Source organism: Candidatus Electronema sp. PJ, from assembly GCF_048287395.1.
In the GTDB taxonomy this organism is placed as follows: Bacteria; Desulfobacterota; Desulfobulbia; order Desulfobulbales; family Desulfobulbaceae; genus Electronema.
The window spans coordinates 1-43,879 of the sequence record NZ_JBLWEO010000022.1 but is presented as its reverse complement, the minus strand read 5'-3'; the positions used below and the strand labels follow the sequence as shown (position 1 = coordinate 43,879).

44 protein-coding genes are annotated in these 43,879 nt (G+C 52.4%); 27 read left to right on the top strand and 17 right to left on the bottom strand.

Annotated features, from left to right (window positions below; translation table 11 throughout):
• Positions 1-233: 233 nt before the first annotated feature.
• The 13 genes from ACNKIB_RS02880 to ACNKIB_RS02820 all read right to left on the bottom strand — a co-directional run bounded on the left by ACNKIB_RS02880 (position 234) and on the right by ACNKIB_RS02820 (position 12,480).
• Entirely contained in the window at positions 234-1,079 is an 846-nt protein-coding gene (locus tag ACNKIB_RS02880) for a hypothetical protein (RefSeq protein ID WP_417909038.1), read from the bottom strand.
• 237 nt (positions 1,080-1,316) lie between these two features.
• The gene (locus tag ACNKIB_RS02875) at positions 1,317-2,021 is read right to left on the bottom strand and encodes a hypothetical protein (protein ID WP_417909037.1); all 705 of its coding nucleotides are present in this window, start codon (positions 2,019-2,021) and stop codon (positions 1,317-1,319) included.
• 126 nt (positions 2,022-2,147) lie between these two features.
• The gene (locus tag ACNKIB_RS02870; RefSeq protein WP_417909036.1) at positions 2,148-2,339 is read right to left on the bottom strand and encodes a hypothetical protein; all 192 of its coding nucleotides are present in this window, start codon (positions 2,337-2,339) and stop codon (positions 2,148-2,150) included.
• A 375-nt stretch (positions 2,340-2,714) separates the two neighbouring features.
• Positions 2,715-3,191, bottom strand: coding sequence for a hypothetical protein (locus tag ACNKIB_RS02865; RefSeq protein WP_417909035.1), 477 nt, complete (start codon positions 3,189-3,191; stop codon positions 2,715-2,717).
• A gap of 159 nt (positions 3,192-3,350) precedes the next feature.
• A complete protein-coding gene (locus ACNKIB_RS02860) occupies positions 3,351-3,686 on the bottom strand; it encodes a hypothetical protein (RefSeq protein WP_417909034.1) in 336 nt (111 codons plus the stop codon).
• Between the two features lie 18 nt (positions 3,687-3,704).
• Positions 3,705-4,043 (bottom strand): hypothetical protein, encoded by a 339-nt coding sequence (locus ACNKIB_RS02855; RefSeq protein ID WP_417909033.1) that lies wholly within the window; start codon positions 4,041-4,043, stop codon positions 3,705-3,707.
• Positions 4,044-4,292: 249 nt separating this feature from the next.
• On the bottom strand, positions 4,293-4,577 hold the full coding sequence (locus ACNKIB_RS02850; protein WP_417909032.1) for a hypothetical protein: 285 nt from the start codon (positions 4,575-4,577) through the stop codon (positions 4,293-4,295).
• An 84-nt stretch (positions 4,578-4,661) separates the two neighbouring features.
• Positions 4,662-5,045, bottom strand: a complete 384-nt coding sequence (locus ACNKIB_RS02845) for a hypothetical protein (protein ID WP_417909031.1) — start codon at positions 5,043-5,045, stop codon at positions 4,662-4,664.
• Between the two features lie 194 nt (positions 5,046-5,239).
• Positions 5,240-8,056: a right-handed parallel beta-helix repeat-containing protein gene (locus ACNKIB_RS02840; RefSeq protein WP_417909030.1), complete on the bottom strand. Its 2,817-nt coding sequence runs from the start codon at positions 8,054-8,056 to the stop codon at positions 5,240-5,242.
• Positions 8,057-8,582: 526 nt separating this feature from the next.
• On the bottom strand, positions 8,583-8,753 hold the full coding sequence (locus ACNKIB_RS02835; RefSeq protein WP_417909029.1) for a hypothetical protein: 171 nt from the start codon (positions 8,751-8,753) through the stop codon (positions 8,583-8,585).
• Positions 8,737-9,213 (bottom strand): acyltransferase, encoded by a 477-nt coding sequence (locus ACNKIB_RS02830; protein WP_417909028.1) that lies wholly within the window; start codon positions 9,211-9,213, stop codon positions 8,737-8,739. Before ACNKIB_RS02830 ends, ACNKIB_RS02835 begins: the two co-directional genes overlap by 17 nt.
• Positions 9,214-9,226: 13 nt before the next feature.
• Positions 9,227-10,912, bottom strand: a complete 1,686-nt coding sequence (locus tag ACNKIB_RS02825; RefSeq protein ID WP_417909027.1) for an ABC transporter ATP-binding protein — start codon at positions 10,910-10,912, stop codon at positions 9,227-9,229.
• An 80-nt stretch (positions 10,913-10,992) separates the two neighbouring features.
• Positions 10,993-12,480: a glycosyltransferase family 4 protein gene (locus tag ACNKIB_RS02820; protein ID WP_417909026.1), complete on the bottom strand. Its 1,488-nt coding sequence runs from the start codon at positions 12,478-12,480 to the stop codon at positions 10,993-10,995.
• A 276-nt stretch (positions 12,481-12,756) separates the two neighbouring features.
• Here ACNKIB_RS02820 and ACNKIB_RS02815 point away from each other — a divergent pair, with 276 nt between their 5' ends.
• The 9 genes from ACNKIB_RS02815 (at position 12,757) to ACNKIB_RS02775 (ending at position 22,072) form a co-directional block, all read left to right on the top strand.
• A complete protein-coding gene (locus ACNKIB_RS02815; protein ID WP_417909025.1) occupies positions 12,757-13,233 on the top strand; it encodes a C-GCAxxG-C-C family protein in 477 nt (158 codons plus the stop codon).
• A 274-nt stretch (positions 13,234-13,507) separates the two neighbouring features.
• Positions 13,508-13,975, top strand: coding sequence for a hypothetical protein (locus ACNKIB_RS02810; RefSeq protein WP_417909024.1), 468 nt, complete (start codon positions 13,508-13,510; stop codon positions 13,973-13,975).
• A 49-nt stretch (positions 13,976-14,024) separates the two neighbouring features.
• Complete coding sequence (locus ACNKIB_RS02805; protein WP_417909023.1) at positions 14,025-14,150, top strand: hypothetical protein; 126 nt, start codon at positions 14,025-14,027, stop codon at positions 14,148-14,150.
• Positions 14,151-14,369: 219 nt separating this feature from the next.
• Positions 14,370-15,488 carry a tRNA guanosine(34) transglycosylase Tgt gene (gene tgt, locus ACNKIB_RS02800; protein WP_417909022.1) on the top strand — a complete coding sequence of 373 codons (1,119 nt, stop codon included), beginning with the start codon at positions 14,370-14,372 and terminating at the stop codon, positions 15,486-15,488.
• An 18-nt stretch (positions 15,489-15,506) separates the two neighbouring features.
• Entirely contained in the window at positions 15,507-16,466 is a 960-nt protein-coding gene (locus ACNKIB_RS02795) for a glucokinase (RefSeq protein ID WP_417909021.1), read from the top strand.
• 39 nt (positions 16,467-16,505) lie between these two features.
• The gene (gene yajC, locus ACNKIB_RS02790) at positions 16,506-16,856 is read left to right on the top strand and encodes a preprotein translocase subunit YajC (RefSeq protein WP_417909020.1); all 351 of its coding nucleotides are present in this window, start codon (positions 16,506-16,508) and stop codon (positions 16,854-16,856) included.
• Positions 16,857-16,937: 81 nt separating this feature from the next.
• Positions 16,938-18,398, top strand: a complete 1,461-nt coding sequence (gene gatA / locus ACNKIB_RS02785; protein ID WP_417909019.1) for an Asp-tRNA(Asn)/Glu-tRNA(Gln) amidotransferase subunit GatA — start codon at positions 16,938-16,940, stop codon at positions 18,396-18,398.
• Between the two features lie 474 nt (positions 18,399-18,872).
• Complete coding sequence (locus tag ACNKIB_RS02780; RefSeq protein WP_417909018.1) at positions 18,873-21,401, top strand: TIGR03960 family B12-binding radical SAM protein; 2,529 nt, start codon at positions 18,873-18,875, stop codon at positions 21,399-21,401.
• Positions 21,402-21,409: 8 nt separating this feature from the next.
• The gene (locus ACNKIB_RS02775; protein ID WP_417909017.1) at positions 21,410-22,072 is read left to right on the top strand and encodes a hypothetical protein; all 663 of its coding nucleotides are present in this window, start codon (positions 21,410-21,412) and stop codon (positions 22,070-22,072) included.
• 71 nt (positions 22,073-22,143) lie between these two features.
• Here ACNKIB_RS02775 and ACNKIB_RS02770 read toward each other — a convergent pair whose 3' ends face one another.
• Entirely contained in the window at positions 22,144-22,692 is a 549-nt protein-coding gene (locus tag ACNKIB_RS02770) for a tetratricopeptide repeat protein (RefSeq protein WP_417909016.1), read from the bottom strand.
• Between the two features lie 106 nt (positions 22,693-22,798).
• Here ACNKIB_RS02770 and ACNKIB_RS02765 point away from each other — a divergent pair, with 106 nt between their 5' ends.
• The gene (locus ACNKIB_RS02765) at positions 22,799-24,073 is read left to right on the top strand and encodes a D-alanyl-D-alanine carboxypeptidase/D-alanyl-D-alanine-endopeptidase (protein ID WP_417909015.1); all 1,275 of its coding nucleotides are present in this window, start codon (positions 22,799-22,801) and stop codon (positions 24,071-24,073) included.
• A gap of 6 nt (positions 24,074-24,079) precedes the next feature.
• Here the strand turns inward: ACNKIB_RS02765 and folE2 are convergent, their stop codons facing one another.
• Positions 24,080-24,886, bottom strand: coding sequence for a GTP cyclohydrolase FolE2 (folE2, locus tag ACNKIB_RS02760; protein ID WP_417909014.1), 807 nt, complete (start codon positions 24,884-24,886; stop codon positions 24,080-24,082).
• 174 nt (positions 24,887-25,060) lie between these two features.
• On the opposite strand from folE2, the gene ACNKIB_RS02755 reads away from it, so the two are divergent.
• The 6 genes from ACNKIB_RS02755 to ACNKIB_RS02730 all read left to right on the top strand — a co-directional run bounded on the left by ACNKIB_RS02755 (position 25,061) and on the right by ACNKIB_RS02730 (position 29,950).
• On the top strand, positions 25,061-26,308 hold the full coding sequence (locus ACNKIB_RS02755; protein ID WP_417909013.1) for a tetratricopeptide repeat protein: 1,248 nt from the start codon (positions 25,061-25,063) through the stop codon (positions 26,306-26,308).
• 126 nt (positions 26,309-26,434) lie between these two features.
• Complete coding sequence (locus tag ACNKIB_RS02750) at positions 26,435-26,695, top strand: type II toxin-antitoxin system RelB/DinJ family antitoxin (protein ID WP_417909012.1); 261 nt, start codon at positions 26,435-26,437, stop codon at positions 26,693-26,695.
• The gene (locus ACNKIB_RS02745) at positions 26,692-26,961 is read left to right on the top strand and encodes a type II toxin-antitoxin system YafQ family toxin (protein WP_417909011.1); all 270 of its coding nucleotides are present in this window, start codon (positions 26,692-26,694) and stop codon (positions 26,959-26,961) included. The genes ACNKIB_RS02750 and ACNKIB_RS02745 overlap by 4 nt, the downstream gene beginning before the upstream one ends.
• Positions 26,962-27,033: 72 nt before the next feature.
• Positions 27,034-27,168, top strand: coding sequence for a hypothetical protein (locus ACNKIB_RS02740; protein ID WP_417909010.1), 135 nt, complete (start codon positions 27,034-27,036; stop codon positions 27,166-27,168).
• A gap of 904 nt (positions 27,169-28,072) precedes the next feature.
• A complete protein-coding gene (gene ahcY / locus ACNKIB_RS02735) occupies positions 28,073-29,359 on the top strand; it encodes an adenosylhomocysteinase (RefSeq protein WP_417909009.1) in 1,287 nt (428 codons plus the stop codon).
• 267 nt (positions 29,360-29,626) lie between these two features.
• Positions 29,627-29,950, top strand: a complete 324-nt coding sequence (locus tag ACNKIB_RS02730) for a c-type cytochrome (RefSeq protein WP_417909008.1) — start codon at positions 29,627-29,629, stop codon at positions 29,948-29,950.
• Between the two features lie 174 nt (positions 29,951-30,124).
• Here the strand turns inward: ACNKIB_RS02730 and ACNKIB_RS02725 are convergent, their stop codons facing one another.
• Entirely contained in the window at positions 30,125-31,180 is a 1,056-nt protein-coding gene (locus ACNKIB_RS02725; RefSeq protein ID WP_417909007.1) for a hypothetical protein, read from the bottom strand.
• 223 nt (positions 31,181-31,403) lie between these two features.
• Positions 31,404-32,708, bottom strand: coding sequence for a hypothetical protein (locus tag ACNKIB_RS02720; protein WP_417909006.1), 1,305 nt, complete (start codon positions 32,706-32,708; stop codon positions 31,404-31,406).
• Between the two features lie 155 nt (positions 32,709-32,863).
• Between ACNKIB_RS02720 and ACNKIB_RS02715 the strand changes: the two genes are divergently transcribed.
• From ACNKIB_RS02715 to ACNKIB_RS02665, 11 genes are all read left to right on the top strand, one after another.
• Positions 32,864-33,559, top strand: a complete 696-nt coding sequence (locus ACNKIB_RS02715) for a succinate dehydrogenase cytochrome b subunit (protein ID WP_417909005.1) — start codon at positions 32,864-32,866, stop codon at positions 33,557-33,559.
• A gap of 282 nt (positions 33,560-33,841) precedes the next feature.
• The gene (locus ACNKIB_RS02710; protein WP_417909004.1) at positions 33,842-35,575 is read left to right on the top strand and encodes a DEAD/DEAH box helicase; all 1,734 of its coding nucleotides are present in this window, start codon (positions 33,842-33,844) and stop codon (positions 35,573-35,575) included.
• Between the two features lie 60 nt (positions 35,576-35,635).
• Positions 35,636-35,998, top strand: coding sequence for a hypothetical protein (locus tag ACNKIB_RS02705; protein WP_417909003.1), 363 nt, complete (start codon positions 35,636-35,638; stop codon positions 35,996-35,998).
• A gap of 39 nt (positions 35,999-36,037) precedes the next feature.
• Positions 36,038-37,057, top strand: coding sequence for an endolytic transglycosylase MltG (gene mltG / locus ACNKIB_RS02700; protein ID WP_417909002.1), 1,020 nt, complete (start codon positions 36,038-36,040; stop codon positions 37,055-37,057).
• Positions 37,058-37,207: 150 nt separating this feature from the next.
• Positions 37,208-37,849, top strand: coding sequence for a nucleotide exchange factor GrpE (locus ACNKIB_RS02695; protein WP_417909001.1), 642 nt, complete (start codon positions 37,208-37,210; stop codon positions 37,847-37,849).
• 123 nt (positions 37,850-37,972) lie between these two features.
• A complete protein-coding gene (gene dnaK / locus ACNKIB_RS02690; RefSeq protein ID WP_417909000.1) occupies positions 37,973-39,877 on the top strand; it encodes a molecular chaperone DnaK in 1,905 nt (634 codons plus the stop codon).
• 158 nt (positions 39,878-40,035) lie between these two features.
• The gene (locus tag ACNKIB_RS02685; RefSeq protein WP_417908999.1) at positions 40,036-40,353 is read left to right on the top strand and encodes a DUF4258 domain-containing protein; all 318 of its coding nucleotides are present in this window, start codon (positions 40,036-40,038) and stop codon (positions 40,351-40,353) included.
• Positions 40,341-40,553 (top strand): DUF2283 domain-containing protein, encoded by a 213-nt coding sequence (locus tag ACNKIB_RS02680; RefSeq protein WP_417908998.1) that lies wholly within the window; start codon positions 40,341-40,343, stop codon positions 40,551-40,553. The genes ACNKIB_RS02685 and ACNKIB_RS02680 overlap by 13 nt, the downstream gene beginning before the upstream one ends.
• Positions 40,554-40,752: 199 nt before the next feature.
• A complete protein-coding gene (locus tag ACNKIB_RS02675; protein ID WP_417908997.1) occupies positions 40,753-41,796 on the top strand; it encodes an SGNH/GDSL hydrolase family protein in 1,044 nt (347 codons plus the stop codon).
• A gap of 507 nt (positions 41,797-42,303) precedes the next feature.
• Positions 42,304-43,074 (top strand): indole-3-glycerol phosphate synthase TrpC, encoded by a 771-nt coding sequence (trpC, locus tag ACNKIB_RS02670; protein WP_417908996.1) that lies wholly within the window; start codon positions 42,304-42,306, stop codon positions 43,072-43,074.
• A 131-nt stretch (positions 43,075-43,205) separates the two neighbouring features.
• Positions 43,206-43,361 carry a hypothetical protein gene (locus ACNKIB_RS02665; RefSeq protein WP_417908995.1) on the top strand — a complete coding sequence of 52 codons (156 nt, stop codon included), beginning with the start codon at positions 43,206-43,208 and terminating at the stop codon, positions 43,359-43,361.
• Positions 43,362-43,879: the final 518 nt, after the last annotated feature.

Genomic DNA, 43,879 nt, shown 5'->3' with positions numbered 1-43,879 from the left:
CCTTGTTCGACAACCTCAAGCATCCTGGCGAAGGTCGAACGCTCAACACCTGTCGATCGCTTAAAATCCTCATCACTCAAACGTTGCACACTTTCGTATCTCATTCACACAAGGTACACGGCAGGCTCGACTTATGCAAGAAGTCTAATGACTCGCGTGCTTGCGGAAAACAAGAAGCCGGAGACGCTTTCGCATCCCCGGCTTGGCGCAGATCGGTCTCTGCCTAGTGCTTCTCAGTAGCCGTAGTAAGAAGGATAACCGCCCATTCCCATACCACCCATCATCCCCATTCCACCAGGCATTCCGCCGCCACCGTAGGGATATCCTCCTCCCATTCCCATACCACCAGGAGGTGTTCCATAACCGCCGCCGGAACTAGGATAACCACCATTCATCATGCCGCCGTTGTTGTAAGGAGAGTAACCAGGCATTGGCAGTGGAACGTTGGGAAAACCAGGATTATTCATAATGCCGTACTGCATGTAAGCCATCTGCTGCTGCTTGATCGGCGCGCTTAAGATGGGAATCATCATGGGCATCATGCCGCTCTGAAACCGACTGGGAAAATTCCAAGGCTGAATCTGACTGATCATGCTTTGCACCGCACCAGGCTGAATCATCGGCCTGAAGGTACTCTGTCCCATCCGGGAGATATCAGCGACTCGGCTCATCATGATCGAATCGCGCACGCTGTTTCTGATCTGATTAAAAGGAGACATGCCACTGCCCATGCCCTGCATATTCTGATAGGCCATGTTCATTCCGAGCTGATCGCGCTGCTGCTGTGGCAGAGATCTCATGCCCTGCATGACCACCTGCCGCAAATCCAGCATGGGCATTCCCACATTGCCTGGCGAACCACCCATGCCTATTCCGCCTGGCATCATTGGGCTACCATAACTGGGATTTGCGCCTATGACTCCTGGTACAGCAGTTAAGCCTGCGGCATCCATCCCCATGTTGCCCGGTACACTGTTGGATGGCACCATACCCATTGGACCGGGGCCGCCTGCCCATGCCACACCTGCCAAGCAGGCAAGAGCTAAACCGAATGCACTCTGAATCGTCTTTTTTCTCATTCTTCTCTCCTCTCTGTAAAACACTCTCGCTCGTTCCTGGTTGCGCCCGATGCCGGATGAATCTATTGTAAGGTAGCAGCTTCTACAGGATTTGTAAAATTTTTTCTCACGCACTGGAGGAATTCCTGCTCGCGAGTACTCTGGCAGCAAAAAAGCCGAAGACGCTCTTCGCATCTCCGGCCTCTCTGGTTCATCTTTCTGGCAGAGTTGCTCTGCCAGAGAAGCATTAGGCAAAACTTATTTTATGCCATCCTGCATGAACTGCATCTGCTGCTGTTTGATCTGGCCGCTGACATCATTCACGCCAGGCAGACCAGGCACGTTCGGGAAATCTGAACCCTGGATACCATCCTGCATGTAACCAATCTGCGGGGTCTTGATCTGATTGCTGACCTGGCCGACAATCATGGGCATCATCTTGCTCTTGAAGCGGTTAGGCAGCTCCCAGGGCTTAATGTTGCTGATGATGGTCTGTACCATCTGCGGCTGGATGTTGCTCCGATACAGGTTCGGGGCCATTGCAGAAATATTCTTGTAGCGGTCCATCAGGATGGTGTCCCGTACCTGTGCTCTGATTTTGGCGGCAGCAGCCTGCGGCATCAGGCCGAGATTCTGCTGAGTCAGCTGCTGGGCCAAGGAGTCACGCTGCTGCTGGGGCATATTCTGCACAGCCTGCTCAATCATCTGGCGGATGTCGAGAACACTGGCCTGAGAGGACTGCGCTGCCTGATCAGCCTCAGGCGAGAACAGGGTATCCATCTTGACGTTGCCACTGACCTGGCTGTTGACACCTTGCATCATGCCGCTGGCCATGCTGGCTGCAATGCCGCTGGATACAGAGCTGGCCATATTGTTGGCCATGCCTGCTGGTCCTTGAGCAACAGCCGCGCCTGCCAGGGCAAGCCCAATCCCCAACGTGAATCCAATAATTGCTTTTTTCATTTGTTTCTCCTCCTCTTGTTTGAAAAATCCAGCCACACCATGCAGCTGGATACCTCTCAAAACATATCAGCGTAGTTTCTCCCCGCTTTGCGCGGGCGATTTTTCTCTTTTGACAAAAATAGCTTTTTATGCTGCGTTTTGCAAGTCTTTTGCATACTCTGTTAATTTTTTATGAGTGCCGCCGCCCTCTCTACTGGCTCCGCGCAGTAAGCTGTTTTTGCTTTTATTCTCAAGTGCATCGCAACGCAGTATTTTTGGCACCTTTTCCTGCTGCGGAAAACGAAAAGCCGCACGTTGTGGTGCGGCGTTGCTGACCAAGAGACCTCTTGCGCACATCGTTTCTTAAAAAATTGTTTCGAATGCTACTCGGTAGGCAAGGAGTTCTGCCGATCCAAAGAGGAGTTTTGCCGAATAGGAAAGCAGTTCGGCTTGGCCGCAAAGGAGTTTGGCCGACCTAAAGAGGAGTTGTACCGATTAGGAAAGGAGTTTTGCTCGGCAGAAAAGGAATCTGGCCGAGTAACAAAGGAGTTTGACTAAGCCACAGAGGAGTTTTGCCGAGTAAGAAAGGAGTTATACTCGGCAGGAAAGAAGTTGTGCCGAGTTGCAAAGGAGTTTGGCCGACTACAACTCCTTTGCATCCTTGCCGCCGTTGTTGCTGCGCTCCTTGCAATCCATTTATCGACAAGACTGCTGCTATTGAGCCTGACTGCTTTCCTGATTCTCCAGGCCCGGCACATTGGGGAAAGAAGGATCATTGATGCCCTCTTGCATCTGCTGGAGCTGGCTGTCCTTGATCTGGCTGCTCACTTGGGCAACGATGTCGGGCATCATCCGCTGCTTGAACTTGCCCGGGAGCTCCCAAGGCCGCAGCTGACCCACCACTACCTGCACCATCTGCGGCTGTATCGCCTGTCGGTAGGTGCTCGAGGCATACAGGTACATGCTGTTGTACATGTTATTCATCACCCTGCTCGGCAGCTCGCTTTTGATCGATCCAGGTACAGCGGCATACTGCGTTTGCATGGTCTCCTGCTGCATCTTGCGCACCATCTCGTCAACGACGCTCAACATTTCTGGGTTCAACTCAACCGCATACACTGGCGCAGTCGCCATAATCACCCCTGCGGTTCCCAACAGTAACCGTGCGCTAATATTTTTCAGCATGTTCATTTCAGCCCTCATTTTCTTTTATTTTAGAAGAGATACCGTATGAAGTACGGTAGCACAGAGCAGACTGAGAAGTCAAGCCTGACTGAAGAAACAAAAACGCCGAAGGAAATGTGGACTTCCTTCGGCGTGTTGCTCTTACAACAGTCTAATCAAGACTGTTTAAGACTTTGGCGGTACGGGGATTGGAGCTGTCAGGATCTGCTGCATAAAGCCCTGCTTGATGACCTGAACGTTCTTCTCCATCATCACCGGCTGAATAACATTCATCAATTGCAGCTTGGAAGAGAACTCCTGCATCTTCTGGCCCCGCATTTGATCTTTCGGCGGAGTCTTAGAATAGAGGTCTCCCATGGTCTGCTGCTGCATCTGCATAATCATGCCATTGATCATCTGCATACTTTGATCATCAACAGGTGCTGCTGACGCTGAATTGGCAGCCACGAATGCTGCTGCTCCGAGAACAAGCCCAATGGTTGTCTTCTTTATTGCCTTCATTATTACCCTCTCCTCCTTTTAATTCTGCTGAGTGGTCACGCTGCCGCCGACATTCTGCTGCATGATCTGCATCTGGAGCGGTTTGATCTGATCACGCATCTTCTGCAACATCACCGGCTGAATGGAATTCTGCATGTAATTCTGCGAAGCGCGCTCGTTCATGTACTTGCCCATCATCTGCGGCTTAAACAGCATGGACTGATAGTTCTTCTGGATCATCTGCTGCTGGAGCTGGACAATAGCCTGCAAAGCTTTCTGTTCCATGCCGCTTGCCTGCTGTACCTGCTGCGCAGATGCTGCGCCAGCAACCAGAAGACCGGCGAATGCCATTCCCAGTGCGAATCTCATGCCTTTCATTTTACCTCCTCCTCGTGTTGAAAAACAATGGACAAGGAACCCCTCCTTGTCCGCTGCTGCCTTGCCTGAACGCAAATCGTATTACATCCGGCAAACAAACTTGCTGCCAGGCTAACCCGCCTGACAATGTATTCTCTTTTTATTTTTTTCTGTATAAAAATGCAAGAAAAAACGTCTCTGACTGCTACAAACAAAACTACAGCCGCTGCTCACGAAACAAAGCAGCGGCTTTGGCCCTCTACGAAATTTTTAAGGATTGCTTCCTCCCCTTGGAATCTGTTTCGCAGCTTCATCATAGGCTTTTTGGATCGCTTCGACATCCTGACCTTGATTAACTGCTTTGAAAATAGCCATTGCCGGTTTAGGCAAATATTCTATTTTTTCTGCATCCTTGACCCCTGCCTTCTCCAGCGTCTTGTGAACCTCTGTCGTGGTTGCCTCTGCCGCAGTCTCGGTCTGTGCTCCGGCATTGCCAGCAATGACTACAAAAGTCACCAAAGCAGCCAGTAAAACCAACTTTATCGACGGTACCATTTCTGTTCTTTCCTCCTATCTAAGCAGCTTGTACTGAAATGAGGATAACGCTTCAGTCTGTTCTGAAACGTTATCCTCTGCTTTTTATTGGAACGGCACGATTCTTTGTGCAATTCCATTCGTATTTGCAGGGTTACTCAGAGAATCTAGCACCTGCTGCCTTACATAAGCCATTACATTTCCGCCTACAATAGGCGTAATTTCCCGCATTAAAGGTCGCAGTCCTGCTTGTGTTCGCATCGTTGCATCCCTTATTGGATTACGCACAGCAACTATAGCTGGATTTACGGGCGGAAGGGTAGCAGGCCGAGCTGGCAAAAAAACACCAAGCGGCGCAGAATACAAAGGATCTGCTACGTCTGCTGGAGGAATATTCAGGGGTTGAATATTAGCAGCATAGCCAACACTAACACTTATAAAAGTAAGTGCGGTAGCAATCAAAGAAAATCTCACCGTTCTTAGCCTCATTCTTCAATCTCCTTTCTTGTTGTAATATTAAAATAAAAGCCAACCTCTTGTATTGGGAACAGCCTGTCTCAATGTAAAATCTAGTTTTAACTTACATTGAGACAGCTACTTCCCAAGGTTATAATTATGATCTACGACAACCAACAGGGTTTGTCAAGGAAACTACCTAGAAAATTATTCTCAGTAGCCAAGCCTCACCTCGCTTGAAGATTCGGCCTGCGGCCATTGGAACTGCCAACTGTGCCGGCAGACTCACCAAGCTCCTTGAACAGTTGCACATCCCGCCCGTTGTTGTTGCTCACCGTGTTGCTGTCCATGAAAATTTTCGCCAAGGCTTCGTGCGGGTAGCCAGTGACGATGCCGCCGCTTCTGCTCTTCTGGTCGTTGTCCGTGCTGTTATCTGTGACGGAATTGCCTTGAACAAAAAGATCACTCCGATTCAGCGAGGAGATGAAAATGCCGGATTTGCGGTTGCCATGTACGATGTTGCCGCGCACAGTCAGCTTGCTGCCAGGAGCAGCAGCGAGTGCAGCTTCGGTGCCAGGATTGACAGCGATGCCAACGATATTCTCGCGCACCTCGTTGCCTTCAATCGTCGGATAGGCTTCCTCCCGGACTCCGATGCCGATGTAGTTGCCATAAATGGCGTTGCTGCGCAGCAACGGCGAGGCCAAACCGCGTACCCCAATGCCGGTTACTTTGTTGTTGTAGATGTTGTTATGGTAAATCTGCCCTCCTGCACCCAGGCCGTTACTCACACCAACAGCGTTATCATAGATGTAGTTGTTATGAATTTTGGCGTGTTCAGTGAACTTCTTCTGACCATGAATACCAACCCCCACGTGTTTGTTGCCAGTGATCCTATTATCAATGATCTCTGGCGAGCAATTGAGGATTTGAATGCCGTGACCGAACTGGCCTGCGCCGCCGCCGGTGATGGTGAAGCCTTGGACTCGGCCTGTCGCTTTGTTGTCAAGATAGACGATCAAGATTGTCGCATCGTCACCTTTTTTGCTGCCGCCATCAATCACTGGATTGCCCACGCCAAGCAGGTTAATCGCCTTGTCAACGACTAAGCTCTCTTTGTAAGTGCCTGCCTGGACGACCACATCTTCGCCATCCTCGGCTGTGTCCAGTGCCATCTGGATGGTAGGATATTCATCTGGCACGGATCTACGGCCAGGCACCTGGCTCTGCTTGGTGCAGAAATAGGCGGTGTCTGGTTGGCTGGACTTCTTGCCGTTACCCACAGTTAGCTGCACGGTGTAACAGCCGGGCGCATCTGCAACAAAGGTAGGCCGCTCAGTATTGGCAGCGGACAGCATCGTCTGGCTGGCCCCAGGCTTTTTCAGCAGCATCCAGGCGTAGCTCAGTTCATTGCCGTTCTGTTTATTCTTGTCAAAGACAGAAAGCGTAACAGTTTGGCCGACACCAACCGGATCGTGCTGCTTGCTGATCTTAGCGATAGGCAGCTTGTCTGGATCGGCATTGATGGTCAGGTTGACCGGCGCGCTCCGTAGCCCCCAGCGATCAGTGACCGTCAGCTGTACTGCATATTGGCCGCCTTGGTCTGCCATGAAGGTACAGGTACCGTCTTGCTGTGGCATGATGGCCGCCATGCTTTGCATCGGCCTGCCGGTCAGCTGCCAGTCATAGCGCAGTGCATCGCCGTTGGGATCAAGACTAACCGCGCCGTTGAGCGCCACTTTATCCCCAGCATAGACCGGCTCTTTGAGGGCCTCAATCTGGGCCTGAGGCGGTTGATTGGCCGGTCTATTCTCCGCCTTGACATCCGGCCCGCCGTAGGCTCCTATGTCGTTGATATCCGCGCCAAGGGATGGCCCAAAGTTTTTGTCGTTGAACTTCTGGTCAGGATCGCCGTGGTCAATCGCCGGTGAACCAGGCCGCAGGTGGTAATCGTGCTGGGCTGGGTTGACAAAGAGTGGATCAGCAAAAAAATTCTTGCTCTTCTCCAAGGAAGCCTGATCCTCGTAGCCGCCAAACTGCAAGCGAATATACCAAAGATAGTCAGGATAAAAACCATCAGCGCGGTTATTGGCATAAAGCAGGTTGTAAGTGTAGCCGCTGCCGAAAGACTTGATGCCTGCCTCGCCGTTATTGACAACAATGTTGTTTTTGATCTCCGGCAGGGACTTTTCTTTGCCTTTCTGCGCTGTCTCAGTCGTAGTCTGTTCCGCTACAGAAATCCCGGCCAAGCCATTACTGGCAATGGTGTTGTTGACAATCCGCATCGCGGTCTGACCACAGCGGACTCCAGCCTCGCCATTGTTGTAGATCAGGTTGTTGGCAACTTTGCCGGCGGCCAAGGCCACGTTGATCCCAGCTTTTTTATTGTTGTGGATGGCATTGCCGATGATTTCCACGACAGAGGGCTGCTCGCCACCGGTATTAATTCCTGCCCAGTCATTGCGGGTGATGATGTTGCCGCGAATTTCCGCTGCGCTGTTCTCTTCAAGGAAGATACCCGCCTTACCATTCAAGGCCAGGATATTGCCGGTGATGGTGATCTTGCAACCTCTGGCGTAAACCCCAGCGGTCTTGTTGCCAGCGATGACATTATTGCTCACCGTGAACGATGCAGCGGAAGCGCAGTACACACCAGGCCCTACATCGGCATCTGGCATGATGAACGGAGCCTTACCGCCGGTAATGGTGAAGCCATCAATCACTGCATTGTCAGCAGCGAACACCACGTAGCCACCGCGTGCGCTGCCGTCGATGACTGCGGCGTATTTCTCAGCATCTCGTTCCGTAAAGGAGGCATTCCAATTTCCCTCCAAGCGCACACTAGGCCGAAGCGTGACGTTTTCAGAATAGGTGCCAGCAGCCACCCTCACTGTGTCGCCAGGCGCAGCCGCCTGCATCGCTTGCGTGATGCTCTGATATTCATTAGGCACCAAAATAAACTTGGCTTCAGCGGCAGCGGGTCGAAAGCAGAACGCAGCGAACAGCAGCACAGGCAAGGGCCGCCGACAAAGATGGCTCATCATTTTTTCCTTTTTTTTATATGTATTGCTCAAGCTAGCTCGGCACTTCCTTGCCAAAGAGCACAGAGGAATATGAAACGTTTCCAGAGGCCGCGACGAGGCTATTTTCTCTACCCTATCCCTCATACAACAAAGTGTCAGCAAGGGACAAGGAAAAAACAGCTATTTTTTCTTGGGTTGAAGCAATTCGCGTGAGGTGGACTTCCTGGCTGCCAGAATGTTCTCTCAGTCATCTGGGGTTGGATAAACCTGGAAGCAGCGGGCACTAGAAGGCAATGGGCGAGCGAGGAAAGTGCAGTATATTGCTGAATTTACAGAGCTACAAAAGATTGAGTAGTGCCTATTACCACTGCTCGGCTCCGGCAAAACGCACCTTTTTTGCTCGGTTGCCAAGGAGTTGTACTCGGCCAGAAAGGAGTTTTGCTTGGCCGGACTCCTTTCCGGCTTACTCAAACTCCTTTCTTAGTCGGCAGCAAAGGAGTCTTGCCGACTACAACTCCTTTCCTGCTCGGCAAGACTCCTCTTTAAGTCAGCAGAACTCCTTTGCTAGTCGGCCAGACTTCTTTTCTGCCGAGTACAACTCCTTTCTTGCTCGGCCAAACTCCTTTGTGGCCAAGCCGAACTGCTTTCTTAGCGAGTAGAATTCGAGGCAAGTTTTGTCGGATAATTCGCGTAGTGCCTTGCTATCCCTGCGCTTCATCAACATAACCAATGATCCGCGCCGGATTTCCTGTAACAATTGCGCATGAAGGTACTGAGCGTGTCACAACAGCACCAGCCCCGACCATAGCATTTTTTCCTATGACAATACCTGGCAGGATAACAGCACCAGCTCCTAGAGAGGCAAATTGTTCTATAATAGTTTCTTGAAAGCGATCTGGATAGACTCTCGATCTTGGAAATTTATCATTCGTAAATGAAACATTTGGCCCGATAAAGACATCATTATCAACCCGGATTCCATCCCATAACTGCACACCATTTTTGAGAGTTACCCGGTCTCCGACAATTACATCATTTTCAAGAAAACAATGCGAGCAGATATTGCACTGCTCGCCAATAACTGCTTTTGCCAGGATAACTACAAATTGCCAAATTCTTGTTCCTCGACCAATGGTCGTTGACTGGACATCGGCAAGCGGATGGATATAATATTCCATAAGATATACTCGGTTAAACTTTATAAAAAGCTCTCCCATTGGCAATCTCAAGAATATAATCGCTATCTTCTATCGTTGAAAGGCGATGGGCAATGCTGAAAACTGTCAAATCGTTATTGCTCTTCTGGTAAATATTCTTGATCACTTCTTTTTCAGTCGCACTGTCCAAGGCACTGGTCGCCTCATCCAAAACCAGAATCTTGGCCTGCTTATACAAAGCTCGAGCGATACCAATGCGCTGTCGTTGCCCACCAGATAGACGTACTCCCCGCTCTCCGACCAAAGTTTGATATCCCATGGGCAATGTCTCAATGAAGGTATCAAGTTGAGCCATTTGTGCGGCTTCTTTTGCCCGTGTAAGGTCTATTTTATTAACCGCAATACCAAAAGCAATATTTTCTATGATAGAGCTATCAGCGAGAAAGATACTTTGAGAGACATGCGCGATGTTTTGCTGCCAGGCTCGGATATTATGCCGGTTAATCGGAATGCCATCAATCAGTATCCGGCCCTGAGTTGGCGTAAGAAGCCCCATAACAAGATCAAGTAGCGTACTTTTGCCGCTGCCGGTGGTACCAACAAAGCCGATCCGGGAGCCTTTTGGAATAGTCAGGCAGATATCTTCAAGAACTGGTCGCTCGGAATTGGTATATTGAAAGCTGACATTTTGCAGAACAATGTTACGGTTGAACGGCAAAGGCTGAACAAGGTGCGCTGCTTCGGTAGAAGGTTTAATCTTATCCAACCATGAAGCCACTTCGACCAATATAGCCTGAGTGCCGCTGATAAATGACCAAGAAAAATATACTTGCTGAAGCCCTGGCAACAAGCGTTGGGCACCTAAAGCCAAGGCTCCCAGCAAGGGGAGTACCTGTTGTTGATCCGACGAATTTTTCTGGAGGAAATAGGCCAAAGCAGTAAGAAGGATGATGCCTGCTAACTCCAGCAGTGCTTTTGGCACGTTGCTGAGGAAAATATTTTCCATGCCAGCATATTGCAGTTTACTCACTGCTTGAGCATAGGTTTGACTGAAAAACGCTTGGCTCCCGTCGAGGATAACTTCGCGAATACCACCTAGCCCTTCCTGCATGTATTTTACAGATCGAGTTTGATTCTCTGCTATCGCGTTGCTGTTGTTGTTGATGCGAAGGCGTGTTAGATAACCTGTGAGCAGATATCCTCCACCTAGAATAATAAGCGCAGATAAAGCAAGAAGCGGACTGATCAGTAAAAGCGTACCTGCAACCGCACAACTCATCACGAGAGCAGTAAGTAAAAAAAGCACCTGCATAATGCCTGCAGTAACGGCGATAGCTGCTTTTTCTGTAGTCAGACTAATCAACTCGCTGCTGTTATGTGCCAGCTGAAATTCATAGGGTTGATGCAGAACCATGTCATAAAGATCACAGCGCAACTGAATCCCCATCGCTGCTGTCAATCTTGCATTAAACCAGAGCTGGAATATCCGCACTCCCGCAGCACCTGCTGAAAGAAGGGCGAAACCTGCGGTCAGGGGTAGCAGCAGTTCCTCTGCCGAGTGGATATCCAATACTCTGATGATCGGCTGGATCCATCTTGCCTGCATCAGCATCTCTGGCGGCAAAGTCAAGACGCTCAGAAAGGGCACTGCCGCGCCAATGCTGACCATCTCCGCCAACACAGACACGATCATCAGGAAAAAGAGGAAAAAAAGCTGCAATCTGCGTCTTCTACCCAGATATCGCCAGAGAACAAGGAGGCTATTCAGTGGCCTGTTGCTGCAATGTGCGGCAGGCATCATCAGGCGCAGCTCATTTTCTTTAGAGCAGCAATCATGCTTCTCCGCAGCACACCTATCTTTTTCAACATATTATGACTGCTCACGTTTTCTCTGCCCATATCTTTTAGCAACAGAAGTGAGCCGAGATGATACGGCTCCCCCTCAGCACTGTAATCATGCAGAGGCAATTCAACTCTCAGCATCAACTCTTGTTGGACAACATATCCTGCTGTGCTGTTACGCTCCCAGCGAAAATGACGTGGCACTGACCGATCAATCAGGCAAGTGAATTCAGCGAGGTCAATCTCCAGGCTATTCAATGTTTTCTTTACTTCTTCCCACAACTGCTCCAAACTATCCACTTGAGCAATTTCAACCTGTTGACTGAAAAAATAACGACTTTCGAGGCTGAGGTCAATTTCCTCAGTGATATTCCTTGCCCATGAAGACATCTTGCGCATTGTAATGAGATCCGCAAGACGAAGATAGTGGATTGCTGCCATTCCTGCGGCACCCATGAAAAAAAGAATCAAGGCTGAGGTCGCGTTTTGAGTATGGACCAAGATTACCGCGCCGATGCCGAAAAAAATAGTCATCCCATAGATAAGAAGCACAGCCCTGCGGTGTGTAAAGCCGAGTAGAACAAGTTTATGATGAATATGCAGCATATCTGGTTGAAACATTCTCTGGCCAGCAGCAAAACGCCGCACTGGTGCCCAGAGGGCATCAATTAATGGTACGCCAAGAGCAATAACTGGCATGAGGAGGGCCGTAGCAACCTGGCCTTTCATGGTTCCGCTGATACTAAGGGCAGCCAGACAATAACCAAGAAAATAGCTCCCGCTGTCGCCCAGAAAAATAGAGGCAGGATTGAAATTGTAACGCAGGAAACCGGCAGCAGCACCGGCAAGCGAGGCAAAAGCAACCGCTGGAACAAGCTGGCCATTCGTGGCACAGACGACTAGCATAGACAGAGAGACAAACAGACAAATACCTGTAGCAAGACCATCAAGACCATCGATCAGATTAAGCGCATTGATCACCAGGACAAACCAGAAAACTGTGGCGGGTAAGGAAAGTAGGCCTAAGGCTACTGCGCCGCCAAGAGGATGAGTGACCACATTGATTTTAATCCCGCAAAAATAGACTAAGGTGGCTACAAGGATCTGGCCGACGAATTTGGTTTTGAAAGAGAGACCTCTAATGTCGTCTATTAGGCCGAGCAGGAAAATCAGAACAGCACCGAGGATAAAGCAGGGGAACTGTAGATTAATGAAAAGCAGCTGGGCAACATGGCTATGGTCACGCAAGAAAAAAAGGAGCAGAAACGGGAAGAGAAAAGAAAGAAAGATCGACACCCCGCCGATCCTTGGTACGGCCCTTTGGTGCAGCTTGCGGGCGGAAGGTTTATCTACCAACCCGAGCTTGTTCGCAACCTTTTCCACCTGCGGGGTTACTGCCAAGGCAAAAAATAACGCAGCGGCAAAGGTGAGCTGGATAGTGACCATTGTTTTTTTGCTGAATTTCTGAGGGGAAAAAGGACGATCAGAAGATGCTTTTTATTACGCCACTGCCAGGGGGCTTGCCGGATATTGGTAATTAATTATATCAGGGCAGCGGAAAAAATGTCGCGCCTTTTCATTTCTCCTGTCTGGAAGCGGAAAGCAGGGTTGCAGAGATGCGGCTCTGCCGTTATCATGTTGTTGCTCCGTTCTGAAAATTCTTCTTTGAGTTTGGGGCGTGAAGCATGGTATAATAGATCAAAATTTCAGCAGAGGGAAAAAGTGCAGGAGCGAGAAAACACAGTGGCTAAGGCCGAAGAGCTGTTTAAAGACGGATTTCATTGCAGCCAGGCAGTGCTGAATGCTTGCGCCGGGCTATTTCGAGAGGAGCCGCCGCCTCTGGAATTGACCGCAGCGATGGCCTCCTTTGCTGGTGGTATGGGACATAGCGGCCATATCTGCGGAGCCTTGTCTGGAGCCTTGGCCTCCATCGGTTTTGCCTTGGGAAAGACATCACCCAAAGGCGAAAATCACAATCTCCTGAACAAACTTGGCCAGGAAATGATCAGCGAGTTCGCTCGGATCACCAGCGAATATAGTAGCATGAACTGTGCTGACATTGCTCAAGTGGACTGGCAGAACAGCGAGGCAGTGCGGCAGTTCCGCACTGACCCGAACAGCAACCGCAGGCACTGCGTCAAGGTGGTACGTGAAACAAGCGGCTGTCTGCATGATTTAGTGAGAAAGCATCTTGCGTAGAAGTAGTCAGCCGGATGGTTCCGGCGACGAATCCGCTGTTCTGAATAAAAGCAGGCAGCGCAGTTCAATAACAAAACACAGGAGGGATACAAGAACATGAAGACATTGAAGCTGGTTAGTATTTCATTCTTAGCACTGGCGGCTCTCAGCGGGTGTGCCCACCACCGCGACGACAACAGAACCTGTACAACCGTATATGATTTGGTGCCGCCGACGAGTTACGAGGGCAAGATGTGCGTGATGAGATGCGGGCGGGAAAGAAAACAGTGTCGGGATGACAAAGCGCAGCAGTATAAAAATTGTTCGCATTACAACCGGCTGGCCGGAATGGAATTTGAACGCTGCCTTGCTTCTGGGGCGACCAATTGTTACAGTGCCAGTACGCCGCCTTGCGAAAGACCTTGTGAAAGCACCGGGCCATGCGCCGATGAATGCCAGGCAGAATACCGTTTCTGCTACGAGAGCTGCGGCGGAACCGTCACCAGCAGGGAAGTTTGCACTGGTGATGACGGTTGTGACAGAGGCGGTATCTGCGACTGACCTTTTCTCTGCTGAACACCATAGGAGGCTCTGGCAAGAAGTTCTTGTCAGAGCCTTTGTAGTTGCCCTTTCAGCCCGGTTCCGGGCCTTTTTCTTTTTTAAAAATAGACCGGTTGCTTACGTCAAAACATCAATTGCAGCAAGCCGCCAGCAAATTGCTGTAGAGAAGGAACCGCTTGCTTTCCTTGTAGTATTTACTTGATAGCCACTCGGTACAACTCCTTTCTTGCTCGCTGGCAAAGGAGTTTGGCTTGGCAACAGAGGAGTTCTGCCGACTTGCCAAGGAGTTGTACTCGGCAGAAAAGGAGTCTGGCCGACTACCAAAGGAGTTTGGCCAAGCCGCAGAGGAGTTTTGCCGACTTGGAAAGGAGTTGTAGTCGGCAAGACTCCTTTGCTGCTAACCAGGAAAGGAGTTTTGCCGAGCCGAACTCCTCTGTTGCCGACTACAACTCCTTTCTTACCGAGCCAAACTCCTTGGTAAACGAGCCATATTCTTCCCTTAGGTAGTTGCCCACGTGATCAATCAGGGAAAAAAGGTTTATTTTCCACTTCCATCTCAATTGTAACCCTTTTGGTTGACTTAGGCAGGAGATCTCATGCCGTTGTATTCACCTTTCACCCTGTTGCACCAGTCTTCTCAATGCTCGGCCCGCTGCGGCAGGGTTGCCACCTTGCATGGCAGCGTTGAGACCCCGGTTTTCATGCCGGTTGGCACGCAAGCCACGGTTAAGGCTGTCACACCAGAGAATTTGGCGGAGCTTGGTGCGCAGATTATCCTTGGCAACACCTACCACCTCTTTATTCGGCCCGGCCACGAGCTGATCCGCACGTTCGGCGGCTTGCACAAGTTTATGCACTGGGATAAGCCGATTCTCACCGATTCGGGCGGCTTCCAGATTTTCAGCCTCAAAGAGCTGGCCAAGATCACCGAACAGGGCGCGGAGTTCCGCTCACATATTGACGGCAGCAAACTTTTCCTCAGCCCGGAAAAGGCGGTGGAAGTGCAGGAGGCTCTTGGCTCTGATATCATGATGGTACTCGATACCTGCATCCCTTATCCCGCGACCTATGACGAAGCAGCCAAAGCCACCGCCCTTACCTCGCGTTGGGCGCAACGTTGCCGGGAAGCGCAGAGCGAGACTGGCCAGTTGCTCTTTGGCATTGTCCAAGGCGGCATGTATCCTGAGCTGCGGCAGCTGTCAGCGGCGGAGCTGATCGAGATTGGCTTTGATGGCTACGCGCTCGGCGGCCTGTCGGTCGGCGAACCCAAGGAGCAGATGCACGCGATGCTCGACGCGACCGTGCATTTGCTGCCAGACAACCATCCCAAGTACCTGATGGGCGTGGGCACGCCAGAGGATTTGGTCGAGGGCGTGTTTCGCGGGGTTGATATGTTCGATTGCGTGATGCCCACCCGCAATGCCCGCAATGGAATGCTCTTTACTTCGAGCGGCAGAGTTGTTATAAAAAACAGTTGTTATCGGGAAGATCAGGGGCCAGTGGATGAACGCTGCGGTTGCTACACGTGCCGCAACTATTCCCGCGCTTATCTGCGCCATCTCTTTCAATCCAGCGAGATTCTTGCCTATCAGCTCAACAGTATTCACAACCTGCATTACTACTGCTCGCTGATGGCGGAGATGCGCCAGGTAATTGCGGAAGATCGGTTTGTGGAGTGGCGGGGGGAGTTTTATGCGCGGCGGGAAGAGCTGTAGGGTTATTTACATAAAAAAATGAATACCTCTTTAGTTTGCGACATCGGCGGAACCAACAGCAGGTTTGCCTGTTTTCAGCAGGAAGGCAACAAGCTTCTGCTGGAAAGCGCGACAGCCATCAAAACAAACGATTTTGCTTCCTTCGAGGAACTGCTAAACGCGCTGAAAGAAAAGGGCGGCCAATTTGACGTGCAGCAGCACCGCAAACTGGTTCTCGCCATTCCCGGCCCGGTAACTCCAGCAGATTTGCTTTCGTTCCCCAATATAAAGTGGACGATCAGCAAATCCAAGCTGAAGAAGCTCTATCCGAACACAGAGATTTCCGTTATCAACGATTTCACCGCGCAAGCCTACGGTTGCCTCACGGCAGCAGTGGATAACGCGCTGCCGCTAATCAGCCTAGAACAGACGCGAGATGATCTTGCCATCGTTGGCGCAGGTACAGGGCTTGGTCACGGCACCTTGAAGAAGACAGCAAACGGCGGCTACCTGCATCTTCCCTCTGAAGCGGGACACATTCCCTTTCCCTTTGTCACCGATGATTTTGAACAGCGATTCCGCTTCTTCATCGTCCAGCAAACTGGCCTAGCGCATCCTGTCGGCGACAATGTGGTTTCCGGCAGAGGGCTTGCCATGCTGCATCAGTTCATCACTGGCAAATTGCTGTCTCCCAGCGAAGTCGCCGCAGAGCTTGCTGCCCAATCAGAAACAACGCAGTGGTTCGCCAAATTCTACGCCAGAGACTGCCGAAATTATGCCTTGACCACTTTAGCCGGTGGCGGCAAGCTCTTCATCTCTGGCGGAGTGGCGATCAAGAACCCTTTCTTAGTTGACAACGATGCCTTCAGAAACGAATTTCTGCAAGGCTCAGACACCGCACAGGACGTGCTGGCCCACATTGCAGTTTCTCTTATCCAGGATGAACGAATTGGGCTATTTGGCGCGGCCTGCTATGCCTCTCAGCAACCCGCTTGCTGATTTTTCATTTTTTCCCAACCTTAATTTGGAGAACATTCAATGGCTGAAATAGCCTACGCCCAATCCACCCCAGCCGCAGCCCCGGCAGTAGGAGGCATGGCCTCTCTGAGCCAATTTGCCCCGCTTATTCTGATTTTCGTTGTCTTTTATTTCCTGCTCATCCGTCCGCAGCAGAAGAAGGCGCAGGAGCAGCAGAGTTTCCTCAGCAATTTGCAAAAAGGCGACAAGGTGATGACCGGCGGCGGGGTACATGGCACCATCACTGGCCTGACTGACACCGCTGTCACCTTGGAAATTGCCGACAATGTGCGGATTAAGGTGCAGCGCGGTTATGTCCTGCCGATGCCTTTGGCTGAAGAGAAACAGGCAGCAGCAGCTAAAAAAGGCTGAGGCATTTAAGGCTGCTAATCTCCATCGGGCATGGAGCATCAATCCCTTGGTTTACTCTAACAACCTTTGAGCTGTTTCCAAATGGACTTGCATACACTCACCCTGCGGCAGGCGCAGCAGAAGCTGGCGGCGCGGGAAATCACCGCGAAGGCCCTTACCGAATCCTTGTTGGCCCGGATTGACCAAGTGGAAGACAAAGTCAGGGCTTATCTGAGCCTCCACCCGGAGCAGGCGATGCTTGCTGCCGAACGGGCGGACAAAAAGCTGGCGCAAGGCCAAGGTGGTCTGCTTTGCGGTCTACCCCTGTCGGTCAAGGACGTGCTCTGCACCGAGAACATGCCGACTACCTGCGGTTCAAAGATGCTGGAAGGCTTTGTCCCGCCCTATAACGCGACCGTGGTGGAGAGATTACTCGCCGAAGACGCAGTTATACTCGGTAAGGTCAGCATGGACGAGTTTGCCATGGGGTCAACCAACGAGAACTGCGCCTACAAGGACAATATTCCGCAGAATCCGTGGAAGCTGGGCTATGTAGCAGGCGGTTCCAGCGGCGGTTCAGCGGCTTCGGTGGCGGCAGGCGAATGTTTGGCCTCGCTTGGCTCGGATACTGGCGGCTCAATCCGGCAACCCGCCTCGCTTTGCGGCGTAGTTGGCCTGAAACCCACCTATGGCCGGGTCTCGCGCTACGGTTTGGTGGCCTTTGCCTCCTCGCTGGATCAGGTTGGGCCGCTGACCAAAGACGTTGCCGACTGCGCCTTGTTGATGCAGGTCATTGCCGGGCATGATCAGCGCGATTCCACTTCCGCCAAACAGGAGGTGCCGGACTATAGCGCGGTCTTGCAGGACGGCATGAAGGGTGTCCGCGTCGGCATACCTCATGAGTATTTCGGCGCAGGGCTGGATGGGGAAGTAGAAAAGAATATCCGGGCCGGAATTGCCATGCTCAAGGAAGCAGGCGCGGAGTTGGTGGAGGTTTCGCTGCCCCACACCGAATACTGCGTGGCCGTGTATTACCTCATCGCCTCCGCAGAGGCAAGCTCGAACCTGGCCCGCTACGATGGCGTGCGTTACGGCCAGCGAGCAGCAGCTGACAGCCTGATTGACATGTACCGCCAGACCCGTTCGCAGGGTTTTGGCGAGGAAGTCAAGCGGCGCATCTTGATTGGCACCTACGCTTTGTCAGCTGGCTATTACGATGCCTATTACAAAAAGGCTTCGCAGGTACGGACGCTGATTCGCGAGGATTTCGCCAAGGCATTTGCCCAGTGCGACGTGCTGGTGTCGCCGGTTACACCCACCCCGGCCTGGCCGCTCGGCCAGAAGGCGGACAATCCGCTCGCCTTGTATTTGTCAGACATCCTCACTATCTCTGCAAATCTGGCAGGCATCCCCGGCATGTCCGTGCCTTGCGGCTTTTCCGCCGCAGGCTTGCCGATTGGAATGCAACTCCAGGCTAGTCATTTCAATGAGGCCGTACTTTTCCGCGCTGGCTGGAACTTAGAACAGCAAGCCGGGGTAAAAGGCAAGCAGCCGGACTTGTAATCGGAGGAGTTCTCCTCGCTCGGCAAGGAGTTTTGCTCGGCAAAAGAGGAGTGCTGCCGACTTACAAAGGAGTTTGGCCGAGTAGGAAAGGAATTGTACTCGGCAGGAAAGAAGTTCGGCTTGGCCACAAAGGAGTTTTGCCGACTTGGAGAGGAGTTTGAGTCGGCAGCAGAGGAGTTCTGCCGACTAACAAAGGAGTTTGAGTAAGCCGGAAAGGAGTTCGGCTCGGCAACAAAGGAGTTTGGCCGAGCAGAACTCCTTAGCAAACGACTAAAAAAGGAGCGTTTTGCCCGATCATTGCCTCACACCACGCCCAAAAATCAGCGTTACCCCGCGCTGATCAACTCTCTGCAATTTTTCAACTTCAGCAACCTGCTTAAATTGCCTCGACAGGCCTGTTCGTTGCATTGGCTCGTCAGTTTAAAAAATCTACGGCCCACTCTGAAAAAGTCATAGGCCGCTCTCAAATAAAACATGCATACAAAACTCTCCCTCGACTCCATCCTCCCCTTAGTGCGCAAGCCGGGCCGCTACATCGGCGGCGAGCTGCACGCGGCGCGGCCTGATTACGCGGCGGTTGAGCTTGCCTTCGCGCTCATCTTCCCGGACTTGTACGAAATCGGCACGTCGCACCAGGGCTTGCAGATACTGTATCACATCCTCAACCGCGAGCCGGGCTTGGCTGCCGAACGCTGCTTCTGCCCGGACACGGACATGGAGGAGCAGCTGCGCCGCCACAAGCTGCCGCTCTTCTCGCTGGAGTCGCGGCGGCCCTTGGCGGCCTTCGATGTCATCGGCATCACCCTGCCCTACGAGCTGTGCTTCAGCAACATCCTCACCATCCTTGATCTGGCGCAGATTCCGCTGCGGGCGGCGGAGCGCGGCGAGGACGCGCCCTTGGTCATCGGCGGCGGCTCCTGCTCGATGAACCCGGAGCCGCTGGCGGATTTCTTTGATGCTGTTGTCCTTGGTGACGGCGAGGAGGTGATTCTGGAGATTGCGGCTGCCTTGCGTGCGGCCAAGCGTGACGGCCTCTCGCGCCAAGAAAAGCTGCACCGGCTGGCGGAGATTGCGGGCGTGTACGTGCCGTCCTTCTTTGAGCCGCAGTATGAAGGCCAGCAGCTCAAGGCTGTCATCCCGCTCAAGCCGGGCTATACACACATTCGCCGCCGTATTGTCCCGCAACTGCCGCCGACCGAGCTGCTCGAACGCCCGCTCGTGCCGATGGTCAAGCCGGTGCATGACCGCCTCGGCGTGGAGATTGCGCGGGGCTGCACACGCGGCTGCCGCTTCTGCCAGGCCGGGATGATCTACCGTCCGGTGCGCGAACGCACGGTTGAGCAGGTGATGCAGCTGGCCGAGCAGGGCATTCAGAACTCCGGCTTTGGCGAGCTGGCCCTGCTCTCGCTCTCCACCGGCGACTACTCCTGCCTGCCGGAGCTGCTGACCAAGCTGATGGACCGCTTCGCCGAGGAGCGCGTCTCGATCTCTCTGCCCTCGATGCGGGTTGGCACCCTCACCCCAGAGGTGATTGCCCAGATTAGGCGAGTGCGCAAGACCGGCTTCACGGTCGCGCCGGAAGCAGGCACTGACCGGCTGCGCGAGGTGATCAACAAGGGCATCACCGAGGCCGACTTGCTCGCAGGCTGCCGCGATGCCTTCAATGCGGGCTGGAGCGTGCTCAAGTTTTATTTCATGATTGGCCTGCCCACCGAGACGCTGGAGGATGTGGACGCGATAGTTGACTTGGCGGCGCGGGCGCGGCGCGAGGCCAGCGGCAAGAAAGCGGACATCAACGTCTCGGTTTCCACCTTTGTGCCGAAGCCGCACACGCCGTTCCAGTGGTGCAGCCAGATTTCGCTCGATGAGTCCAAAGAGCGCATCCAGCGGCTGATGAAGAAGCTGCCGCCCAAGGGCTACAAGCTCAAGTGGCACGACCCGGAGCAATGCCTGCTCGAAGGCGTGTTCTCGCGCGGCGACCGCAGGCTTTCTCGTTTATTGGAAGAGGCGTGGCGGGACGGAGCGCGGCTCGACGGCTGGAACGAGCATTTCTCGCTCGCCCGCTGGCAGCAGGCGGCGGAGCGCGTCGGCATTGATCTCGAATTCTACCTGCGTCAGCGCGACCGCAGCGAAGTCCTGCCTTGGGATCACCTCAGCAGTGGTGTTGACCGCAGTTTCTTGGAGCGCGAATACGAGCGAGCGATGGAGCGCGCTTATACCCCTGACTGCCGCAATCAGGGCTGCCAGAACTGCGGCCTCTGTGATTTCAAGAGCATCAGGCCGCTGGTCAATCCGCCAAAGGAGGCAGCAGCAAGCACCGGGCCTGCGGTTCCTAAGCAAGAGCGGGACAAGAACAGTCAGCCGACCATTTTCCGCTACCGCGCCGATTACTCACGCCTTGGCGACGGCCGCTTCATTGGGCATCTGGAGCTGCTCAACCTCGTCTTCCGCGCCTTGCAGCGGGCCGGGCTGCCGGTGCTCTTCTCGCAGGGCTTCAATCCAACGCCGCGCGTCACCTTCAGCCCGGCCTTGCCGGTGGGCGTGGAAAGCGAGATGGAGTTCTTTGAGGTTGATCTGGCTGAACCTGTCCGCCGCCCGGCGGAGGTCATGGCCGAGCTGAACCGCCAGCTGCCGAGCTTCATGGCGATCACTGCCCTTGCTTTGGCCAAGAAAAAAGCCCCGGTCAATGAGATCATCAGCTATGACTGCCTGCTGCCGGAGGGTGTGGATGCAGAGCAGGCAAGAGACAGCATCGCCGCCTTTCAGATCACGGAACGCTTCCTGCTGGAACGCCGCCGCAAGGGTAAAAGCCGTGAGTTTGATCTGAAGGAGTTCGTCAGGAAGCTGGAGCTGGGCGAAGGCGGCAGGCTGCTGCTTGACCTCTATCATCCCTGCGCCGAGGCGGGTGTCGGGCCAAGGGATACGCTGGCAGCGGTGTTTGGTTTGCAGGACGAGCAGGCGGAGCTGGTGCGGATTGTGAAGATGGGGGTGAGGGAGGCTTAGATATATCCATGTGCATTTATTTCATTGCTGCTCTATCCTTCCTTTTTATCGCAAAGTATCTTTGCACAAAGATTGCCTCCTTCGATTATAAGCGGCTGCGAAGCTGGAGCAAAGAGGTGTTGCTTTGGCTTCGTAGTGGAAAAGATGTTTTTGGAGGTGCCTTCGTTGTTGTTGCTTTCTTAGCGATCTGTTGGATACTTGGATGGAATAACAAGGCATTCACAGCGTTAGGCTGTGTACTTGAACTGGGAGGAATGGCGCAGACAACGGTAGGTTTATTAGAAGTATATCAACTTATAAAGAAATGGATCGGAGAATATCCCGCCCGCAATATCAATGGTGCTGTTGAAGCTAATATCGATGCGGCTATTGGCTTTATTGGCTCTTTGTCTGGAGGGCCTGGTGTAATAAAAGATGATCCAAAAAAATCTTCGAATGAAAGGATTAGTAATCTTTTTGTAAATACAAATACACTTGACATGTATATCATACTTCATGAGCGGAGGATAGAAAATCTTGCGGAATCGATAGGAGGTTTGAAATCCATTATCAAAAGTGAAATTAACAGAATCAAGGATGATAATAAAAAAGAGTTAAAACAGCTGCTAGTTGGTTTTGCGTGGATAGCGGCGGGCACTATCATGGGTGCCATAGGTTCTTTGCTGCCGTAGGCTTCAAGGGTAAACATGGAGAAATTGGCAGCTCTGGTGCGGATTGTGAAAGCAAAGGTGCTTTGAGAAGATTATCTCAAATTCTTTTGATGACTTCCTTTGCCATTTTTCTCGATCTGCCTCGTTACTTCTTCAAGCAAATGAGCTGCCCAATTGCTTGTTGTTTCATCAGGAGGCGGATTATCGACCGCCGCAACTTGCTCCAAGCATCTTTTGGCATCAACATATCTCTCAAAGCCTTCGCACAAGATCTGCGCTTTAAGAAACAGGGCATCCGGGTGATCAGGCATCTTGCTCAGGACAAAATTTGCACCTGCAAGGGCATCTGTGTAGTTCCGTTCTGCCTTCATGCGCCGCGCTTTGATTAGCTCTCCTGAAAACCGCTCACGCGGGTTGCGTGGCCTGTATCCTTCCATGATGAAGGTGCCAAAAAGATGCCCCACTCGGTCAACGAGTACAGGAAGCAACCAAGGCAAGACAACGAAAAGCGCGAGGACTGGCCACGACTCCTCCCAGGATTTCCAGATGGTCAACAGGACAAGCAGAATCATGCCGAAGAAGAAGATACGGAGAAGAAAAAATGCTTTTCCCCATCGGTGGAAGCTGTTTTTGTTTCTCATGGATTGGTTCCTGGACAAAAGAAGGGTAGGTCAGAATATCAATTGCTCCAGTACGATATAACACCAGAAAAACTCAGTCAATCTCAAGTTCATCTTGATAGCAAAGATGCGTTCCAATACAATCTCTCTTTTTCTTGTACTGCTGTTTCTTGCAGTTGGCCAAACTGTCCTTGCCTCTGTCTGTGCACCGCCTTACACTGGGCTGATTCAGAACGGAGCCTACGGAATCAGCGATCTGCAAGGAAACATCGTCGAGGGCTGTAATCTCGACATCCCTTACATCCCAGCCAGCATCCTTAAAGTGCCGACTGCGCTGGCTGCCTTATCTGTTCTTGGCCCGGAATACCGCTTCAAGACCCGTTTCTACACGGACGCGCACGAGAGTCTCTACGTCCAAGGCTTTGGCGACCCGATGCTCACCTCTGAGGAGATCCGAGGCATTTTTTCGGAACTCAAGCGAAGAGGTTTGCGGCAAGTCAACACCATCTATATTGACGCAGCCAAGTTTGCCCTCGAATACCAGTCGCCCGGCAGCGAGTTCAGCGACAATCCCTACGACGCGCCAGTCGGGCCGACAGCGGTTAATTTCAATAGCGTGCCCATCCGGGTTATGAAAACCGGCCTGGTGTTTTCTGGCGAGGAAAGCACGCCGGTGCTGCCTATCATGACCGAGTTTGCCAAGAATCTCCCTTTCGGTAGCTGGACGCGAATCAACATCTGCCGGGGCAATTGCAAGGCTAACCACGAAATGGCTCGCTACACTGCCCAGCTTTTCCGTGCTCTTCAGCAGGAAGCAGGCATTCCTGGCCAAGGTCATTTGAGCTTGAAGCAAGTACCGCCTGATGCTCGTTTGCTGTACGAACATCGCAGCAGCAAAAATTTGCAGGAACTGACCGCCTCTTTCCTTAAATTTTCCTCGAATTTCATCTCGAACTTAGTTTATCTGGCAGTTGGGGCAGAGAAATTCGGCTGGCCTGCTACGTGGGGCAAAGCTGATCGGGCCGTGCATCAGGAGCTGGAACGGCAACTCGGCGCAAAGACCGCAGCTGCCATTGTCCATCGCGATGGCTCCGGCCTCTACCGGGGCGACAAAGTAACTGCCCAGGCTATGCTGGAGGTACTGCGGGCTTTTCGCCCTTACGCAGGGCTGCTGCGGAAACACGGCGGCGTGCCAAGCAAGTCTGGCACCATGAAAGGGATTTACAACTATGTTGGCTATCTGGATGACGGCAGGGCCTACGTGATTTTGCTCAATCAAACAGCCAACAAGCGCGGCGAAGTGCTGGAGTTGCTGAAGAACGGCGGCAGAACGAAACCCGTAGTCCGCAAAAAGGCAGCCAAGCGGATGTTTATCGGCAAAAAGAAAAAGAAGCAGCGATAGAACGGCTTATTTCCGCTTGTCGCGGGTGATTACGGCAATAGCGGAATGATTGTGAATGGACTCCACATTTTCCGATTCAATTTCATAGGCGATAATCCGTTCATCTGCATTCAAGCGCACCGCGATATCTCGGACGATATCCTCGACAAACTTCGGGTTCTCGTAGGCTTTTTCGGTTACATATTTCTCATCAGGCCGTTTAAGGATGCCATAGACCTCGCAAGAGCCTGCCTGCTCAATAATGCGGATGATTTCCTCGATCCAGACAAATTTCTTCAGCTCCACGGTCACGGTCACATAGGAGCGCTGGTTGTGCGCTCCGTATCGCGAGATCTCTTTGGAGCAAGGACAGAGGCTCGTGACCGGCACCACTGTTTTGACAAAGACTGCATATCTGCCGTCAACTAGCTCACCCATCAGCGTGACCTTGTAATCCATCATACTAGCAATACCGGAAACCGGCGCAGTCTTCTTGATAAAATAGCAGAAGCTCAATTCCAGATAGGCATCTCTGGCATCAAGCAGCTGGGTCATCTTGAGCAGGGTATCTTTCAGCGATTGCAGGGTAATGGCGAATTCATCGGTATTCAGGATCTCAGCAAAGCGCGACATGTGCGTGCCCTTGAAATCGCAGGGCAGATTAACGTACATGCTGCATTCTGCTACCGTGTGCTGACCCTTGTGCTGCTGATCCTGGACATAGACCGGCAGTCTAAATTTCTTGATCCCCACCTTGTTGATAGCTATCCCTCGTGAATCTCCCATGTTTTGGATGTCGGGAAGCGTTTCTGTGGTCATGCGGGGCAGTGTCATGATGGAATCTTAGCAGTGGTCAGCGGCGGAAAAGAAAAAATGCAGGAAGAGTAATAGATGCAGCACTGGACAGGCAAGCCTTTTTTCATGGCGAGCGACTGACAGTAACGCGCTCTTCTCCCTTTTCTTCAGATATTCTGGTAGAGTGCCGGAACACACCTGGAGGAATGCCTCATGAAGAATGCGAGCGTCTGGATAACCCAATATCAGCAGCCGCTGCTGTTGATTTGCTACAGCCTGCTTGTTTTTGCCCTGCTGCTCAAATGCGGCGAGCGCAAAGGACGGCTGCCGCATCTAATTTTCTTCCTTATCCTCTTCGTCATGGCCGCTGTGATCTTCTTGGGCAAGGATGACAAGGCTGTTTGGATTCCTGCGATGCTTGCTTTCTTGTTTTTTATCGCCGATAAAGTCAAGAACTGGAAGCCAGCGGACAAGCCCGACGGGATGCGTCAGTATGAGGAGGAGCTGAAAACCCTGCGCCAGCAGATTCTTGATCTGCAAGCCTCCGGTTCAATGGCCGACGACAAGCAGCGGCAGCTTCTTGAAGCGCAGTTGCAGGGGGTGCAGGAGCATTTGACCGACATCCGGGAGAGCTGGAAGGAGGAGCAGCTGCGCCGCAAGGCTGCGGACGAGGCTCTTGACCAGATGAAATGCCAGATGCCGGATGCGCGGATCGAAAAGGCGCAGGTCAGTCTGCGGCAGGGCGACACCAAGGCGGCGAAAGAGACCTTTGCCGAGGTGCGCAAGCAGGCGGGCAAAGCGGCGGCCTTGGCGGCGCACCACGAAGGGAAGCTGGCCGAAAGCGAAGTGAACTATGCCGAGGCGATGGAGCTATACCGGGTAGCCGTGCTGCTGGAGAGGGACAACCCGGACTATTTGCTGGCGGCAGGACAGATGGCTAGGACGCTATTCAACCATGCACAGGCGCAGGAATGGCTGGAACGGCTGCTGCGAATAAGGGAAGAGGAGGACAAAGACGGACTTGATTTTGCTCGCGCAGCGCATGAACTGGCGTGGTGTTATGAGTATCAGGGCAGATACAATGCCGCCGAGCCGCTGTATAAGCGTTCACTGGAGATTTGGGAGCAAGCTACTGGCATAGAATATTTGCATGTGGCCGCTATTCTGCGCACTCTGGCCAATCTCTACCGCTACCAAGGAAGATATGCCGAAGCCGAGCCGCTGTGCAAGCGCTCACTGGAGATTTTTGAGCAAGCTCTAGGCAAAGAGCATTCGCATGTGACAACCACCTTACGTACCTTAGCCAATCTCTACCGCGATCAAGGACGATACGAGGAAGCGGAGCCACTGTTCCAACGCGCCCTGTCCATCTTGCAGGCAAAACTTCCTGCCGGGCATTCGCGCATCAGCGGCTGCCAGAAGGACTACGATGAGATGAAGGAGAAGATGGCGGGGTTGTAGGGGCGTTTCGCGAAACGCCCTTACAGGGTGCATCCGTTCGTCCGCCTGCTTGTCTCGCTGCAAAGAAAGAGATAGACTGCTTGTGAACACCCTGTTCAAGCACAACCAACCCATCAGGAGTATATTATGTTGAAGACAGCAGCCGTTCATACCCGCGTTGACCCGGAGATCAAGCAGAATGCCAGGAAAGTGCTCAGGAGGCTGAACATGTCTATGGCCGAGGCAATCTCGCTCTATCTGTCCCAAATTGCACAGCAGCAAAAAATTCCCTTTGAGGTCAAAATCCCCAACAAGGTAACGGCAAAAACTTTGGCCGCTGCCGAACAGGGAAAGGATGTCCGGCAGGCTGCCTCTGTTGACGAGCTGTTCCAGGAGCTGGACAATTGAATCTGCATTACACCGGGCAGTTCAAACGGGATTACAAAAAGGCTCAGAAACAGAACAGAGATATTGTCAAACTCAGAGAGGTTGTCGAAATGCTGTTGCAGGGGGAAGCTCCGCCTCCCAAGTATCGGGATCATCAGCTGACAGGCAAGTGGAAAGGACACCGTGATTGCCATATTGAACCGGACTGGATTCTGATCTACCGATATGTTGGCGATGATCTGTTTTTGGAGCGGACAGGTTCACATTCCGAGCTGTTCAAAAAGTGATTTGGAGCTATTTCAGCAAGCTGAGGGGAAAGCGAGGAAGGAATATGCGCAAGGAACGGCCCGCAGGCTGTGATGCACGAGAAAGACGAGCTGCTGCACCAACGCGCCTTGGCCATCATGCAGGTAAAATTCCCTGCCGGGCATTCGCGCATCATCGGCTGCCAGAAGGACTGCGATGAGATGAAGGAGAAGATGGCGGGGGTGTAGGGGCAGGCCCCTGTGCCTGCCCGGAATGTCTTAGGGCAAGCACAGGGGCTTGCCCCTACGGAATGAATCATTGCCATCATGAACAATAAATTCCCCGGCGGCCATCCAAATATTGATCTTGTTCAGAAAAACCACGCCACGCTGAAGGAAAAGCTGGCAGGGCAGCAAGGGAAGGTGGTTTAGCAGGTTTCGGCCCGGTTTTTGCTCGTGTGCAAACAGTTTTTCAACGAGTGCTTGGAGTATTCACTCGTTTGTTATGAGCAAACAGACGAGTAAATGCTGCATTCAAACGTATGAACACTCCATTTATATGTCTAAATAGAGCTTTTAGATATCCAAATCCTCTTAACAAACGAGTGAGCACTGTTTCTGGACATCCAAAAGCTCTGTTCACACGTCCGTTGCCATCTTTCAAACGAGTGAATGCTGCTTTTGAACATGCAAAAGCTCATTTCATACATCTGAATGCTCCAAACAAACGAGTAAATGCTCTGTTTATATGTCTGAATAGAGTATCCACACGTCTGTTGCCAGCTTTCAAACGAGTGAATGCTACTTCGGAAGATGCAAAAGTGCTTCTGAATGCAGACCAACTTGGTTGTTCTGCATGACCACTGCTGAAAATTCGTAGGATTCCCGGTTGTCCTGGCAGCAATGGCGGCAGCTGACGAGTTTGTCTTGAGTTAGCAGGAGACTCCTCAGCCAGCTCAGGAAGCATACGCGGGTAAGCTGAAGGCCTTCTTGGTTATCCTGAAAGCGATTTGAGGTTGCGAGATATGCTGTGAACCCTGGCTTGGCATGGTAATATACGTGCTTTTTGCGCAGTAAGTATGGTAATACTCAGGAAGCTCAATGAGCCTTGCCTGAAATCTTGCAATCAATAACCAACGATAGGAGCAACCCGATGAATGATTATAAAGTAGCAGATATGAGTTTGGCTGAATGGGGCCGCAAGGAAGTCGCGATTGCTGAAACTGAGATGCCGGGCCTGATGACGTTGCGCACGGAGTACGGCCATGATAAGCCCCTCAAAGGTGCGCGCATAGCGGGCTGCCTCCACATGACAATCCAGACTGCTGTGCTGATGGAGACCCTGGTTGAGCTGGGTGCGGAGCTGCGCTGGTCGTCCTGCAATATTTTCTCTACCCAAGACCATGCGGCAGCAGCTATGGCGAAGGCTGGCATCCCGACTTTCGCTTGGAAGGGAGAAACTGAGGAGGAGTTCTGGTGGTGCATCGAGCAGACGATCTTTGGGCCGAATGGTTGGAAGCCAAACATGATCCTCGATGATGGTGGCGACCTTACCCAGATCATGCACGAGAAGTACCCAGAGCTGATGCAGGAGATTCGCGGCATCTCCGAGGAAACCACCACAGGTGTGCATCGGCTGAATGAAATGGCCAAGGCAGGCAAGCTGCTGGCTCCGGCGATCAATGTCAATGACTCGGTGACAAAGTCGAAGTTCGATAATCTCTATGGGTGTCGAGAGTCGTTGATTGATGGCATCAAGCGAGCCACGGATGTGATGATTGCCGGGAAAGTGGCGGTGGTCGCTGGTTATGGGGATGTGGGCAAAGGCTGTGCCCAGGCACTGCGCAGCATGGGTGCAGTGGTCTGTGTAACGGAGATCGACCCGATCTGCGCCCTGCAAGCGGCCATGGAAGGCTACCGGGTAATGACTATGGAGGAAGCTGCACCCATTGGCGACATCTTTGTAACCTGTACAGGCAATGTGCGCGTCATCACCAGATTGCACATGGACGTGATGAAAGACCAGGCCATCGTTTGCAACATCGGTCATTTTGACTCGGAAATAGATATCGCCAGTATCCGTGAGCTGCCTTGGGAGAACATTAAACCCCAGGTCGATCATGTGATCTTTCCGAATGGCAAGCGCATCATTGTCCTGGCTGAGGGCAGACTGGTGAACCTCGGCTGTGCCACAGGGCATCCGAGCTTTGTGATGAGTAACTCCTTTACCAACCAAGTTCTGGCGCAGATGGAGCTGTGGAACAACTCCAATCTCTACGAGAAGCAGGTTTATTTCCTGCCGAAGAAGCTCGACGAGATGGTGGCCAGGCTCCATCTCCAGAAGATCAATGCCCGGTTGACCACTCTGAGCAAAGAGCAAGCAACCTATATTGGCGTAAATGTTGATGGGCCATACAAGCCGGATTACTACCGGTATTGATTCGGCGGTCTTGCGCAGGCAGGGATAAGGCTGCGGCTGTCCCTGCTTAACCGACTGAGAGCCGAATTCTTGCTGTAATGTTGGTCGGTTCTGTATTGATCTTTTTTCTTGACATCCTGCGTGCGGATATATATGTTATGCTCCATTCACGATGGATTTATCTCCTGCGCGATCAGCGCAGTTGTAGGCTTAGGATAGCAGGAGAGTGAGCTTTGCCGTATCTTACTTACACGCAGTATTCCACTTAACTCACAAAGGAGAAACAACATGAAGTACGCATTACTTGGTTGTGCCGTTGCCTGTCTGTTGGTTTCTGGCTCTGCATTTGCCAGCGAGGAATTGGCAAAGAAGAACTGCATGGTCTGCCATCAGCTGGACAAAGCAGGCATGGGACCCAGCATGAAGGATATCAGCAAGAAGTTTGCAGCTGACAAAGAGGGCGAGCAAAAAATTGTGACCGTGATCCAAAAGGGCAGCAAGGATGCAACAGGTCCCGGCAAGATGATGGCTCCGATGGCCAATGTGAGCGAGGCTGATGCCAAGGCGATTGCCACCTGGATTCTGTCTTTGGCGGCTGAGGAAAAGAAGTAAGTAGCTTCTTACCGTTAGTCCCGCACAGACAGCAAAAGGGTAGGCATAATGCCTGCCCTTTGCTTTTTTGATCCCATAGAATCGTTGGGCAAGCAAAAAGGCACAGGATTCTCACCCCGTGCCTTGATCTGATCAGGTCTGCCCGCAGGCAGATCGTCGTCTGTCCGCTGCTATTTAGAACTTGAAGCGCAGACCACCACCGAAGCGTCCGTACTCAGCAAGACCATCGAACTCATCAACTGCGCTGCGGATCTCCAAGAAAGCAGAAACGTTGAAGGCTGATGGATCGCCATAGATCCGAGCACCTGCATTGACCATAACATCAATGTCAGTATCCCCTGAATCGTCATCCACATCGCCAGAGGTAATCCAGCCGCCTACACCTAAACCGACCCAGCCATTGACATCGCCTGCTGTCCAGTTGTAGTTGGCAAATACATCCAACAGCAGAGCGTCATCGCCGTCATCGCCTTTGACTTGCGGGGCAACACCGATCATACCCAGGAAGGAAACGTTTTCAAAGCGGCTGCCAGGGGCAAAGGGGCTGTACTCCACACCAATCCGGCCAAAGACGTAATCAGCGGGATCAGTCTGCTTAAAGTAGCCAAGATCGCCAACAAAGCGCAGGGGGCCTGCTTCAGAAGGAGGCTCTTGTTGGGTAGGGTCTTGTTGCGTAGGATCAACTGGTGCCATCAGGCATTTTTCAGGAACATCCTTGCACTCAGGACGGCATTTGTCAGGATCGTTCGGGTTGTCCTTGCAGGTTGCTGGGCAGTCTTTGGGGAACTTATCGCAGACATTGCAATTGAGATCTGCGCACACTGCTGGGCAGTCTTTGCCCTGCGGGTTAATGATGCAGTCCACTGAGCAATCGTCACAGGAGAAGCACTTAATGTCCTTACAGATATCCGGGCATGTTGGATCAGCAGGAGTCTTTTTGCATTCAGGAGTGCAGTCACTACAGGATTGGCATTGCACGTCTTTGCAGATCTCCGGGCAGCCTGGTGCGCCAGGATGCTGCTTGCAGGTTGCCGGGCATTTTTCGCAGGAGGTCTGACATTCAGGAGATTTACAGATATCAGGGCAGCCTTTCGCATAGGGATTTTGCAGGCACTCTGGCGAGCAATCATCGCAGGTCCAATGCTTTTTGCCGAACTTTCCTCCAGCATGAACAACACCTGCGGACAGCAGCAACAGTGCCGCAGTCTGTAGCAACATCTTTGTCTTCATCTTCCAACTCTCCGTTTCTGTTAATTTTTCCATCCCTGCCGCCTGATTTCCGGGCATCTCCGAAAAAAATCAAGCGAAATGAGCGGTCAGCTATTATTGGTTTGTTATATAATTTCTGCCGCAATCTGGCAAGGCAAAAAAGCAGGCTATTTTGCTTCGCCATACCGAACAGCGGCAAGAAAAAACAGCAGGATGTTACCAGAAAGCGCAGGCCGCCCTTTGCTTAAAACCGGCAACGCAGCCCTACGCCAAAACGTCCGTACTCAGCAAGACCATCGAACTCGTCAACCGCACTCCGTATCTCCAAGAAGGCAGAGACATTAAAGGCTGAAGGGTCGCCATATACCCGGGCACCGACATTGGCCATGATATCGATATCTGTATCTCCTGAGTCATCATCCACATCGCCAGAGGTAATCCAACCGCCTACTCCTAAACCGATCCAACCCTTCATATCCCCTGCTGTCCAGTTGTAGTTGGCAAACATATCCAACAGCAGAACGTCGTCGCCGTCATCGCCTTTGACTTGCGGCGCAACACCGATCATGCCGAGGAAGGAGATATTCTCAAAGTCACTGTCTGAGGCAAAGGGACTGTACTCCACACCAATTCGGCCAAAGACGTAATCGGCTGGATCCGTCTGCTTAAAGTAGCCGAGATCAGCGACAAAGTGTACTGGTAAGGATGGCTCTTTTACCGGCTCTTTGACAACAGGAGAGACTGGGCAGTCAAGCAGCTTGCACTCGTCGGGACAGTAATCAGGATGAAGAGCACAGTCAGGCGGGCAGTCTGCGCAGGTGACTGGCGGACAGTCGCTGTCCGGGCAGGCAGTAATGCACGCTTCAGGCACACCTTTACATTCTGCCGGGCACTTTTCCAAATCATCGAGACATACTGCTGGGCAATCCAAAGGGAAATCATAACAGGTGAACTCTGGCAAACATTCCACCCGGCAGTTTTTACATTCCACCGGACACTTCTCCGAATCATGAGGATCTAACCTACACTCTGCTGGGCATTCTTTCGGGCAATCAGCGCAGACTCCGCTGGAACAATCTTTGAGCTGCTCTGTTTTCAGTAAGGCTACGTTGCCGCATATCTTGGGCACGGTAACTGTATAGCTCTGGCATTTTTCCTTATCGGTGAGGAGAAATTCGTAGCCATCAAATGGTTCTTTGCCACCCCAGGTAAGATCACGGACCACCTTCACATTACCCTTACCATTGCGCTTGAAGAACATCCAGAGGAAGGTAGCACCCGGCTTGTACTGCATTTCCTTGATTTCGGCCAAGGGAAACTGCTTTTCCAGGAGATTATACAGCTGCGCACTCTTGCTTCCTGTCTTATCAAGCCCCTCTTTGATCTCATCCTGATGCTCTCGCATCATTGCCTTGAGATCATCCGCAGACTGCAAGGGCGGTTGATGAAAAGGATGCCGTCCCAGCGTGGTGATAGTGCTTGCAGCTTGGCCAGCCCCTGCCGATAAAATCAACAGCATTGCAGCGTGCAGCAGTGCATTCAGTCTCATTTCGGCTTTCCTCTCTTGTTCGACTCAAGTTTTCCGGCAAACAGACGATGTTGGATATTCATTGTATATAGACTCTTCAGCAATCTGGCAAGATAAAAAAGCTACGGCTGGCTAAACAAAGGCGGTAATTGCAGCATATCTGTTTCCCGGTTAAAATGGGAAGGCTGTTTTTCGCTGCGCCTTTATCTTCAACCGCCATTCGCCAAGGTATGTCTCTCTTTGTTCAGATCTGCACTTCCTCGCTCGGCAGAAAATACATCATGGCCCTGACTGGCCTGCTCCTAGGCAGCTTCCTTGTCTTTCACGCCGCAGGCAATAGCTTGATTTTTCAAGGTCGAGAAGTATTCACTGCCTATGCCGAACACCTGCGTTCACTTGGGCCTCTTCTACCAACTGCCGGACTTTTCTTACTGGCGGTCTTTCTCCTGCACATCGTCACCGGGATCAGTTTATTTCTCCGTAACCGCCAAGCGAAATCTGGCAGATATGCAGGCAGCAAGTCCGCCCTTGCGCAAACTTGGGCTGTGCGCACGATGCCCTACACCGGACTGCTCAATCTCGCTTTTCTTCTGCTGCATCTGGCCACAGTGCGTTTTACCGATCAGGCCATTCCCGTGGCAGAGAGAGTAAGCAGGGTATTGACCAATCCTCTGTTGGCCCCACTCTATGCCGTCGGCATTATGGCTCTGGTTTTGCACATCAGCCACGGCTTTTGGTCGCTCTTGCAAAGTGTAGGAATCAATCATCCTGGCTGGAATACCGTACTGCGAGGAGGCAGTTTGCTGATCAGCTGTTTGGTACTCGCAGTTTTCCTGGGGATCATTCTTTACGTTAACTTGTATCAATTTTAGGCGTAACAGAGCAAGATAAGTTGCTCGGCCAAACTCCTTTGTGGCCAAGGAAAATTGATGAGCGGTCTCGTTTACCTCGATGGTATCCTCTTCCTTGAGTGAAAAAAATCCGTGCAAAAGAAAAAAAGTTTGTTTTCTGACTCGATACAGGGTATCTTAGCAAATCTTCATCCATAGTCCATCCTGTCACCCTTTCCGCACAACCCGCGCATTACAGCAAGCCTCGCAGCATGGCTGCTTTTTTTCTATTAATTGCCTTCAGTTGAAACAGGAACACCCCTTATGAGCACATTTGCAGATCTCGGCATCAGCAGCGAAATCATCTCCGCGCTTTCTGATCTGGGCTTCACCGAGCCTACCCCCATCCAGGCGCAGGCTATTCCGTTAATTTTGAAAAACCATGCGGACATAGTCAGTCTGGCCCAGACCGGAACCGGCAAGACCGCAGCCTTCGGCCTCCCGCTGGTACAGCTCATCGATCCGAAGAGCAGGCAGACGCAGGGGTTGGTGCTTTGTCCGACCAGAGAGCTGTGTATGCAGGTGTCCAGAGATTTGGCATCCTTTGCCCGGCATATTCCGGGGATTAATATTGTCGCGATTTACGGTGGCGCGAGCATTGAGCAGCAGATGCGGGAACTCCGCCGAGGTGCGCAGATCATTGTCGCGACCCCAGGGCGACTGCGCGACATGCTCCGGCGGAAAATGGCTGACATCACGGCGGTTCGCTTTGTTGTGCTGGATGAGGCTGACGAGATGCTGAACATGGGCTTCCAGGAAGAGCTGAACGCAATTCTGAGTGAGACCCCAGCCGAGAAAAACACCCTGCTTTTTTCCGCAACAATGTCGCGGGAAGTTGCGGACATTGCCAGCAAGTATATGAGCAACCCGGTGGAGATCACCGTCGGGGCGCGCAATGCCGGTTCGGAAAACGTCAGTCACGAATACTATGTGATTAACCCCAGAGACCGCTATGCAGCTCTGAAGAGAATCTTGGATAGCTGCCCTGAAATCTACGCTATCGTCTTCTGCCGGACCCGCATGGACACCCAGGAGATTGCCGACAAACTGATTCAGGATGGTTACAAGGCTGATTCGTTACATGGCGACCTGACGCAATCCCAGCGCGACCTGGTGATGAAGAAATTCCACAGCAGGAATCTCCAGCTCCTGGTTGCCACAGATGTTGCAGCCCGTGGTTTGGACGTCAGCGATCTGACCCACGTGATCAACTACAGTTTGCCGGACGATACTGCCGGTTACACCCACCGGAGCGGACGTACCGGACGCGCTGGCCGGACTGGCATCTCCGTGGCTCTGGTTGATGCGCGGGATATGTATAAGATCAAGCAGATTGAAAGCCGCCTCAAGCGACAGTTCCGGCAATGCACGATTCCCAATGGCCAGGAAATCTGCCGTAAACAGCTTTTCAGTCTGATTGAGCGCCTGAGCAGCGCAGCCGTGGATCAGGAGCAGATCGAGCCACTTTACAGCGAAATCGCTGGCCAGCTTGAGCATCTGGATAAAGAGCAGTTGATCAAGAAAATCATCGCGCTCGAATTCGGTAGATTCATGGAATACTACCGGAATGCGCCTGACATCAACCCCAAACCTTCTGAGCGGCGACTCAGCAGCAGTCATCCCAGCCTTGGTGTGCGGAGCAACCGAGGCGAAGAGCGAAAGCCCAACCCGCGCAGCGAGTCTATCGGCAAAGAATTCGCCCAATTTCACTTGAACGTCGGTCGCCGCAACGGTATTCTGCCGGAAAACCTGATCAGCACCATTAACGAGGTACCTGGCGGCGGGCGGATTAAAGTTGGCAAGATCGAAATCCTGCGCAACACCGCCATGCTGGAGGGAGAAAGCCGTTTTATCCCGCAAATACTCCACGCTTTTCAGCAAGTCAAAGTGAATGGCAAGCCAGTAGATGTCAAAGTGGTGCAGGAAAAGCCGACCTTCCGGGCTGACCGGGTGGATAATGCGAGAAAATTCCGCAGAGAGCGGGAGCAACATCGGTAAAAGATCGGTCAACAAGAAAGGGTACGTTCCAGACTCCTTTCTTACTCGCTGGCCAAGGAGTTGAAGTCGGCAAGACTTCTTTGCTGCTTGGCCGCAAAGGAGTTTTGCCGACTTGCAAAGGAATCTTGCTCGGCAGAAAAGGAGTCTGGCCGACTACCAAAGCAGTTTGGCCAAGCCGCAGAGGAGTTTTGCCGACTCAGAAAGGAGTTTGAGTCGGCAAAACTCCTTTGTTGCTTACTAGGAAAGGAGTTCGGCTTGGCCAAACTCCTCTTCTGCCGAGTACAACTCCTTTCTTACCAAGCAAAACTCCTCTGTAAACGAGCTGTACTCCTGCCTTACTTCCTTGCCAAGCTCTTCCAACAACTACGGAAGATTCGTTTTTCGCTTCAACTGGCTGACCGCTTGCTGTACTATAAACCGTAACCCTGTTTATTGACTGCAACTTAGGCCAGAGTTCTCTTCATGCGTTCGCTTCTCCGCATCCTTTTCGTACTATTTCTGAGCAGCAGCTTGCTCGCCGCAGGTTGGTTGGCGTATTACGTCTTCAAGCCCCTGCCCGGCCACGGCGAGGTGCTTGTTGTGCTGCCCAAAGGCGCAGGCAGCCGCCAAATCATGGCCCTGCTCGGTGAAAAAGGGGTGATCAAAGATGACCTCCGCTTTTTGGCCTTAGTGCGGCTGCTGCGGGAGATCGAACGGGATAATCCGCCCAAGTTGCGGGCAGGTGAATTTCACGTCCCGCTCGGCCTAACCCCGCTCCAGGTGATCCGCTTTCTGCACACCGCCAAACCGGTTCAGTATCGGGTGACAATTCCTGAAGGGCTGACGATGGCCCAGGTTGCCGACATCTTTGCCAAGCAGGGTTGGGCGGATCGGGCCGTGTTTCTTCAGCTTTGCCAGGACAAAAAGTTCCTGAACAAACTGGGCGTGCGAGCAGACTCGCTCGAAGGCTATCTTTTCCCGGAAACCTACAGCCTGGTGCGCGGCGAAACAGACGAGCAAATCCTGATTACCAGCATGGTCCGGCGTTTTTTCGCGGTCTGGAAAGAGTTGAACCCAACCGAACTCAGCGCACAAGAGGCAAAATATAGTCCCCAGCAGCTGCTTATCCTGGCCTCCATAGTCGAAAAAGAGACCGGCGCAGCCAGCGAGCGCAAGACCATTGCCGGGGTGTTTTATAACCGCCTTCGCATTGGAATGCGCCTACAATCTGATCCAACCACCATCTATGGCATCAAGGATTTCAACGGTAATCTGACTAAGGCTGACCTATTAGCCGAAACTCCCTACAATACCTATGTGATCAGCGGCCTGCCTATCGGGCCAATCTGCAATCCCGGCAAAGCAGCTTTAGAGGCAGTGCTGCATCCGGCGGAAGTGCCTTATCTGTACTTTGTTTCTAAGAACGATGGCAGCCACCAATTCTCCCGCACCTTAGAGGAGCATAATCGGGCAGTGTCCGTCTATCAGAAAAGGAAAAATTGATTGGCTGGCCAATCGGTTTTTCCGCTCCTCTTGAAAACCGTAATCTCTCGCTGGCAGGTTCTTCCCTTGACACACCCCTCCCCTGTGCTTACCGTTGCCGCAGATTTGCTGCATCAATGACGAACATCGCTCAAGAGAGGGAGAACATACGTGGCTGAAGAGAAAAAAAACGAAAATAAGATGACTGAGGAAAGTCAGGCCCAGCCTGCTAGCGAGCAGGTGCAGGAGGCCAAAGCAGCGGCAGCTGCTCCTGCCGAGTCAGCTGAACTTGTGGAAGAGGCTGCTGCTGAAGAGGCGCAGGGGCCGGATCTTGCTGCCCTAACCAAGGAGCTGGAAGACACCCGCGCCAAGCTCGATCAGGTGACGCGCTTTGCTGCTGAGGCCGAGAACTCGCGCAAGCGGATGGAACGCGACAAGGAGAAGCTGCTCAAGTATGCGGGCGAGAACATCCTGCGTGAACTGCTTAACACAGCGGATAATTTAGAGCGGGCCATTGAGCAGGGCAAGGTTGAGGGCGGCGATGCGGAGCAGAAGCTGGCCGCGCTCTTGGCAGGCGTGGAGCTGACTAAGAAGGGCCTCGACACCATGCTGGAACGCTGCGGTGTAACCCCGGTGTCTTCGGTCGGCCAGCCGTTTAATCCCGATCAGATGGATGCCTTGACCATGGAAGCCAGCGAGGAACTCCCGGCCAACCACGTGGTGAAGGAGTTTGCCAAGGGTTACGCCTTCAAGGACAAGGTGCTGCGCCATGCGCAGGTGGTGGTGTCCAGCGGCCCGGCGAAAGCAGAATAGCCTGCCCAGAATTCTTGCTGCCGCTGAACAAGTCCCCTTGACAGCGGTATTTTCATGCACATTGTAGAGAGCGGCAGGCAGCTTTGAACCGTTCAGACGACAACATATTGAAGGAGATATATCATGGCTAAAATCATCGGCATTGACCTCGGAACCACCAACTCCTGCGTGGCGATCATGGAAGGCGGCGACCCCAAGGTGATCGAGAACAGCGAAGGTAACCGCACCACCCCGTCCATCGTCGCTTTTCCCGACAGCGGCGAGCGGCTGGTCGGCCAGATCGCCAAGCGTCAGGCCGTCACCAACCCCACCCGCACCTTGTTTGCGATCAAGCGCCTGATCGGGCGCAAGTTCTCTGATCCTGAGGTGAAGAAGTCCATCCAGCTCAGTCCCTTCGCCATTGTTGAAGGCCCGAACGGCGACGCGATGGTCAATGTCGAAGGCAAGAACTACTCGGCGGCTGAGATTTCCGCGATGATTCTTGGCAAGATGAAGAAGACTGCTGAGGAATATCTGGGCGAGCCTGTGACCGAAGCGGTCGTAACCGTGCCAGCCTACTTCAACGATGCCCAGCGCCAAGCGACCAAGGACGCAGGCAAGATTGCTGGCCTCAACGTGCAGCGGATTATCAACGAGCCGACCGCCGCCGCCCTCGCTTATGGCTTGGACAAAAAGGGCGAAGAGACAGTAGCAGTCTTCGACCTCGGCGGCGGCACTTTTGACGTGTCCATTCTGGAGATCGGCGACGGCGTGTTCGAGGTCAAATCCACCAACGGCGACACCTTCCTTGGCGGTGAAGACTTTGACATGCGTATTGTCAACTGGCTGGCTGACGAGTTCAAGCGCGACAACGGCATTGACCTGCGCACGGACAAGATGGCCTTGCAGCGGCTGAAGGAAGAGGCGGAAAAGGCCAAGAAAGAGCTGTCCTCCTCTTTGGAGACCGACATCAACCTACCCTTCATCACTGCTGATGCAACCGGCCCCAAGCATCTCAACATCAAGATGTCCCGCGCAAAGCTGGAAGCCTTGGTCGCTGATCTGATCGACCGTTGCGAAGGCCCTTGCCGCACCGCGCTCAAGGATGCCGGACTCGATCCGTCCAAGATTGACGAAGTGATTCTGGTCGGCGGCATGACCCGGATGCCGAAAGTGCAGGAGAAGGTGAAGGCGATCTTTGGCAAAGAGCCGCACAAGGGCGTGAACCCGGACGAGGTGGTTGCGGTCGGCGCGGCGATTCAGGGCGGCGTGCTCAAGGGCGATGTGAAGGACGTGCTGCTGCTCGATGTCACCCCGCTGTCCTTGGGCATCGAGACCCTTGGCGGCGTGATGACCAAGCTGATCGAGAAGAACACCACCGTCCCGACCAAGAAGAGCCAGGTCTTGTCCACTGCCGCTGACAGCCAGCCTGCCGTGTCCATCCACGTGCTTCAGGGCGAGCGGGAGATGGCTGCCAACAACAAGACCATTGGTCGTTTTGAGCTGAATGACATTCCGCCTGCGCCGCGCGGTGTGCCGCAGATCGAAGTCACCTTTGACCTTGATGCGAACGGCATTCTGCATGTGTCCGCCAAAGACTTGGGTACGAACAAGGAGCAGTCTATTCGCATCACCGCCTCTTCCGGCCTGACCGAGGCGGAGATTGAGAAGATGAAGAAGGACGCGGAGCTGCACGCGGACGAGGACAAGAAGCGCAAGGCCGTGATCGAGGCCCGCAATCATGCGGATTCGATGGTCCACATGGCCGAAAAGAGCCTGAAGGATTTGGGCGACAAGGTGGATGCCTCGACCAAGGGCAATGTGGAAAACGAGATCAGCAAGGTGAAGAAGGCGATGGAGAGCGAGGACGCGGAGGCGATCAAGGCTGCCACGGAGTCGCTGACCCAGGCTTCCCACAAGCTGGCCGAGCTGATGTACGCGCAGGCTTCTCAGGGCGGTGCGCCCGGTGCTGACGCAGGTGCGGCTGGCGGCAAGAAGGGCAAGGATGATGACGATGTGGTGGATGCGGATTTTGAGGAAGTGAAGTAGGCGTTCACTGCAACTGTGCAGTGATGAACAAGGGGGAGGGCAGGAAATCTGCCCTCCCTTTTGCTATTTCCGAACCTGCCTGCTTGCGAGGAGAAGGAGCTGCTGATATACTGATTCTTGCGCACTATGCTGTTTCATTCATAAAGAAACTGTCTTCCATGTCAGATGAACTGCTGTTTCAGGTTCTCACGCCGCTGAATTTCTCCGTTCGAGTCACGCGCTCGTATTGGGAGTATATCGTCAGCATCAAGCACCCGGTAATGGCGGGCTGCGAGCAGGATGTCCAAGAGACGCTTGAATCCCCGGATGAGGTTCGCGTTAGCCGCAGCGACTCCGATGTGTATCTGTTTTATAAATCCAAGCAGGCAAGACGCTGGGTCTGTGCCGTAGCCAGACAGCTTGACGAGGAAGGCTTTCTCATCACCACGTATCCGACCGATGCAATCAAGGAAGGAGTAAAGATATGGCCCAAGTGAAAGTGTACTTTGACAAGATCGGCAACACGCTGACCGTTTGGCTTGATGACCCGCAGAAAGAATACATTGCTGAAGAAACGGGCGATGAAGTGATCCTGATGAAAGATCGGGAAGGACGGGTCATCGGCTTCGAGAAGCTGAACTTCAAGACTGCCGAGTCAGAACGGGTGCAGGTGGCCTTTGAGGCGATGGCGGCGTAAATGACTGACATGACAGATAGGCAAAAGGAGAGCAGATGCGTTCCGCTCTCCTTTTCTGGTTGCCTTGCTAACGGCTTCAATCAACCCAACTGATTCGCCCAAGATGAGCAACAGGAAGTGCTGGCATGAAAAACTGATCTTTTCTGCCGGAGCCGTTATAATTCCCTTCCTATTCTTCCTCGTTTCCGGGGAGATTGTGATGCGTTTCCTGGTAACTCCGCGCTTCATTCCTCCTCCTCCGCTGCCACGGACGATTGATCCGTATCAATTCAACCCCTATATCGTTCAAACAAAGCCGTATTTTTATTTTCATATTCCAAAAGCAGCGTACATCCAGGCTCGATCAGCTTATCGTGTGCAGTATGTTATCAATTCCCGAGGATTTCGCGGCCCAGAAATCATCCTTCCCAAGCCAGTAACAGTTAAACGACTTCTCGTTGTAGGGGATTCGATTGTTGAAGGGCATGGTAGCGAATTCAGCAACACATTTACCCATCTCTTAGGTGCGCATCTTGGCCGTGCTGACTGGGAGGTTGTCAATGCAGGCGTACAAGGAGCAAGTCCTGTTTACTATGCAGCCAATGCAGAACGCTATGCCGCTTTAGAACCCGATGCTGTGCTTCTCATGCTTTACGAAAATGATTTATGGGAAGATCGTGAGAGGGAATTAGCCTATTTTCATTTTCCATCTCTTGATGATGCAGATCGAATTCTCTATCCTACAGCTGAAAGCAGAAGACCTCTTTCGTATTTCTATGCGGGTTTGACTCGTTTACGGCGCAATCTCCTGCGTTCCCCTTTGGAACAGCTGATTGCCGATCATCAGAAAGCCCTCAAGCAGACGAATGAATTTCAAGCCGCTGTCGGTAAAGGGCCATTTGCGCTTCCTTCGGCCTTAGTTGACAGATATTGGCAGATGAGTCAAGAATATCTGAATTACTTTGCGACATATTTACAACAACGCAAGGTAAAACTGCTCATAACTCATCTAAGTGTACACTCTGTGCAACCAAAGAGCGGTCTCTCTGCCCTTAATTATGCCAACAGTGTTGATCATCATGCTTCCAGATGGGCAAAAGAAAAAAAGTTACCCTTCTTTTCGCTCTTACCAATGATGCATCAGGCTTTTAAGGAGAAAAAGGTAGCCGAACTTATCATTAAGGGCGACGGACATCCCACCAGTAACACTCATGCCCGCATCGAAGCAGCCTTACGCCCTTGGCTTCAGCAGCATCTTGATTAGCCCAAAGCATCATCCTTCCTGGCTGCGAGCAAGGTAGCTGGCAAAGGAGTTTGGCTCGGCAAAAGAGGAGTTCTGCCGACTTGGAAAGGAATCTTACTCGGCAGAAAAGGAGTTTGGCCGACTCCAACTCCTTTGCAAGTCGGCAAGATTCCTTTACGGCTGAGCCAAACTCCTTTGTGGCTTAACAGGAAAGCAGTTTGGCCAAGCAAAACTCCTCTTTTACTGAGTACAACTCCTTTCTGGCCGAGCTAAACTCCTTGGTCAACGAGTAATCCTCTTCCCTGGTAGAGTTACAGAGAACTTCCGCAAACTGTGCAAGATACCAAAGAGCACGTGATTACATCCGCCGCACCTCAAGCAAGAGGTGCTCTCTCTTTTCTTTGCGCTGAAGCTGAAGCAAAATTGAGCCGAGCAGGGCTGCGTCTTCTGATTGCCGTCAAAGATGGCGCATGGTATGCTGCGTCTGCCCTTTGTTTTGATGAAAAATGAGCAAAAAAGCCCAACATCATGATTCTTGACACTATCGCCGCGCGTAAGCGGGAAGAAATAGCTGCCCTGAAGCAACAGGGCATTCGTCATCCAGACCTCCTTGTGCCGCCGCCGCGTGGTTTCAGGCAGGCTTTGCTCCAGGCAGAAGGCGTGGCGATCATCGCGGAAGCCAAGAAGGCCTCGCCCTCAAAAGGTTTGCTCTGCGCGAACTTTGATCCCTGCCAAATTGCGCGTAATTACCAGGAGGGTGGTGCTCATGCCCTGTCCGTATTGACGGATGTGGACTTTTTTCAAGGTGCTCTGCACTATATCCCCTTAGTGCGGAACACGGTTGCCTTGCCTGTCTTGCGCAAAGACTTCATTCTTGATCCGATCCAGATTGAGGAGGCCGCCATCTATGGTGCGGATGCAATCCTGCTCATCGCTGCGTTGCTGACCACAAGCCAGATGCAGGAATTCAGGCTCCAGGCAGAGGAGCACGGCCTTGATGTGCTGATCGAGGTGCATGATGAGGCAGAACTTGAGCACACTCTGGCTGCCGGAGCAAACCTGGTGGGGATTAACAATCGTAATCTAAAGGATTTCAGCCTTGATTTGGCAACCACCTTTCGCCTGAAGCAGCTCATTCCAACTGAGATACCTGTGGTGAGCGAATCGGGCATTACCAGTAAGGCTGATTTGCTGCGCCTCAAAGCAGCTGGGGTCAAGGCAGCCCTCATTGGGGAAAGCCTGATGCGTAGTGCAGAGCAGGGCGCAACTTTGCGGGAATTCCTTTCGCTTGAGAGCTAGCGCAGGAAAAAACAGCTGTGTTTGATTTTTGCTCCGGCAGGGTAAACATAGGTGTTAGAGTCTGCTAGGGCCTGTTAACACTGTTTGAGTGCTGTCACGATCAAAGCAAGAACGACGAACCCCATAAACATGTGGTCAAGTTTGTCGAAACGGTTGAAGATGAGGCGGAATCCCTTCAACCAGTCGCGGTGCCGCTCAAGGAGCTGGTTGATGTGAAGACGCGGCTGGGGAGGATGCGGGCGTGGTCAGCGGGTTCGGCTCAAGCCGGTACTGGATCGTTGCCATAATGTCCTCCGATGGGATTTAAGATGCTGATGACAGCAGATAAAAAAATCTGTTTCGCAGCATACGGAGCGAGGCCCGGCCTGTCAAGAGAAAAAACAGCAGACTCGAACGCATATAAGTCCGCAAAACTTACCTACGTATGTCTGCTGGACTTACGTATATAGGTCTGACAGACTTACGTACATAAGTCCGATGGACATACGTAGGTAGGGCCTGTTAACACTGCCTGCTTAATTAATAACCTTCTGTTATTGTTGTCCTATGGAAGTGAATACTCCACCGGCTTAAAGCCAGTGGCTTCGATTGACAGCTAAAGCTGGCGGGGTCAGCTTCGCCGACTCTCTTATACCTCACCGTCAATCTTAAAATTGTTGTCAGAAGTGCTGTCTTGTTCTTCAATTGTGATCCACGCCAAGCGCAAATGTATTGAAAATACAGCATGTGAGCCATGATTATATGTTTCCATGCTCCCAGCTTAACCTAAGTTCCGCTGAAGCTGCCACCTGAAGGTGGGGGTTTT

What these genes read in the sequence shown, in the direction of transcription:
- ACNKIB_RS02675 (WP_417908997.1), top strand. Translation starts at nt 40,753, where the DNA reads ATGCGTTTCCTGGTAACTCCGCGCTTCATTCCTCCTCCTCCGCTGCCA.
- ACNKIB_RS02755 (WP_417909013.1), top strand. Translation starts at nt 25,061, where the DNA reads ATGAAGAATGCGAGCGTCTGGATAACCCAATATCAGCAGCCGCTGCTG.
- ACNKIB_RS02780 (WP_417909018.1), top strand. Translation starts at nt 18,873, where the DNA reads ATGCATACAAAACTCTCCCTCGACTCCATCCTCCCCTTAGTGCGCAAG.
- ACNKIB_RS02860 (WP_417909034.1), bottom strand. Translation starts at nt 3,686, where the DNA reads ATGAAGGCAATAAAGAAGACAACCATTGGGCTTGTTCTCGGAGCAGCA.
- ACNKIB_RS02770 (WP_417909016.1), bottom strand. Translation starts at nt 22,692, where the DNA reads ATGAGAAACAAAAACAGCTTCCACCGATGGGGAAAAGCATTTTTTCTT.
- ACNKIB_RS02720 (WP_417909006.1), bottom strand. Translation starts at nt 32,708, where the DNA reads ATGAGACTGAATGCACTGCTGCACGCTGCAATGCTGTTGATTTTATCG.
- ACNKIB_RS02680 (WP_417908998.1), top strand. Translation starts at nt 40,341, where the DNA reads ATGGCCCAAGTGAAAGTGTACTTTGACAAGATCGGCAACACGCTGACC.
- ACNKIB_RS02855 (WP_417909033.1), bottom strand. Translation starts at nt 4,043, where the DNA reads ATGAAAGGCATGAGATTCGCACTGGGAATGGCATTCGCCGGTCTTCTG.
- ACNKIB_RS02865 (WP_417909035.1), bottom strand. Translation starts at nt 3,191, where the DNA reads ATGAACATGCTGAAAAATATTAGCGCACGGTTACTGTTGGGAACCGCA.
- ACNKIB_RS02710 (WP_417909004.1), top strand. Translation starts at nt 33,842, where the DNA reads ATGAGCACATTTGCAGATCTCGGCATCAGCAGCGAAATCATCTCCGCG.
- ACNKIB_RS02750 (WP_417909012.1), top strand. Translation starts at nt 26,435, where the DNA reads ATGTTGAAGACAGCAGCCGTTCATACCCGCGTTGACCCGGAGATCAAG.
- ACNKIB_RS02820 (WP_417909026.1), bottom strand. Translation starts at nt 12,480, where the DNA reads ATGGTCACTATCCAGCTCACCTTTGCCGCTGCGTTATTTTTTGCCTTG.
- ahcY (WP_417909009.1), top strand. Translation starts at nt 28,073, where the DNA reads ATGAATGATTATAAAGTAGCAGATATGAGTTTGGCTGAATGGGGCCGC.
- ACNKIB_RS02765 (WP_417909015.1), top strand. Translation starts at nt 22,799, where the DNA reads ATGCGTTCCAATACAATCTCTCTTTTTCTTGTACTGCTGTTTCTTGCA.
- dnaK (WP_417909000.1), top strand. Translation starts at nt 37,973, where the DNA reads ATGGCTAAAATCATCGGCATTGACCTCGGAACCACCAACTCCTGCGTG.
- yajC (WP_417909020.1), top strand. Translation starts at nt 16,506, where the DNA reads ATGGCTGAAATAGCCTACGCCCAATCCACCCCAGCCGCAGCCCCGGCA.
- ACNKIB_RS02880 (WP_417909038.1), bottom strand. Translation starts at nt 1,079, where the DNA reads ATGAGAAAAAAGACGATTCAGAGTGCATTCGGTTTAGCTCTTGCCTGC.
- ACNKIB_RS02840 (WP_417909030.1), bottom strand. Translation starts at nt 8,056, where the DNA reads ATGATGAGCCATCTTTGTCGGCGGCCCTTGCCTGTGCTGCTGTTCGCT.
- ACNKIB_RS02845 (WP_417909031.1), bottom strand. Translation starts at nt 5,045, where the DNA reads ATGAGGCTAAGAACGGTGAGATTTTCTTTGATTGCTACCGCACTTACT.
- ACNKIB_RS02730 (WP_417909008.1), top strand. Translation starts at nt 29,627, where the DNA reads ATGAAGTACGCATTACTTGGTTGTGCCGTTGCCTGTCTGTTGGTTTCT.
- ACNKIB_RS02685 (WP_417908999.1), top strand. Translation starts at nt 40,036, where the DNA reads ATGTCAGATGAACTGCTGTTTCAGGTTCTCACGCCGCTGAATTTCTCC.
- gatA (WP_417909019.1), top strand. Translation starts at nt 16,938, where the DNA reads ATGGACTTGCATACACTCACCCTGCGGCAGGCGCAGCAGAAGCTGGCG.
- folE2 (WP_417909014.1), bottom strand. Translation starts at nt 24,886, where the DNA reads ATGACACTGCCCCGCATGACCACAGAAACGCTTCCCGACATCCAAAAC.
- ACNKIB_RS02850 (WP_417909032.1), bottom strand. Translation starts at nt 4,577, where the DNA reads ATGGTACCGTCGATAAAGTTGGTTTTACTGGCTGCTTTGGTGACTTTT.
- ACNKIB_RS02715 (WP_417909005.1), top strand. Translation starts at nt 32,864, where the DNA reads ATGGGAAGGCTGTTTTTCGCTGCGCCTTTATCTTCAACCGCCATTCGC.
- mltG (WP_417909002.1), top strand. Translation starts at nt 36,038, where the DNA reads ATGCGTTCGCTTCTCCGCATCCTTTTCGTACTATTTCTGAGCAGCAGC.
- ACNKIB_RS02835 (WP_417909029.1), bottom strand. Translation starts at nt 8,753, where the DNA reads ATGAAGCGCAGGGATAGCAAGGCACTACGCGAATTATCCGACAAAACT.
- ACNKIB_RS02725 (WP_417909007.1), bottom strand. Translation starts at nt 31,180, where the DNA reads ATGAAGACAAAGATGTTGCTACAGACTGCGGCACTGTTGCTGCTGTCC.
- ACNKIB_RS02740 (WP_417909010.1), top strand. Translation starts at nt 27,034, where the DNA reads ATGCACGAGAAAGACGAGCTGCTGCACCAACGCGCCTTGGCCATCATG.
- ACNKIB_RS02775 (WP_417909017.1), top strand. Translation starts at nt 21,410, where the DNA reads ATGTGCATTTATTTCATTGCTGCTCTATCCTTCCTTTTTATCGCAAAG.
- tgt (WP_417909022.1), top strand. Translation starts at nt 14,370, where the DNA reads ATGCCGTTGTATTCACCTTTCACCCTGTTGCACCAGTCTTCTCAATGC.
- ACNKIB_RS02830 (WP_417909028.1), bottom strand. Translation starts at nt 9,213, where the DNA reads ATGGAATATTATATCCATCCGCTTGCCGATGTCCAGTCAACGACCATT.
- trpC (WP_417908996.1), top strand. Translation starts at nt 42,304, where the DNA reads ATGATTCTTGACACTATCGCCGCGCGTAAGCGGGAAGAAATAGCTGCC.
- ACNKIB_RS02810 (WP_417909024.1), top strand. Translation starts at nt 13,508, where the DNA reads ATGACAAAGCGCAGCAGTATAAAAATTGTTCGCATTACAACCGGCTGG.
- ACNKIB_RS02875 (WP_417909037.1), bottom strand. Translation starts at nt 2,021, where the DNA reads ATGAAAAAAGCAATTATTGGATTCACGTTGGGGATTGGGCTTGCCCTG.
- ACNKIB_RS02795 (WP_417909021.1), top strand. Translation starts at nt 15,507, where the DNA reads ATGAATACCTCTTTAGTTTGCGACATCGGCGGAACCAACAGCAGGTTT.